Below are 57,671 nucleotides of genomic sequence, written 5' to 3' on the forward strand. Positions count from 1 at the left end.
CGGGAAGTAACATCCAATTTGACTGTAATCGTATATTCCTTTCCAGCCTCATATTTAGTAATTCCACCAGAACGAGCGCCGTGTTTTACTTTTAATTCTCCATCCGAATCGAACACCAATCGAATCGCAGGAAGTCCTTGTTTGTTTTGAAATTCAATTTGCAATAGACCGTGATTATTTTGCTCCGGTTTTACGGTAAAAGTCGCTTCCATTTTTTCTGCAAACGGAATCACGCGCTCTGCACGAGAATAATCAAAAGCATCCTGGTCTCTTAATGTCAGCCATTTTTTGCCATCGGTTTTCTTTTCTACTTTGGTGGAAGCCCAAGACAAATCGTATGTATTCCACATTTTTAATTCTTGTCCATTCGGAAGTTCATTAAAAACATCATTGGCATTTTCTTTCACTTCACTTGTCACCGGGACGGGAATCGAAGCCACCCAAATGTCTTCTTTGTTGACGCTATAACTTACCCAAAGTTTTCCGTCTGGAGGAGTTCCGTCAGTTTCAGGAATTCCACGAACGTATTGCGGCCCGGCAGACTTGTAGTTTCCTCCGTAACGCATCGGGCTTACTTCACCGTGAACCAACAATAAATCTTTATAATTTAACCCATCATCACTGGTTGAAATAGCCAATGGCCAACGGTATTCCGACGGATTATACACTGTAGCATACCGATTATCTGATGTTTTTTGTCCCCAGATTTTAGCATTGCTATTTACAAAACCAGGAGCTCTCACCGGACCATATTCCCAAGTTTTTCCTTCATCTTTACTAATGGAAGTCAGTGCAAATTTCCATAAACCCACCACATTTCCGTTTGGTAAATGGTAATAATTGAACGCTTTAAATTGCTTTTTAAGCGGAACTAAAGGATCATCCCTGTCGGCTTCTTCTACCCATTGCTGCATTAACAATGGTTTAGAAAGTAATTCGTCACAGGCTTTGATGAATTTTTTGTCTTTGCTTTTGGTATAAAATGGAAATGTTGTTGGCAGTGGATTCCCGTTTTTATTGTGTCGAATAAAATAAATTGGACCAAAACTTCCATCTTTATAAATTTCTCTTACCACACGACCAATTCCTTTTCCGTCATTAGGGTCGTCTTTGTGATCCATTGCAACGCCGTAATAACCTACAGAAAGTAACCTTTTATCTGATGAAATATAAAAGCCCATACGCTGGTGCATAACAGCATCCAGGTTTTTGGCAACTCCTTCTACTCCTTCTTTTTTAAAGCCGTCTGGAACGTGGTAAATCGGGAAAAGTACTGCTGGTTTTGTCCAAGTTGTCCCGTCTTTGGAAGTCATAATAAATGTTTGACCCGGCGGAATGTGTTCTCCCGTTGGATCACTCAAATAATGTAAATAAAAGGTATTGTTCCAATACGCCATCATCGATTGGTGGTTGTATGTCCATCCAAAACCATCCGCTTTTTCAGGATGTTCCCTGCTGGCTCGCATAATTTGGGTAGCGTGAACCCCAACCGCAGGACTCAATTGCCCGTGGTGGTAATCGACATTAGAAAGTGTTTTGCCTACATATCGTATGGTATCTTGTTGTGCTTGGAGCGCATTTATGCTGCCGCAAAAGGCGATTGTTAGCGCAATACTTTTTATTTTATAGAATGCAATCATTTGTTATTTTATATTATGTCGTCAGCCCTTGGGATTGGCAAACCATTATTTTTTCTCCATTAATCCTTTTAAAACTTTCTTCGAAATCGTGGTAATCGTTCCGTGTTTGTGTCCTTCCGGAAGTTTTATTTTTGAGGAAACATCTTCAAAATAAACAAAATCTAAAGTGCTTAAAGCTTTATAATTTTTTGAACCATAATTGTCATAATACAGCAACCAATTTTTACCGACTTTAACGACAGTTGGCCCTTCTGATAAATACTCCGTCAATGGTTCTGAACTTTTATTGAATGGTCCCAAAGGCGATTTTCCGAAAGCTACTTTTATGTTTCGCATTGGTCTGGTGTTGTCTTTCAAAACCAAAACATAATCTTTCTTTCCTTTTTTTACAATCACACAATCAATCACGCTGAAACCTGGCTCGTAATACAATTTCGTATCCGAAAAGGTTTTGAAATCTTTGGTTGTCACGTAATACATTCGGTGGTTATTTTTCTCTTCTTCCACTCCTTTTGCAAATCGAAACGGAATAGTAGAAGCCCAAATAATGATGTAACTTTTTTTTACATCATCATAAAAAATCTCGGGAGCCCAAACGTTTACGACTTCCGGCTCATTTTTCATCACCGGAATGTATTCTTGCTTCGACCAATGAATCAAATCTTTGGAACTCGCATATCCAAAACCGTTTCCGCCTTTCCAATCCGTTGTCCAAACCATATGATAAGTCCCGTCTTTTCCTTTTGTTATCGAAGGATCACGCATTATTTTGCTGGCACCGATTTCAGGTTTTAGAAACGATCCTTCAAGACCTTTCCAATTGTAACCGTCTTCACTGTACGCCAAGTACAAACCTTCTGTCGCCGGTTCCCTGAAAGAGGTGAAAAGGAAAATTTCTTTCTTTTTCTGGGAATAGCTTAGAGTAGAAAATGCTAAAATTATAATGATTAAAAATTTCTTCATTGCTATGGTTTTCCTCACCCCAACCCTCTCCAAAGGAGAGGGAGCCGAAACTGGAGCGTTGTTATTTTAAAAATTAATCCGTTATTTAATTCCTCTGTTTTGTCACCCTCCCCTTCGGGGAGGGCTGGGGAGGGGATTTATTCTACAATTGCTTTTTTATCCAAGTCTTTTCCTTTTTTCACAACGGTATTTACATTATTAAAAACATTGTTTTTCAGAAAGATATTTTTGGTGTCTTTTCCATCTGCTTCGATAAAAATATCGGTGGCGTTGAATGGAAAATTGTTATTGATCATAATATTCGAAGCATTATCAATTTTGATAACCGGAATTCCTTTTATTGGTGTTGATGAACCTACGTTGTCCAAAATGAGGTTTTTAGAATCGGTGATTTTGAAAGAGGAACCCGCTGTTGCATTGACTTTTACATCGTGAAATTCTACATCGGTTGCTGTAATTACCGTAAAACCTTCTTTGCCATCCATATTGATATTCGAAAAAGATATGTTTTGAATTGGCATTTCAGAAATTCCGCGAACAAATCCTGCTTTATTTACATTTCCGCCCGTAACATTGCTGATGTGAATGTTTCTAAAAATTGGCGTGCGTTCTGTAACCGGCTCCACCGCATTGTCTTTATCATAGAACAAATCCAAAATAATGGCTTCTTCCTTGATGTTTTTCATCACAATATTATCCACGCGAATATCTTCTACAACGCCACCTCGACCGCGAGCTGCTTTGATACGAATTCCTCTATCGGTTCCGTCAAAAACACAGTTTGAAATGGTAATTTTTTTGATTCCGCCCGACATTTCACTTCCAATTACAACTCCTCCGTGACCACTTAACATTGTGCAATTGGTAATCGTAACATTTTCAGTTGGTTTTCCGTATTTACGCCCATCTGCATCTCTACCTGATTTAATCGTAATACAATCGTCGCCAACGCTGATGTGACAGTTTGAAATATGAACATTTTTGCAGGAGGAAGGATTGATTCCGTCTGTATTTGGCGAATGCGGATTATTAATTGTAATTCCGTTTACAGTTACATTGTCGCAGAATTCAGGATTTATCGTCCAGAAAGGAGAGTTTTGAAATGTAACGCCTTCGATTAAAATATTCTTGCAATTGTAGGCTTGAAAAAAAGAAGGTCTGAAAAACTTCTTGTCAATCGTTCTTTGATAATAAGGAGAATACACAATACCCTTGTTTTGTTCGTCCCACATTTTTTGGTATTTGGTTAGTGGAATTGGTCCTTTAGCGCTTTCGATTCGGTACACTTCATTCCACCACGCTTTTCCTTGTCCGTCAATCACACCTCTTCCTTTGATGGTAATATTCTCGGCGTCTTTGGCATAAAATAATGGCGAAAAAGATTGCATCACGATTCCTTCATAACGCATTTCGACATACGGAAGGTAGTCATCAAAATTCTCTGAAAATTTCAAAAGTGCGCCGGAATCTAAATGTATTGTGATGTTGCTTTTCAGTTTTAGAGCACCCGTTAAATATTCGCCGGCAGGAAAGAAAATAGTTCCTCCACCGTTTTTAGATGCTTTTTCGATTGCTTTTTGAATGGCTTCGGTGCATTTTACTCCTTTATTGTTTCCACCTTCGTTTAGAATGTTTAGCCAGCCATCGTTACTGGCGAAAGCAGTATTGAATGCTGTAATGAAACAAAGGATGATTAGTATATTTTTAATTTTCATAGTCTTAATTTTTGGCACGCAGATTCAGCAGATTTTGGCAGATTTTTGATTACTTGGATGTTAAAATTAGCACCCAGTCGTTTCCATCCTCTTTTTTGCCAGTAGGCTGAAATTCCCGAACTCCTTTATTGGCTACTATTCCAATTTTGGTTTTTTGTCCATTTCTTGGATTGTACCAAGTTGCCGTTACTTTATCTCCAGCGATTTTACCCATATTCACTGCAATTTTTCTACCTGTATACGTATAAATCAAAGCATAATTTTTTCCTCTGGTAGCAACTAAATAATCATATTTCTCTCCTTGATTCGCAACTATAGACTGGTCCGGAACTCTTTCCAAATAGGGAAATTCGAGCATTAATTTTTTGATATAAACCATTTGTCCAGCACCAGATGCATTGATTGCAGACGTCCATAATTCTTTGTTTCCGTAAGCTGGTTTGTCTCCTTTTCTGAACATTTGCATTACCGCATTGTGTCCGTAAGTATAACCTGCAGCTCCAGCAAAAACGGACCAATAACCGTAACGTCTTACATCACTAGCTTTCCATAATGGTTGTAAAGTGTCGTGCAAACCGTGTGGAATTCCTTCGTAAGACGGTTCTCCGTCCAAAGTTGGTTTGGTTGGTTTTAAAGTCAAATCTCTTTGAACGAATTTGTAATTATCTTCTTTGAAAGAACCTGACAATGTATCCTGATCGTATCGACGGTGACCCGATTGAAACATATTGAAATCCAACCAAGTCGCAGTATGATAATCGTCAGAAGAATCAGTTCTTCCGAAAGGGTGAAAAGTCACTAGTTGATTCGGATTGTTGGTTTTTAATGTACTTCCGATAGCATTCCAGATGTCTTTAAATTCGTTACCGTGTGTGTCTCCACCGTTCAGCCAAATAATATTGGTTCTGTTTTTATATCTTTCGGCTAAAAACTTTGCATATTGAATTGCTTGTTCTTTACTCACTTTGTCTCCTTTTGAAACATTGGTTCCCCAAACCGGCACCATTGCAACGTAGATTCCATTTTTTTGAGCCACTTCTAAAGTGTAATCTACGTGATCCCAATAATCATATTCTGCTACATTCCTGAAATTATTTCCTGTAGTGGTTAAAGGCTTAGACACATCTTCATTTATCAAGGCTGCATCTCCATACACATTAACAGCATTTATATTATGTAAAACCATCACTTGAACCACATTGAATCCTTTTTCTTTTCGATCCTGAAAATATTTATCCACGCCTTCTCTATCTAATTTTCCGAATGTCAACCAACCTGTATCACCCAGCCAGAAAAATGGTTTTCCATCTTCGGTAGTAAAATAATGTTGATTTTTTGAAATTTTGAGTTTTAGCAAGTCTTTGTTTACCGATTTTGCTTTTTTGGTAGTTTGGGAATAGCCGCAAACCGCAAAAAACAACGAACAGCTTATAAAAAACGCATATATATAGTTTTGTTTTTGATTCATTTTTGAAAGTATTTTGAAATTATTTTTTTATTATGAATAGTACTTTTTCCTTCACATCAGAAGCGGGAATTACAACAGTTTTTCCTCCGTTGATGTTTGCATTTTTCGATACGCTTCCTGTGTAAACATTAATCGAATAAACTTCGAAATCACCTTTATAATTAGAAAGGTCAATTGAAATATCTTGCGAATTCTTCGCGTAAAAAAGATAGGATTTCCCTTTGTTTTCGAGTTTCCAAACTGCATCTAAAAACGTGTTTCCATTTACAAATTTCATACCACTAATCTCCGAATTGAAGGAAGAAATCTGAATTTTTGGAATATTTGGCAGCGACCCTCCCGCCATTAATACCGCCCATCCAAATCGTGAAGAACCATCGGTAGAATACAAGACTACTTTTTCTGGATACTTCTCACGATACTCTCGAATCGCACGATATACTTGGTCATCGGTTTCTTTTCCGGTTTTTAATTTTCTGGCGTGTTGTCTTGGTGCTAAATTTACGCCACCTTGTGGAGCATAAGCCGTTCCGTCTTCTTTGTAATACCAATAACGAATATCAATGGCATCAACTGTTTTGACTCTATTGGCATCGCTCAAAATAGCATCCTGAACATCTTTGGTAGCACTCAAGCCAATAATTCCTTTTTTACCCGTTTCGGTTTTCCATTTTTGGGCTTCATCCAGCCAAAACTGCATAAAGTGAAGTGGGCCAGTATATTCGGCACTTGTCAATTGAATAACATTGCTGTTGTCCTGGAAATTCTCGAATGATTTACGAATGAATCCTTGGTGTAATTTTTTTCGAACAGGGTTTGTAATATCATAAAACTGCTCCGCCATAAAAATACGTTTGTCTCCTGCATAAGGTGGCGGTTCCGGAAAACCAGTACTGTTTATATTATTCGCCGAACGCCAAGGAGAACTAGACCAATGCGCTCCGGCTTCTATGATATTGTGTTGAAAATATTGCTGATTGACCAATAATTGTCCGTTTGCTTCCGCCAAATTTGCAAATTGCGCCAAGCGAGTCCAATACCAATCATTGAATTTGGTCAAGTCGTATTTGCTTAAATGATCCCAAGCCAAATCTTGTCCACTTCTGGCAAAAGGTTGTTCGTAAAACGGAGGCCACACATCGGCATCAATTCGGCGAACACGTTCGTGATCGTCCATTCTTCTGTCGTACCATAAGCCATAATTATGTTCTAAGGCGATTATATTATTGGTACTTAAATAATCAACAACTTCATCGATTTTATCTGTAAGTCCGGTTCCGGTTCTTCCGGGAGCGAATCGGGTAATGTGCGGAGTCGATTTTTTGACATCTATATCCATTAGATTACCACGCCACCAAGCCACATTGGTTTGTTTTCCAGCGATTAATTCCCTTTCAAAAGTCAATAATCCGTTTTCTATCTTTACTTTAGAAGTGTTTTTGGAAATCTTATTTTGCTCGTTATTTTTTAAATCGTTGGCGTTTTTTAAGCCCGAATTAGCAATCGAAATTGGATTTGATTTAGAAACTTCGGCAATCCATTCCGGCAAACTCATTGCAGTTTTAACCGAATTTTTGGTTAATTCTAGAGCTACTTCAACCGACGGACTAGAAGATGGCTCTGAACCCAAATCATAAATAAATGGTTTCACGGGAAGTTTTCCCAAACGGGTTTCTAGCTGTGCATAAAACAAACTTCTTGGACTAATATGACCGTTTACATCTTTCCAATGTCCGTTTCCTGCAAATTGTCCCCAAACTCCAAAAGCCCAGTTTTGCGCTGTTGGCGGACTGTAACATTCTATTTTGGAAGCCGATGATTCCCAGATTACGCTGTTTGCAGCTGTCCAACCTGCTCCTCTTCCGTCTTGTTCCCTGTTATTGTAACTTAACGCTTGACCATCAATATTAGCAATGTCGAATAAAACTCCGGTTGCCCAACTTCCGATGGCTCCGCTATTTTCAAAAGGCAAATGCGATTCGCATTGTAAAAAAACATTTGGTCCCGTTGTTCCAAAACCTCCTACGGCAAAATCGTGGTAACCAAACTCGGAGTAACAACGTTGAAACAATGTTTGCTGACCTTCTGTATAAAAAGTATGTCTTCTGAAAGAAGCAATTTCTGAAATGGGTTCTGTTGCAATACAATCTTCAACGGTAATTTGTTGAGCCGTTTTTAGCAAAGAAATAGCTCCTCCCGAAAAATGCTTGAAATTCACTTGTTTTACCCAAGCATTTCTGGTGTTTTCGATGCTAACTCCCAACCATCTATGTTCTTCGTCTTTTAGATTTGAGGCATTAAAAGTCGATTTCATCAAAATATTTTCGATTCCAATCTGCTCAATTCTTCCTGACCAGGAATATATAGTCACTTTTGAAGCTCCGAAAACATCATCTAAAGCCATTGTTATTGGCGCATTTAGGGTTACTTCATTACCGTTAATTTTGGTTACGACTCTATTCCAAGTCATATCCCAGTCTCCTTTTTTCCAGCCAATCCAAGAGGTTTCTCCTCCAAAATCTTGCATATTCAATTCCTTGATCCAATTGTCGATCAAAGGTCTGCTGATGCTGATTTCGTCAGATACTTTTAATTTGGAAGCATTTTTTAATTGAATTTTTTTGGTTCCAAGTGGTGTGTAAGTGGTATTGAATTCGAAAGTATCTCCGTACTTTCTATCATCAACTCCTAAAACCCTAATTAAAGATTCTCTTTCCAGTCCGGTTCCTAAAAGTATCGTACCGTTTTCTGTGTTTCCACTTCCTCGTAAAACCACGCCCGATTTTTTGATGTATAAAGTTCCGTTGATTTTAAAAGTTCCTTTATCTAAAAGAACTGCACCACGAAAACCTGATTTGTCTAGTTTTAGATTACTGACATAATCAATGGCATTTTGTATTTTTTGGGTAGCATCCTCTTCTTGCTTTGGAACAAAAATTTTATTCTCCAAATTTGGAATAGCTTTTTCAGAAGCCATATATCCCGCATAAGAAAAGTCCGGAATTTGGTTTCCTTGACTATCCGCAGTAAAAGAAAGTTTTCCTTCTTTCGTTTTTGTAATATCAGGAAATGTACTTTGTGCCATAGTAATGTTGACACTAAAGAAAATAACAAAACAGGATAAAACGAGTATATCCTGTTTGCTTAATATTATATTTTTGAGTTGGACAAAATTCACTTTAAAATATTGTTTGATATTATGATTAAACCTAACAGGTTTTAAAAACCTGTTAGGTTTGGTCTAAATTTAAAAATTATTGCAACAATCCTTTTGACTTCGCCAGCGTGTCAATATTGTTTTCGTTTTTCGACCAATCGGTTTTTTGAGTTGGATCGATACCGTTAAAATATTTTTCCAAGTTGGTATATCCATCTCCATTCAAATCTTTATTGGCATCAGAAGCGTCTTTTGGATTCAATCCGTATTGGATTTCCCATTTATCAGAAATTCCGTCACTGTCCGAATCTTTATAGGCTTTTCCTTTGTATTCCGGATAACCGCCAACTTGGTCTGGACTGGTAATAATACCTTTTTTATAAGAATCAGCAGGCAATCTTCTTTTAATGAACTCTTTACCGATTGTATTCTCTAAACCGTCTTTAACCTCAATCTTTCCGGTACGAACTTGTTTAACAATTCGTTCGTCAACCGCATCTCTTTTTGGCAAAGTTGCCCCAACATTGTTCAACACAAATTCATACGCTTCTTCTGCCTTCATTATTTTAAACTGAGGCATTGCGAATGGTTTTGTTTGTTTGATTAATTCTAAATATTCTTTAGATTGTTCCAATGAAAGATCTTCTAATTGAATTCCACCATTCCAATTATCAGCAGTGACTTCTGGAGCTCCTACTATATAATTCCCCGAAACATATGCTCTACCAAAAGTTTTTGGTTTCATATAACCCGATTCCGGTTTCAAGATTCTATAACGAATAGGTTGATCTGTGGGAGTTATTGGACCTGGTTTAAAATAATTATTGATGATATTAAACAACGAACGGTAATCTCCTCCGTCTAGGGAACGATTCCACCAGTTGAATACCACATTATTCACAAAATTAAAGTCGCCATACATCCCGATAGAAGCATTTCTGGAAATATTATCAGCCCATAAATTTCTCATAAAGGTACTGTTCAAACCTCCGATAGTACTTCCAAAAGAATGATTATAGGTATCCAAGCCTTCCGAAGAAATCGTGTTTTGAATCGTAATATTTACAGCTGGCAATTTTTCCAAAGTTGATTTTTCATTCGCTTTAAACTGATGTCTGTACAATGAAATATTTTCGTCCAGTCCCCAGCTTACAGAACAATGATCAATAATGATATTTCCCATCGGATTTCCGCCAAGTGCATCATCTCTTCGAGTAACATCGGTTGCGCCTCTTCTAAAACGCATGTGTCTTATAATAACGTCGTGCGTATCTATCTCTAAGGTTTCTCCTGCTATACAAATACCATCACCAGGAGCTGTTTGTCCTGCAATTGTAACATAAGGCGCTCGCATACTGATGCGGTTTTTCAATCGAATAATTCCCGAAACATTGAATACGATTGTTCTCGCACCCACTGCTTCGCAAGCTTCTCTAAAGGTTCCTTTACCAGTGTCTTCTAGACTGGTCACCACAAATATTTTTCCGCCTCTACCTCCTTGGGTAAAAGCACCTCCGCCTTCGGCCCCAGGAAAAGCGGGAATTTCCGCAGGCACAAAATCTTTAGGATATGAAACCCAAGGCAAATAAGGTTTGCCGTGTTTTGCTTCTTCCTTAAGAGTCTTGGAGTTATTTGTCCAGATTTCCTTTAAACGTCTTTCTTCTTTTGCCAAAATGGTGTCAGTTTTAGCCTGAAGTTCATTGGAAATTACGGGATATTGAGCAAATACTGATGAAAATGACAGGCAAAAAGAAACTACCATAATAGCCCGCTTCATAATGTTTTTTTGAAAAATGTTAAGCATTACAATCGTTGTTAAGAATTAGAATTTATAAAATTTGGCAACTTACTTTTTTGATTTCTCCTTTTCTCGTGCTGCTGTGCGTGCATGCCAATCAGTACTTTCTTTGTTTAAGTCGTAGCCTTGTTTTGATAAATAATTATTGATTCTTCCTTTGTATTTACCAAACCAAGCGTGTTTTTCTTTGGAAGAACCACCGTCCATAGCTTGTTCTCTGGCTTCAACCAAATTTTTATAAATGTATTCTTTTTGTTCCTTAGTTAAATTAGGCAGCATATCTTGATATCCTGCGTAAGTAATTGGCAAAACACCATAAGTCATTCCGTCTTTAACTTCGGTGATTTTATCTGCATTTAATTGAGTTCCTAATTTTTTTAAATACGATTTATGCAGTTTATCAATTGATTTATTGGCTCCCGCTTTTAGTTTATCAATTTTCTCGTTTTGTTTTTCTTTTGATAAAGCACTGCTTTTTACTTTTGCAATTTCGGCATCTCTTCCATCCTGAATTTTACTTAAATCACGGAATTGTTGCGCAATGATATTGGTTACAGCTTTTTCTTTTTCGGTATTAGCCAAGGCTAATTTAGCAACAATTTTAACTGCTCTTTCATTTGTAACTTTGATATATTCTGGATCTTGATATTGTTGTGCGCTAACTTTACAAAGTGAAAGCAGCATAAATAATAGGCTAAGACTTAAATTTTTGATTGACATAATATTGAATTTTGGGGGGTTCATTATTCTATTAATTTTTAAAAGCATTTTATTTCATAGTTTGTATTACGAAATAAGAATGCTTTCTAAAATATTTATAAATTAATCTAACAAAGGTCTTGTTAAAGTCTCTTTATTGTTTGCTAAATCTTTCCAATCTACTTTTATGGCAGGATTTACACCATTGATGTAATCTTCAATATTGGCATAGCCATCGTTGTTTAAATCTCCTTTGGCATCAGATGGATCATTTGGATTTAAACCGTATTTTTTCTCCCATTTGTCTGGCATACCGTCTTTGTCGGTATCTAGATATGGTTTTCCTTTGTATTCTGGATATCCGCCTACTTGTGAAATATCGGTGATGATACCTTGTTTATAAGAATCCATAGGCAAACGTCTGTGCTCGAATTGATAGAATTTTTTTGACTCCAATCCTTTGGCATATTCAGGAACTCCTGATTTTACTGTTCTTACGATTCTTTCGTCAACTTTGTCTCTTATTGGCAAAGTGGCTCCTACATTTTTAAGTACAAAATCATAGGCTTCGTCTGCTGTCAATATGTTTTTGAACCAAGGCATTGGAAAGGGTTTGTTGCTATTCATTTTATCGAAATACGGTTTAGACTCTTCGTAAGTCATCAATTCTCCTTTTTTATTTTCGATTTGAACGCCGCCATCCCAGTTGTCTTTGGTCACTTTTGCGTTATTTTCCACTATGTTACCCACAACGTGCGCTCTACCATAAACCATGTAAGATAATTTACTTCTTCCTGATTCTGGTTTTAAAATTCTATAACTGATTGGCTCTTTTAAATTGGTTACAGGCCCTGGTTTGAAGTAATTATTGATAATGTTATAGTTTGCTGTATAATCGCCACCATCGATAGAACGATTGCTCCAATTAAATACCACATTATTTACAAAATTGAAAATACCGTTCCAACCGATTGAAGGGTTTCTGCCAGCATTATTGGCCCACATATTTCTAATAAAAGCACAATTCTCTCCTCCTAAAGTACTACCAAATGCATGGTTGTAAGTATCTAAAGCTTCTCCAAACAAACTGTTTTGAATGGTAATGTTTACTGTACCTTTCTTCTCGTCTGGATAACCAGCACCCGGACTATACATATGTCTGTACATTGACATGTTTTCGTCTAATCCCCAAGTGGCAGAAACGTGGTCTATCATAATATTTCCTACTGGATTACCTCCAATCGCATCATCTCTACGACCTACAAAAGTTTCTCCTCTACGAAAACGCATATGTCTTATAACTACATCGTGAGTATTTATCCATACTGACTCTCCTGCAACACAAATACCATCACCAGGAGCTGTTTGTCCTGCAATAGTTATATAAGGAGCACGTATGATTAAAGGGCTTATAATTTTAATTATTCCTGAAACATTAAAAACGACGATTCTTGCTCCACCTTTCTCGCATGCTTCACGCAAGGTTCCTGGCCCTCTATCTTCTAAGCTGGTAACGATATAAACATTTCCGCCTCGACCTCCATAGGTATACATCCCTCCACCTTCGGCTCCCGGGAAAGCAGGTATTTCTGCTTGTGGCAAATCATTTGGTCTTGACGCCCATGGGATGAATGGTTTTCCTTGCTTGGCTTCTTGTTCAATAATTACACTGGCCTTTTCCCAAGCCTCATCGGAACGCTTCGAAGCATCATCCATAATAACCTTGGATTTTGCTTGAACTTCAGGAGAAAGAGATGGGTATTGGGCTAGACATTTAGCATTTCCTACAAATAGAAGTGCTAAAATAAATAGGGACTTTTTCATGTTAATTTTAATTATAATGATATTTTAAACTAAATCACCTGCATTTTAGATACAGGTGATTGGTTTTTTTTTAATTTTTTAATACTATTTTACTGAAGAGGATCGAAATCTCCACCCCAACCTTTTGTTTGTTTCAAATATGGTGCTGTATCTAATAAACCTTGTGGAATACCAAAGAAATAATATTCGTTGTACCACTTAAAAGACCAGTTAGCAGGAGTAGTCGCCTCTATATTATCTCTTTCTACTATCTCGAAATAATTTGTATACAGATATTCTAAATACAAAGCTTCATTAGCAATAATTGTTCCTGGTAGTTTTCCTGTTGCCGGGATAGTGTATGGGAATACAGGCTCTCTATTAACTATTGGAGCAACTCCAGCTGCATTAGGTAAAAAAGGATCTAATGGTCCTACAAATCTAGCTCCAGCAGTATTCTTGGCTATGTAATAATAACCAGTTCTTCTAGTACCATTTATAGGAGTTACACCTAATCTTGCTGTAGTTCCTGCACTAGCATCAAAAAGTTTCCAACGTCTTAAATCATAAAAACGTTTTCCTTCGTAAGCTAATTCTATTTTTCTTTCATTAAGAACAGCTGCAAAATGTTGATTTCTAGAAGATACATTAGCTAAACCATAATCAGAAGAACCAACAACTAAACCAGCACGAACTCTAATGGTTCTTATTAAATCCTTTCCTTCAGATAATTTGTTAATCCCAATTGCACATTCCGCTAAATTCAATACTACTTCGGCAAAACGCATTTCCATAAAATCAGTTCCGCTATAAGCAAAACTATTAGCAATACTTGCTGATGGCGAAGTCGATTTGCTCAAATAAATAGCCGTTTTATTATCTCCTAATGTTTCAGTAAAAGTTGCTGGTGTAGCAGAAGCAGTTCCTGTTTTTGTATAAGCATAAGTCCATTGTTTAAAGGTAGTTTTTTCAGCATAACCCCAAGTTGCACCATTATATGCAAACGTTTTATAAAACCTTGGATCCCTGCCTTTATAAAATAAAACAGGATTATAGGATGCATTACCTACAATACTAGTACCATCTGCCATTGGAAACGCATCTACGATTTGTTTAGTAGGAGCTACAGAACCACCTCCTGTAATTTCTTTAGAACGACATGCTTTTTCCCAACCATTGTTTCTCTTAATTTGATCTGTAACTGAATTATTAAAACCGTAAACAATTACTGCTTCTGGATTATTAGCTTCTGTAAACCACATATCACCCCAAGCTTTACCATTAGCAGTTCCACCTACAGCAAAAAGTCCAGAACCATTCGCTTCTAAAAGTGTTTTTGCAGCTAAATTAGCATCATAAGCACGTTGCCAACGTTGAACGTCATCATTTGGATTAAAAAGTGGACTCGCCCATGTCAACAACACACGACCTTTGAAGGCAGCAGCGGCACCACTTGTAATTCTACCCCAATCTGCACCGTTAACCCATTTTACTGGCAATAATGATTTAGCCATATCTAAATCAGCAACAATTTGTTCGATACATGCAGATGTAGAACTTCTTGCAATTTGACTATCTGAAGCAGCATCTAAAATAGGGTTCTGTGCCGTTAAAACCAACGGAACACCACCATACAACTTCACCATATCATAATATTGCCAAGCTCTCCAAAAATACAATTGTCCTTTCAGTTGATTTTTTTTAGCATCATCTATTCCTGTATATTTATCAACTTCATTCAGGAAAATATTAATTTGTTTCATTCTAGTCCATGTATTATTTGCAATACTTGTACCCATTCTTGTCCCTAAATAGGGAAGGGAATTGGTTGTTGCATTTAATGACGCATAAACCTTATTATAATTAGTTTCTCCAAAAAGTTCATCTGAAGTTCTACTAAAGGTATCCCCACCACCTGCAGCAAGATCCCAAGTCATAGCGGCAGCATTATCCGGAGGCAAAATGGATTTATAGATATAATCTACATAAGCTGTAGCTAATGAAGGATCTTGAAAAACCTGTTCATTAACTCCTCCAAAATCTTCTTTCTCAGCAAGGAAATCATCATTACAACTCACTAGAGAAAAAGCTGTTACGATTGTAAACAACCCTATCTTTTTTATATTTTTTATTTTCATAACTTTATTTTTTTGATTGATCACTAATTAGAATCCAACATTAAGTCCTAATGATATCGTACGTAAAGTAGGATAAACATCATAGGCTCCACTACCATTTTTATAGGAATAAGGATTATAAAGATTAAACGGATTCAAACCTACTAAGTTAAGTTTACAAGAACTTAAATTCATAGCAGTTAACGCTTTTTCAGGCAATGCATATGCAATTGTAATATTTCTACAATTTAAACTAAAAGAATCAACTCTCCAAAAAGTAGATGTTGGATCCATGTTAATAGCACTAAAGTAAGGGTTTGGCATTGTACCGGTTGGATTAAGAACTGGATCATAAATATTATTCCAAATCTCAGGCTTATTAACCGTATTAGAACTTATAGTAGCTTTCAAAGGTTTTCTAGCATTAGTATCAATCTCAGACCATCCTCCACCAAATGAAGCACCTACAACAGCATTGATACTAAATCCTTTGTACCCAAGTTTTAAAGTAGTACCCGCACCGTATTTAGTTGATCTTCTTTTAGACAATTGAACTTGGTCATTTACATCAATGATTCCGTCTGGAGCAGCAAACTGTCCGTTACCCAAGTAAGCACCTCTAACATCTCTATAATAAAGAGTTCCTGGTCTAAGTGCTGTAGCTAGTGTACCAAAAACAGATTTAATATTATATTTAGTTACATAATCTGTTACATCTTGTTGTGTTTGGAACATACCCATATAATCGTAACCCCATTGACCATTATCACTAGACTGACCCGGTTTAGCGTTCCAAGGAAGCAAGATATCAGCAGCATTAAAATTACTCTGAATTATTTTGTTATCTGACCATCCAAAACGAAGATCTATACCGTAACTTACTTTTTTTGCTATTTTATCATTCCAACCTAATTCAAATTCATATCCAAAGAAATCTGCTTTTCCAAAATTTTCAGAAGCTACGGTTCCTCCAACAGTAAAAGGTACGTTTCCAGTACGCTCCATAAGAATATCAGTACCAATATTGTAAAATGAATCTACTCCAAAAGATAATCTATTGTTTAGAAATTTAGCTTCTAAACCAAAATCAGTTTTCAACTCATCGCTCCATGTACCATTAGGATTAGGAGACGCTTCCATTTTCATACCTGTAGATGCTCCAACGTTTGACGTTCCTCCAAAAACACCACCTTGACCATTTTGAAACGTATATCTTTGTCTCCACAACCAAGCTTTAGTATCGTCTTTTCCAACCTTTCCAATAGAATATCTAACCTTTAGGAAATCAACAACTTTAGATTTGAAAAAATCTTCTTTAGATATAATCCATCCTGCAGACACATTAAAGAAGCTACCCCAATAATTTCCAGGAGCAAATTTGGTTGAAGCATCCGATCTGAAAAGAACTTCAGCTAAATATTTTTCTCCATACGCATAATTTAATCTTCCAATATATCCTAATGAACCGGATTCATTTCTCTCAGTACTTCCATCTACTGCACCAAAAGCCGAACCAAATTGACCATTTGTGGCAGGTATTGGACCCGCTTTAAAAACAACTTCCTTAGTACCCTCTGACTCTGATCTTTCGATAGCAACTAAACCACTAATACTATGCTTCCCAAAATCACGCGCATAAGAAGCGTTTAAACTATATTGTACTGACAAAGAATTAGAGTTAGCAAAATACAAACGATCTCCATTTGTATAGAATTTACTACTCTTTAAGATAGCATTGTCATCAAAAATATGGCCATTTGTTCCTGTTCCTGTATATTGATACAAAGTATAACCAGTACCTACTTGTGTTCCTCTACCATTACCCATATTACGAGCATATGCCCCTTTAACACTCATCCCTTTAATAAAAGGAACTGCATATTCAGCATACATATTAAGTGTCATCGTACTCGCCTTGGTAGTAGCTAAGTTATTCAAACGTTGAATTTCCTGATAGTGATATCTAGTTGTAGCATCATTATTTCCCAATGGCTCCACTGGATTTCCATTGATGTATTGAGGGACATAAGGTAAATCAGTCAACAAAGTGATATAATCATTTTCTTCGTTTTCTGTTCCTATCTTATTAAACGTTTTTGTCTGATCTGAATTGAAACCAGAAATCTGGATACCGGCTTTCAGATTACTGGATAAATTGACATCAACACCCGCTCTATAGGTCCATTTATTATAATCTAAAGTTCCTAAATTACCATTTTGTTTATAATAAGAGGCTCCTGCAAAATAAGTAGCCCTGTCAGTACCTCCACTAGCATTAATATTATGGCGCATAGTATACGAAGGAGACCATTCTTGATCTAAAGTATTATAATTTATAGTTTTGAAAAACGCAAGCTCATCATCAGAAAAGAATTTAGTTGCATCTGGAGCTGTAGCATTAGCACCATTAGGCCCATTCATCGTGTTAATATATCTTCCAAAATCATTCGCATTCATCATTTTTGTACGATAAGTAGAGTCGTTCGTACCATAAGTACCACTATAAGTAAATTTAGTAGGTCCTTTTTTACCTCTTTTAGTAGTTATCAAAACCACACCTTGACTGGCTCTAGATCCATAAACAGCAGCAGAACCATCCTTAAGGAACGAAATACTTTCAACTTCAGAAGAATCTAAGTTATCAAACAAAGTACTATCACTTTTCCCTTGAGGATCAAGTTGCAAAACTCCATCTATAACATACAAAGGCTGGTCATTACCACCATCTTTTGAGAATGTCATCGGATTACGTATTTTCAAAGTCGATTTATTCCCTGGTCTTGCAGAACCGCCTGAAACTCCAACACCCAGAACACGTCCTGCCAAAGCAACACCCAAATCTCCAGTTGGCAAATCCTCAATTTCGTTCATTTTTAAGCTTGCAACAGCTCCTGTTAAATGCGCCTTTTTCTGCTTACCGTAACCTACAACAATTACTTGCTCCAGTTCAGATGCATCTTCTTTCATCGTAACATCAATAACAGCTTCGTTGCCAACTGTTTTTTCTACTTTAATCATTCCTATGTAAGCAAATGAAAGAATATCTCCTTTTTTTACGTTTATAGCATAATGTCCATTAGAGTCCGTAACCACTCCATTTTTTGTTCCTTTTACATTTACATTTACTCCTAGAACTGCTCCTCCAACGTAATCGATTACGCTTCCGGTTACAATTTTTTCTTGGTCAGTTTTTTGGGCAAAGCTCGAAAAACTCATTAGTGCAAACAAAATTAAACCACATCTCTTTGCGATCGTTTGTTTCATAAGTGCTCTTTAGTTAATTAGTTAATAGTTAGTTAGTTAATAAAACTGCCTTTCGAATCTGAATAAAATTACGGAAAAAACACTTCAATTGATGTTAAATTTCAACGTAATTGTTAAGTGTCAAAAAGACATTTATTATTTATGGCCCAAATATATAATCTTAAAACATTGCAACTGTCCTGTACCGTCCTGCTTTAATGCTATTATCAAATAAAAATTGTAATAAATAAATCATATTAATAAAAAACTGACGAATAAAATATACTAAATCAAAAAAAAAAATGAATTAGTATACATATTCTTAGGTGTTCCTACTCATATTTTAAAGGGAAATAAGAAAACAGTCCAAGTTAAATCAGGACTCTTTTTTATTCGAAAAGCTATTGTGATTGTTACTGAACTAAAACCCGAAAAATTATAATTTCTCTAATTATTATTGTCAACAAAATAATAGACAGAACTAAATTAATAAACTGGTAGTCACAATTGTTTTAGCCTCAAAAAAAATTAAATGACAAAACTATAAATACTGCTAGCAGCATCTTATAAAATGCGTATTATCACTGAAAAAAAGTTAAAACACTTGCTCCCCTACTACCATGGAAATCTTCTGCTGTCGTAATTATCCTTTAAAGAATAATTAGCTACCGTTGAATATCCGATTTAGTAAATTGTAGCAACCTTATTTCTTAAACCAAATGCGCTTAAAACTAGCATGGAGAAAAAAGCAATTACTCATAATTACCTCCTATAATTTTGTAATCATCAAAATTTTTAGAAAATTGCAAAAGCGCATTTTTTTCTAAATGCAGGTTTTCGTTACCTTTTAACTGTATTGAGCCAGTTAATCAAAATCCATTCGGAATCAACACGCCCGCCTCCTTTGGCACTACAAGCTAAAATGGCATCGTTTATGGCTTTGATATCAATGAAGTCCCATAGTATTTTGCTCCATATTTAATTATATTGATAGTGTCCTTTTTAAATACAGGTTCAATGATAACTGGTAAATTGTTATAAGAATAGGGTTTTATCTACGCCAGAGCTTTTATCGAAACTACACAAAAAGGAGCAAAAGTGGCTCCTTAAAAAAGACTTTGTTCTTACTATTTATTTTATTTTTTAGGATTCCAACCGTTCAATACTTTATCCAAATCGTATTTTTTAAGATCTGATTTTTTTAATTGGTGTGACCAAGAAGCTCTTTTTGATAAATCTTTTGCTCCTACTCCTTTGCTTCCGTATTCAGCATAAAAGACGGTTTTTTCTTTGTCGGGAAAATTCTTGTCGCCTTTCCAAGGGTTCCACCCATCGGGAAGAATATGCGCTCCCATTTCTGTATTGATGAATACCGTTTGTGCATAAGGTCTCCACGGTCTTCCTAGAAAAACTTGGTTTACCTTAGCGTCTTTTGTAATTAGTTTACAATCCACGAATACAAATCCATACTTGTCCAACTGAGTGGTTGATGCTGCCGTAACGTAAGAATTGGTCAGGCTTTCGATAGTACAGTTATAAAAATAGGCTGTTGCGGCTCCGAAAATAAAATCAGTTGTCCCGTTGATGTAGCAGTTTTCGAAATAATTTCTTATTCCGCCTTTTGCCAAGTATAAGGTATCTTGATTTCCTAAAATCAAGCAATTTTTCACAACTAGTCTATCGCCCTCAGTATGCAAAGCAACTGCTTGGCCTGTTTTGCCAGAAGTATTCTCTACAGTTAGATTTTCTATTGAACAATCATTCCCCTGAACCAATAAGGTATAAGAAGTGTATGTACTGAATTCTGTGTTTCCAGTCAAATCAATTCCCCTGAAGGGTTTTCCAGAGTAATCGTTATAAGAAATCACGGTTTTTTCTTTGTCCAATCCTTTTAAGGTAATATTTCTTTTAAAAGAAGGAATGACTACTTTTTCATTGTAAACACCCGGTTTAACAACAATAATCACGCGTATTTCAGCATGGTCTCTCACTTTATTGATAGCTTCTTGTATAGTTTTAAAATCTCCAGAACCATCTTGAGCAACTGTTAGTTCGAATAAGTTGTCGGTTGTCTGCGCTGATAATAAGATGGAACTTAATGACAGAAATAAGATTAAAATACTTTTCATTGATTTCTACATGGTTAAATTGTGTTTATTAGTTTTTCAAAATATTTATTTCCATAAGCCATTGCTCACAAAGGCTTGTCCATAAATTCGTTGATCCGGGATTATTCCTAAGCGCAATTGCATGGCCTCCTTGATTGAACATATGCAGACTCGAAGTAATTTGATTTGACAACAAAGCATCATAAAACATTAGACTATTTTTTGGAGATACTGTCTTGTCGTTAAAGCGTGTGCAATGAAAGTTAGCGGAGTATAATCACTTACCTGAAACTGTAACGAGTATTTTTTGATTAATTCCACAGATGGATTTGGCCCAAGCAAATTTTCCGTGCTTGCCTTATATCTAAAGTGGCATAAATTCCTGAGCCTGCGTTTCAGCAATTGCCAGTAGCAATAGGAAAACCATTATTTTTTTCATTCAGTTTATTTTATAAAAATCACATTTTAATCATTTTGACATCTTTGTCAAAGTTCAAAACTTTGACAAAGATTAAAATTATATTAATGCGACAACCAAACTGACATTTCACCCTTGCCATTATTTCCCCACGCAAAATACGGAATTAATTTTATGGAATAAGTTTTACCTTCTTCTTTAGGAATGGGTTGGTACAATTTTTTGTTCCAAGAATTATCCGGAGTAACAGACGAACTGGCGTTAATGCTGAGTAAATTTCGATTGTCAATTTTAATAAAATCTGTGGTGAATTTAGAATTGACATTCAATAGAACATCATTTACACTGGTATTCGCAGGAAGTTGATCCGATTCTAAACAATAAACTATTGGGCCACGTTTAACAGCTACCTGGTTCTTGATTTCCTCAACAAGCGGATTGGCTTGCATCAATTCTACCGGCATAGGAATATTCAATTCGATGACATCTCCTTTTTTCCATTTTTGCACAATTTTTTGGTAAGAACCTGAAACAATAACATCACTGATTTTATTATTATTAATTGAAATTGAAGTTCCTTGACTCCATCCTGGAATTCTCAAGAAAAATGCTTGTGCCTCTTTTGGTGCTTTTATTATTTTCAATACAATTTTTCCATCCCAAGGATAGTTGGTTTGTTGTTCCACTTCCAATTTTTCGCCGTTTAACATAACCGTATTCAAATGATTGCTGCCGTATAAATTCACATACACGCCTTCTTTCGAAAGATTATAGGCGTAATTGCTGATCTCGGCTATTGTTCTAGTGACGTTTGGCGCACAACAATTCGACAAAGCAATATAACCCTCGCGTTCTTTGCTCCATCTTTGTTTGAATGGTAAATCCTTGGAAACATTCAACGGATTATTGTAAAAGAATTCCTTTCCTTCCAAACTGATTCCCGACAGCACACTATTGTACAATGCTAATTCTACAATATCGGCATATTTAGCATCGGCCGTAATTTGTAGCATTCTCCAATTCCACAAAACATTCCCGATATTGGCACAAGTTTCTGTATGAGCAGTAGCATTAGGCAATTGAAATGGTCTTCCGTAAGCCTGATGAATTTTCTGCACATCTGTAGGATTATAAGAAGTCCCGTCTGGAGAAACTCCGTCATACAAAGAACCACACGCACCCGTAATGTACATTTTTCGATATGTTACATCATCCCAAATGGATTCTAGATTATCCAATAATTTTTTTTCTCCAGTTTCGGCATATAAATCGGCCACGCCAGCGTACAAATAATTGGCTCTTACGGCGTGTCCCATTGCGGTGGTCTGTTTTCTAAACGGAATTCTGTCTTGATTGTCGTCAGTTCCGTCATTCGTAGTTCCTCTAATATCAATCAGATTATTGGCCAATTCCAGATATTTTGGGTTTTTCGTGGTGCGATACATTTCGACAATTCCCATATAATGTGAAGGACAAATAGCATTTCGAGCTAAATCTGGAGATGCTTTTTTATAGAAATCATATAGATAATCCGCTACTCCTTTGGCTATATTCAAAAAATTGGTTTTTCCAGTGGCACGATAATGAATACAAGCTGCAGTCATTAAATGTCCCATATTATATTTCTCGAAACCCAATTGTTTTTTTACTTCTTCTGGCCCCAAAGTTCCCCAACGTTCGTCGATTAAAACAGGAGTATGCAAGTAGCCGTCTTTGCGTTGTGCTTTCGCAAAAAGCACAATGGCTTTGTCCATTTCTACATCCAATTTCTTGTCTTTGGTTATGGCATATGTAGCCGCCATTCCTTCAAAAATCTTGTAAAAATCCCCATCGTGAAAGGATGGTCCTTTGAAAGTTCCTTTACTTTCACCCCCTGCAATTTCAAAATTTTTGTAGGCATGAGAAATAGAATCGTTATGATACAAATCCCACATATACGGCAAAGTGTTTTTGGTTTCTACATCAAATTGTTCTTTCCAAAAACCGTTTGTCCAAGATACATCTTGCAAATTCACACTTTGCAATTTAGAATAAGGACTTTCAGAATTGGCTACCAAACCTTTGTTTTGAGCCACAAAAGCTGTCGAAAAAAGCATGGCCGATAATAGAATGATGTTCTTTTTCATCTTTAATTAGTTCTAAATATTATAAAAAATTATAACGCTGATAAAATAGATTTTTATTTTTTGAATCTGCGAAAATCTGCTAAATCTGCGTGCCCATTTTTTTCACGCAGATTTGGCAGATTCTACTGTACTGCTTCTTTATTTAACGAAGAAATTTATTGCACGACTCATTGAATCTCCATCAGCATCTTTAACAGTAATCATAAAAGAAGCGAATCCTTTTTCGCTTGCCGTAAATTGAATTTCTTTGCCTTTCAAAACTACTTTTCCGTTGGCAACATCAGAGAAAGTATATACTGGTTTTTTCTCGTATCCTTTGAAATAATCTTTGGCATCCAATGTCAATTTTCCACCTGAATTGATGAAAAAGTGAGGTTTTGCCATCCAATCTAAATAGTCGTCTAATTGGGTAAAACCGTCTTTGTCTTTATCCAAATTAGCTTCCGAAAAATCATTCGCAGCCGAATTTACATTCAATCCTTTTGCTTCTTCCCACCAATTTGGCAATCCGTCGTGGTCGGTATCCCAATCTGTTGCACGTTTTTCATTTGCAAAATTTGGCCATCCTCCAGCATCTGCTTCGTTATCAATCATACCTCCCAAACCGCTTTTGCTTCCTTTATAAGTAAAAGTTCCTTTCAAAGTTTCGTCAACAATTCGAACATCGTGTTTGTCAAAGAAAGGCTGATTCGCTCCCACATCCGAAAGCACATCTTTGTAAGCTGCTTGTGCAGTTTGAGTGTTTACATGCGACTCAAAAAATGGTTTTGGCAAAAACACCGGATAATCCACAATCGCTTTATTAGATATTGTAAACTTTCTCCCTTTATCTTGATTCTTTTCATTAAAATAACCCGGCATCACGTTTCCGTCAAAATAATATTGCTGTTTTCCTTTTCCAACACCTTCAATTTGTGCATTTAGCGCCACAAAAATTTTTGTTGAAACTCCCGGTTTATAAAAATTATTGACGAAATTCACTTCACTGGCTCCACCATCTGTAGTTCGGTGTCCCCAATTGTACACCACATTATTACGGATATCCAATCGTCCTCCGTAAAAACCATCACCATTCAATCCTCCACCAATGCTCCAGTTCCTGCCTTCATTGTGTGCCAATAAATTATGGTGAAAACTACCTACATCACCACCAATAGTAGCGGCATATCCGTGCATTTTTCCTACCGGATATTTATCGTGACCCGCAACATTCAAGGCTTCTGAAATCAAAGTGCGTTGCAGGGTAATATTGTGCGATCCTCTAGAACTAAAAGATTCGTCGATTGTCCAGCTGATAGAACAGTGGTCAATAATACTATGATTGGCACCCGTAAGTCCCATTCCGTCGTAAGTAGTTCCGCCGCCAATTCGAACTTTCAAAAATCGGATTACTCCATCATTTCCTGTAAGTCCAACAGGTGCTCTGCTGATCGTGATTCCTTCTCCCGGAGCAGTTTGCCCAGCAATTGTTACATAAGGTTGATTCACCACTAATCTTGAAGCCAATTTTATATTTCCCGATACATTAAATACGATTGTTCTTGCGCCAATAGGCTGATCAACGGCATCGCGCAAACTGCCTGGACCGCTATCATTCAAATTGGTCACTTCGATAACTTTTCCGCCTCTTCCTCCAACGGCAAAACGACCGTAACCTTCAGCTCCTGGGAAAGCCAATTGTGCCGGCCTGAAAGACCAAACCGTACCCAATGTTGCATTTCCTTTTGCATCCAATTCATCCACACGCCAGTAATAGGTTGTTCCGCTGTACAATTTCCCAAGATCAAATTTGTTCTCGGTTAATTTTCCTTTAAATTCAGGAGATTTTTCGGTGGCATTTGAAACCGCTTTTTTATCCGTTCCATAATAGATTTGGTGCGCCACCGCATCTTTGGCAGATTCCCAATTCAATATCAAATTGTTGTCAATCACCACGTGTTCGTTGGCATTTTCAGGCTTTGGCGTATGCGATTGTTTTTTCAAATTTGGAGTATCAATTTCAAATCCATTGATTACCATTTGTTGGATAAAATCACTTGATTTTGCATCCAATTCAAAACGAATCACCACATCCTTGTTTGCTTCAGCATTAAACAAAATATAAGCCGTCGCAGTTTCTATTTTGGAATTAGAACGATTACTTGGCGTAACGGTTTCCGCCAATTTATCATTCACGTAAATTTTTACCGGCGAGAATGTTTTACCTTCGATTTTGTCAAAGGTGTTGTGAAAAGTAAGCAGCGAATGTTGTCCTGCCTTTAGTCCACTGATAACCAATTCCAAATTTTCGGCTGTAGCCAAACCATCACTGGCTAATTTGCTGTAAAACGGTGCATTCATTCCCACCTTGTACCATTTTGCATTAAAGTTTCCTTTCAATTTGAAGGTTAGGTTATTGAAAGATTTCTCGGCTTGTTTTTGTTCGCTTATCGTCCAAGAACTATAATTGGTGTCATTCACTTCTTCAACTCTTCGTTGCGAAAAATCAAAATCAACTTTTACAATTTGTTTTTCTGTTCCATTTTTTAATGATTGCCCTTGTGCATTTACTGCTAAAATTGCCGACAAAGCCAAGCAACTTACTAATCCCTTGATCATCTTTTTTTATTTTAAATTTATTTTTTCTGCTGCTGGCATTTCCAGCATGTTTATAATGTTTTTTCTTCTTTCTTCGGGAACTACTTTTATAATCTTCAACTTTCCATTTTTAAGTTCAGCCTCAACCGTAGTATTTTGAGCAGCGTGCAATTTGAAATGCACATCCCAATCTTTTGGCCAAGCCGGAAAGAGGTATAATTTACCATCCGCTTCTTGTAATAGCATTTCTTGCATGCCGATCATCCCTGAACCTCCCCAATTATGATCAGGAACCCAATCGTAACCCGGACCCCAAAATGCTGGAAATCGTCTGCTCGAATTAACCATTTTCAACAAATTGTATTTTGCTGCTTCATTGGTTAAACCCAAACGAGCCGCAAATATATTATCCTGTTTCCAGCCGATATGACTTCTGAATTTAATAGCATCTGTATCATAATTCCACGTATTTCGCGCTATTTCCAAATCCGGTTTTCCGATGCCGTAAATCCCCCAAGGATAAACAGGATACAGTTGTGGCACTTCGGTATTATTTACTCTTTCCCAAGATTTGGCTGGAGTCAATGTTGTATGTCCATCAAAAGTCCTGAAATTCAAAGGTGGAATTCGTGTTTGAAAACCTTTCAAATAATCAAAGTCTTCCTTTGACAATTCTTTTGACGAAAGGTTTAAAAGTTGTTTTGTAATTATTTGCAAGGCTGAAATAGTGCTGTTGGAATTATACGCCATTTTATAGGTTTCAGCACCCGAACCCGGATAGAGAACCAAATGACCACTCCCATCCAAAGCTTTTCGACCTCTTTGCTTGGCCAAGTATTGATAATGCTCATCAAAAAAACGAAGACAACTAATAATGAATGGATTGTATTTTTTAATGTCTTCGTTAACGTATTCTTTCTGTTGCAACATCATTTGACAAAACTCGAATACCGTGTCCCATTCGTATTCTAGCCAAGCATTATATTCCATTCCCGGGTCATAATCAGCAGGACGTTTCCACTCATATTCGGCAGGATTGGGCAAGCCAAAATTCTCCAGTTGCTCGGTAAAAGCTGCTCCGCCGTGTTTCCAATAAACTTGAGAACGTAATTCGGCATTTTTTTGTAAACTCAAATAATAATCCAATTGCGATTTCATCATATCGAAATCGCCGCTTTTCACCATCGGAAAATAAACCAAGCGTTGGTTTTGAGCTGTCATTGTTCCGCCTCCCCAATTCCTGAAATCAGGCGTGAAATTCAAATCGGGATTGGTAAAAACCGGATCGACCGTAAAAAGTCCGCCGTTGAATTTAGTCGGGTATTTGCCGTACGCATTGCAACCCAACATATAGCGAAACAACTGATAATTCTGCCCGATTTGATATACCGAATCTTTTGCTATAGAATTACTTTTCTGCGTATAAATAAAACTGCGATTCCAGAAAGCATTCCACCAATTTTGGGTGTTTTTCTCGGCTTTTTTGGATTGTTTTTTATAATTTGAAATCTGGTTTTTTAATTCCTTTTGCCAAACTGTGGCATTTGCTGATTGATTGGTTTGCAAATAAATAGCTAATGAATGTTTTTTGGAAGGTGTTACACTTTTTAAATTAAAACCTTTAAAATCGGTATCTTGATATTTCCCAGAATACGTACCTTCTGGTTTCATATTGACTCCTTGCATAAAGCCTCCAAAAGTGAGATTCCCAAGCGGATTCATCATTTTATCTTTCACCGTCTCCATTTTTTGCTGCTTTACGGCCACATCAAAAACCGTTTGTTCCCGATTTCTATGGTAAAACTTCACTCCGTTATCTTCAAAAGAAATAGAATCTTTATAGGTTATAATTTCTCCTTGAGGAGCCCATTTATAGGAATTGGCATTATTCGCTTTTCCTTTAGAATCTCTATTTTTATGACGCCAGCTTTCATAAGAAGCGGTCAGTTGCAAAGGTGTTTTACTGTCTAAATCCAGATGAATTACGGGTTTGAAAACATCGACCCAAAGTTTAATCTTAGTGTCATTTTGCTTAATAGTAATGTATCCGTCTTTCAAAACTAATTCCTGATGAAAGCCTTCATTATCCTTGAAAGGATTTGGTTCCAAAGTCACTTTTACTCGACCCAATTTCAGCAATGTGCTATGTTCATCGAAAGTTCCGCTTCGAGAAAAATAAAAATACAGATCTCCCTTTTCTACCCATACATTCAATCCAATATCTCCACCACCCAAAGGCATTGATTCTGATGAATTATTGCTTTGTGTTTTCCAAATTTGATTGTAATTTTCGAGCACAGGAATTTGCGCTTTGGTCAAAAGCGTTGAAAAGAGAAAAAATAAGAGTATTGTGTTTTTCAAATTTATTATTTTTTATAATTTGCCAAAATCTGCCGAATCTGCGTGCCAATATTTTTTCACGCAGATTTAGCAGATTCAGCAGATTCAGCAGATTCAAAGTGAAATATTAATCAAATTACTACTCATCCGTCCTGAAAGACGAAACTGGCAAGCCTCCCGTACTAAACAATTCGGCTTTTGTATAATCTTTGAATAAATAACGAACTGCTACTGGTTTTGTCACTTTATCAGAGGATAACACAACCGATTTCCTGCGAACTTCCGCTTTGGCTGGATAAAAAACTTTGTCTTCTCCGGCAATTTCAAAGCCCTTCACTTCTTTTCCATAAGATGTAATTCCGTTAGGTGCATCATCAAAAGAAACGGTTGCTAAACTACCAACAATTTCCATGCCTTTGTATTTTGGACTCTCAAATTCAAAACCTTCTACTCCGTAGGTTTTGGCCAAAGCCAAATATGCCAATCTATTTCCGCCCTTTTCTTTGTCTATTGGATGAATATTGTTTTCTTCTCCAACATCCATTAAAACCGCCATTGCTGAATTTGGAATTTCCTTTGAAGCTTTCAATTGCGCTTCTCTCAAATAAGCCGAATTGTATTTTTCTAAATTATCTTTGGGATGAAACTGAGCATAATTAAATGGTGCAATTTGCGCATAATAAAAAGGGAAATCTCCCTGTTTCCATAAAGTTCTCCAACTGCTTACCATTTTTTTCATTAAAGCGGTATATTCTGAAGCTCTTTCATAATTCGATTCGCCTTGGTACCAAATACAACCTTTGATTCCGTAACCAATAACTGGCGAAAGCATCCCGTTGTATAAAGTAGTCGCCACGCGGTTAGGGTCTTTTGCCAAATCTTCTTTCTTTGTAGGTATTTTCGCACTCGCAAAATCTTTCAACATTTCCTGATTCATCCACGCTTCCATACTGGAACCTCCATACGAAACGTGAATTAATCCCACAGGAACTTGCAAAACTTCCTGCAAAAGCGAACCAAAATACCAGGCGGTTGCGCTAAAATTAGCCGTCGATTTTGGTGAAGCTGTTTCCCATTTTCCTTCAAAATCATCCAAAGGTTCAAGCACTGTAGCTCGCGGAATCGTAATTAAACGAATGTTTTTGCTTGTTGATCTGACGATGATTTCGTTGCCATTTTTAACTGGCTGACCTGAAAAACCTTTTAACGGCATTTCCATATTAGACTGACCTGAACACAACCAAACTTCACCAATCAACACATTTTTCACAACGATGATTTCCTTTCCTTGGCTAACTTCAATAGTAAATGGCCCTCCTGCAACTGGAGTTTGCAATTCTAATTTCCATTTCCCTTGATTATCGGTTTTGGTTTTATAGATTTTGGAATCCCAAGACGTTTTTATGGAAATGCTTTCGTTCTTATCCGCCCAACCCCACATAGGCGCTTTTGACTTTTGCTGTAGCATCATATTATCCGAAAACAGAGCCGGTAATTTGATTTTTGCGTTCATTTGAATACTTCCTAAAATCAAAAAAATCGCAATAATACTGTTTCTAAAATTTATCATTTTTCTTCTATTTTTTCTTTTACAATTGTGACTGGCCCTAGCAATCCCGCTTTCAGCAATGGATTCCCTTCTAATCTAAAAGGAGCAGTTGTCCAGGTTAATCTTTCTTCTTTTGGCACCTTTTGATCGCCGATTAGTCGATTTGCCCAAGTATTGGTGATTTTTATAATGAGGGTGTTTTTCCCTTTTTTAAGTGCATCCGAAATATCCACTTTGTATGGATACGTCCAAAGAGTTCCGCAATCTTTTCCATTGATACTGACCTCAGCCATATTAGCAATTGTACCTAAATCCAACCAAATTTTGTCTTTGGTTTTTCCTTTCCAAATCAATTCTTTGGAATAAATAACCGTTCCCGAATAATATTTGATGCTGTCATTTTTTGAAGTACTCCAGTCAAAAAGTTTATCTGTTTTCACGATGTTTTTTGGTCCATAAAATGCAGGATCGAATTGCATTTTCCAGTTTTCATCTAAAGTCTGAACACTCTCAAATTCTATACCTTTTTGATATCCTTTCGTTAAAAGAACCTTGGTTTTATCTTTAAAAATAACAAAACCAGATTCATTTGCTTCTAATGTTAATGGAATTATCGTGCGTCCATTTTCTATTTTCCAATTGGCTAAAGCGGTTGTTTTATCAGTAACTGGATTGTACCATTCGGGTGTTTTTCCAGCTACACGAAACGATGCTTCCAAGTTTCTTTTTTCTTCTTTTTGATTCGAAAGAAAATAAATTTCTTCAGTGTCGGATTTACGATGTGTCCAAGCGATAGTTTCCGAATCAGTTCTGTTTAATTTTGGAAAATAAACATCTTGCTGAATTCCAATGGATGCAAAATCATTTCCTAAATAAGGAAGCTTAATTATTGTTCCTTTTCCTATTTTCCAAGAAGTTGCATTAGACTCATTATTCCAAATTTCATCAATGGTATTTTGCCACTTTTTATATTCTGCTTCTGATTGCATTCCCGGTTGCAAATTTGGTTTTTCATCAATAAAAACTGTCGCTCCATTTTTCACCAATTCGAGTATCTTTTTGGCTACAGCCAAAGAAATCATTTTATTGGGCGCCATTTTATGGCTTCCCGGAAACAATAAAGCACCATATTCAATACTATTGCTAAAAACTATTTTTCCGTTTTCAATTTTAGCATTATTCAATAAAACATCCGCATTGAAAGAATCGTATTGATAACCATTCATTGCGTTTGTCCATTGCGACATATCGGTTGAATTTTTAGAAGAAGATACTTCTTTAGGAATTTTAATCGAAGGCTGACCTTCGTTTTTCAATCGAATGGCTTCACTTTCCAAACGTGCTGCTCCAAAAACATTAGGAATAAATGGCACCAATCGATCCGGAAGAACCGAACGCGAAGGCAAATCTTCTCCAATAAAAACTGCCAAATCAATAACCGGCTTCCCTTTTTGCAATTGAAATTGAACTCTCTGGCAATAATCAACCCAGGCTTTTCCAGGTTTCCACCAGGTTTGGTCTCTTTGAAAATAAGAACCCACACCATCTAATGTCATTCCGGGTTTTCTGTCCGTCCACGGATTATGCACAAAAACGTGGTAGAAAAAACGATTAATTCCGAGTGCATAATTTCTGTCGGCTAAAGTCTTCAAATTTCCAGGATGTTCATCCCAATCCATTTTTAACTCTGTAAAAGCTTCTGCCTGAATAATATCTTTCCCGTAAATATGTCCTCCTGAAATAGCGTCCAACATATCATTTGGTTTGTCGTGCGTTGGACTTTTCAGCCAAAATTCGCCACTTGGATAGTCAATATGTTTGAAATGTAAAAGTCCGTCGCTCATCATCGTTGGAGCTACATTTTCGGAGCTAAATTTCACTCCTGCTTTTTTAGCTTCATCAGCCAGCGTTCCAAAGAAATTATCGGCGATTAATTCTGAAATCGTTTTTCGAACATCATACAATACTTTCTCCGAAGTTTCAATATCATTTAAAGGAATCCCCGCCATAACCGGTAAATAATCAACAATATCATAGCCTCTGCGTTTTTTAAATTCGGATTGAAAAACAGGCGACCAGTTTTGACTGCCACACTCCCAACTGTCCATATGGAGAATTTTCACCACTTTGGAAGCCAGTACCGGCCCTGCCGTTCTAAGCATTTCGCCAAACCAGTGATCCAGTTGAAAACGAACCGCATCAGCATTAAACTTATCGACTTCCAATCCTCTTCCGGCGCCAGCGGTAGCATTTTCGTGACCTGTCGATGTATGTCCAAAACGTATAATTCGCCACATTCCTTTAGAAGGAGTTTTCCAATTTAAAACGCCATTTTCATCAACAAACTTGGAAATGTTAATCATTTTTGATTGCTCAACACAATCATTATTATTAATTTGTTCGGAAGAAGTTTGTGGACTCAAACGCCAAATAGCACCTGATTTCCCTTGATAATTATCAATTAATGGTTCATTAGACAAAAGTATTTTAGACACTTTTAATCCCTGATTCCATTTTGCGGGATCTAAATCTTCTGCACCTGGTTCTGTTCCTTCGGGATCGTAAACAAACCTGAAATATTTGGCTTTTGTTGGAATAATGCTGTGTGTGTAAAACGCATCAACATCCTGCCAACCGTGTCTTGGCGTTGTTAACCGACCAAGGCTTTTAAAGTTTTCACCATCATCACTTACTTCAATAAGTAAACGATGGGCCTGGTAATTGTTTCCCTTGGTTTCTATTTGAATTGATTTACACAAAAAAGGGGTATCAAATTCATACTGAACCCATCCCTTTTCCTTTAATCTAAATTGATCATCCTTATCTGAATTACTTAAAAATGAAGCATCAAAATCGGCTACGGTAGAAGTAATTTTTGGACGATTTTTATTTGATGTGACATACGTATCCTTTACCGGAATGGCAAACGCCGCGATATCTTTATAATAGTCTTTGTAATGATTTGGAATTGGTAGTTTCAGGTTTTTAATGCTATTTCCATTTACTGTAATATCGGCCCAAACCACTTTTTGCATTGACATTTCAGGAGTTATCCAAGGTCCTCCGGCAACGGCAAAACCATCAGCTGGATGAAATGCAATTTTCACACCTAATCGGTCTGCTTCTGTTAATGCCCAATGTACCAGCTCCCAGAATTCTTTACTTAATTGCAAAACTGGTGGATCCATCAACGGCGGATTTGCCGGCCCTTTAATGGTCATTAAATAGGCGCCTCCAATTCCTGCTTGTTTCATCGCTTCCAAATCTGCTGTGATGCCTGGTTTTGAATAAGCACTTTGCATCCAATACCAATACACCCAAGGTTTTGAGGATTCGATTGTAGGCTGAAACGATGTGTTTTCTTTTTTATGAATCTCCTGAGCGGAAACGAATCCCGCAATAAGTAAAATAAAAAAGAAGTGTTTTTTGTTGAACATTATTATTGTTATTTCCCAGTTTTTATAAAATTATACCCTAACCCTATCAGGGTTCAAAACCCTGATAGGGTTAGCATTTAAACTTAATATTTGAATTTTTTCAAGTTACTTTCCAAACTGTTTTTTGAAGCTGAAAAAGGAACCAAATAAAAACTATATTGATAATCTCCTGAAGGAATTTGGTATTTCTCCATAGGTTGCGCTACTGCAGACCAACTGTCATTTCCGCCAACACCCATTTGAATTAAATCGATATTCACGGTCACAAAACTTGGATCTTTTAATTCAAAAGTATGTGTTGCTGCACTTAAATTTTCCTGGGTATAAGGCCATGCACTCATACTTAAAACTTTAGCATCGTTGACAACCAATAATCCTTTATTTTTTTGAGGTGTTGTTAGCGCCATCCATCTTACTTCGGTTCTATTTCCATTTTCTTGTGGCTTTACATAATGCTCAATAAAATCATTAATTGGCAACGAATATTTCCCTACAAACGATCCGAAACTTCTATCGTTATAATTCTCCAATTCTCCTTTTCCGTACCACGAAATTTTGTCGAACTTTCTTTGAACTCCCATTTGCATTCCGATTTTCGGAATGTTTGGTAATTTATTCGAAGCTTTCAAACTGTAATCAACTTTTATCGTTCCGTCCTGTTTGATGTTGTAAACCACATTAACAGTGGCACTATCTTTAATAATTTCGTAGTCACTGATGATTCTAATCTCTGCATTTGACTTATCGATTTTGATATTCGTCAATTTTGGTTTGGCTTTGTACCACTGTTTCAAAACCTTTTGCGATTTCCAACCTCTCTTATCGTTATCCGTAAGTGGTCTAACAAAATTAGGCAGTAATGGCGCAAAAATCTGCTCTTCTCCATTGAAAATATACGAAGTTAATGCACCATTCATTTTGCTAATATTGATATCAAACGTTTTTCCTTTGATTTTAAATTCCGAATCGGATTCAGAAACATTCGCAGCATTTTCTTTTGTGGCAACATAAATAGCTTTTTTCTGCAATAAAAATTGATCGGTTGCCACGGCATATCCTTTTTTCTCCCAATCTTTATCTGCTGAAAGCTGGAATTCGATGTTCAAAAAGTATTCGGCATCCTTTTTCATTTTTGGCAAATACGGATTCACATTCAAAACCATAGACTCACCTGCTTCTAATTTAAAAGGTTGTAGTTTTTGTGTTTTTATAACATTACCGTTTTCCAATATCTGTAAAACAGGAATATATTCTGCTAAAGATTTCACAGCCTGGCGATTTTTAATCTCCAGTTGAAAACCTTCTTTTAAAGTGGAAACGACAGGCTGATATACCCATTTGTTTTCATACATCGATCCTTTTGGTTTTCCATTAGAATCAACTAAACCTTTCGTATTGAAATTCCCGTCATGATATTTTTCTCCAAAATCTCCACCGTGAGCGAAGTATTCCTGACCAGATCTTGAATCGAATTTTACCAATCCCTGATCTTTAAATTCCCAAATACATCCTCCGATAACTCTTGGAAGAGCACGGAATTCATCCCATAATTCTTTTAAATTCCCAACTGAATTCCCCATTGCATGCGAGTATTCAACAAAAATAATTGGTCGGGTATCTTTCTTTTGGTCCACCAAAAATTTAGGAGTAAAAACCCCGGGATAAAATCGGCTCACCATATCTACATAAGGTTCGTCTTGCGGATTTTCAAATCGATACGCGTGGTCAATCGTTTTAGGATATCTCGGATCGAGTGGATCTATATAACCGTCCAATCTAGGATTTCCCTGTGCCGGCTCATAATGCACGGGACGCGTAATATCAAAATCGTGCACCCAACCCGCCATTGCGGAATGATTTGGTCCTTTCCCACCTTCGTTTCCCAAACTCCAAAAAACAATAGACGGATGATTTTTGTCTCTTTCTACCATTCGGGTCATACGTTCTAAATAGGCATTTGTCCATTTTGGGTCGTTACTTAATTTTCCTCCAATACCGTGGGTTTCCTGGTCAGCCTCATCCATTACCATTATCCCGTATTGATCACATAAGTCATAAAAATAAGGATCATTTGGATAGTGACTGGTACGAATCAAATTGAAATTAAATTTTTTGATTGTAGTGATATCTTCTTTAATATCTTCTCTTGTCAAGGCTTTTCCTCGAATAGGATTATGGTCGTGACGATTGACACCATAAACATAAGTTTCTTTTCCGTTGATCAGCATTTTTCCATTTTCTTTCGAAAATTCGATAGAACGAAAACCAACTTTACAGGATTTCACTTCCGTAATATTTCCTTTTGGGTCTTTTAATGTCATTACCAAAGTATAGAGATTTGGCACTTCAGAACTCCACTTCAATGGATTTTTAATCGTTTCTTTAAACATTCCAAATCGCACATTATCCAAACGGGGATAACTCTCGTTTATCATGTCTATGACCGGTTTTTGAAGCGGTTCTTTGAATAAAGCTACATTATTAGCATCATATAATTGCGCTTGAAACGTATAATCCTTGATTTTTATACCTGTCAAGTTTTCGACTTTTGGTCTTAATTGAAAAACAGCGTCTTTGTAGTCTTTATCTAATTTAGTTTGATAAAAGAAATCTTGAATACGCAATTTTGGCTCAGCCATAATGAAAACTTCACGTTGAATTCCGCTTACTCGCCAATGATCCTGATCTTCAAGATACGAACCATCTGCCCAGCGAATCACCTGCACCGAAACCACATTTTCTCCTTCTTTCAAATAAGGTGTAATATCAAATTCTGACGGAAGAAAACTGTCTTCTCCATAACCCAGAAATTCTCCATTTAACCAAACCTGAAAGCCAGAACTCACTGCCCCAAAATGCAAGGTCACGGTCATGTCTTTCCAGTTTTCGGGAACGGTAAAACTGCGTTGGTATGAACCAATTCCGTTATAATCTTTAGGAATAAAAGGAGGATTTATGGGTCTAAAAGGATACACCGCACTTTTATAAATAGGATTATCATAGCCTTTTAATTCCCAGTTGGAAGGCACTTCAATTTTATCCCAACCTGATACTTTCCCTTTATAGAAATCTTTAGAAGCTTCTTTGAGATTTACCGCATATTTAAAATCCCAATCTCCATTAAGCATTTTTAGTCGGCTCTTCGTTCTGTCTCCTTTTAGCGCATCTTCAACATTAGTATATGAATAAGCAGTTGCTCTCGAAGGCTGTCTATTGATGCTCGTGACTGTTGGGTCTTCCCAAGGAGCAAACTCATATTTTTTGTGTAATTCCGGAATTCCTGCCGGCTCACCGGTTACGGATTGTGCCTGCATAGCGCAAAATGGAAGTATTAAGAAGAGAGAATTAAGTATTAAGCCATAAGCAGGAATACGAATTGGGTTTGAGAATACTAAAGATTTCAAACATTTTTTTACTAAAAACCATTGAACTAAATTGACCATAAAATTATTCCTTAACTACAAAACTTAATACTTAATACTTGATACTTATGACTTAATACTTTTTTATTTCTTCTCTTTTTTCTCTGGTGGCGCAACAAAATTCAATTTGCTATTTCCCAAATCTTTCGAAGTTGCTACTGCAATTCCTCTTTGTTCTCCTTTGTTGACCGCACAATAAAAGTGATACACCACGCCATTGTGTTTTACGACAAATGATTTATGGGCAAATAAATCATCGTAAGGTTCAGATGATTTTATCAAGTCTTCGCCTTTCCAATCGTTCCAATGAATTAAATCGTTCGAAACAGCAAAACGGTTGAAAGCTCCCGGTTTCCAGAAAGCGCCAAAATAAAACATCACCCAAGTATCATTGATTCTTTGAATGTATGGATCGCCCGTAATTCCTTTGTGATTATTCAGTAACGGATTTTTACCATAACGTTTCCAGTTTTTCATATCATTAGAAACCGCCATTCCAATTCTTTCTGCACCTTTTGCCGGTTTCAAACTATCGCCACGAGCATTGTAATACATAATAAAATTGTGTCCCGTAATTTTTTCCTTGTCTCTGATTACGGTGTTTTTGTACATCGTGCTATTATCCCACCAACTTACATCAGCATCTTTTGGAGTCAAAACGGGTTTATCCAAACGTTCAAATTCATGTGCTTTAGTTGGCGATTCTTTGGTATATGCCATCCCGATAGATAATACGCCAGCCTCGTAACCTTTGCTGTCTCCGCCAAAATAACTCATCCAATATTTATCATCGTACTTTTCCCATTCGTAACTTCCGCCCCAAGTTGGGTCTTGTAACGAAATATATCCCGCTTTTTGATTCACGTCCCAATGGGTTTCATTTTCTGAAAAAGACATTACTTTCCCTAAATGTTTCCAATGCAGTAAATCATCACTTTCAGCCAGCCAGGTTTCGTAACCTCTTCCGCCGTATATCAAATAAGTCATAAACCATTTTCCGTCTTTCCTGAATACGCTTGGACAGTCCATTTTGTAGGAATTATCCGTTGGCACCATTACCAAACCGTATTTATAAGGCGTTTTGATTTCGTTATAAATCTCCTGCATTACGCCATCGGTGATTTCTCTTTTCTTGAATTTTGTGGCGCAACTGCTGACGAGTAGTGTTACAAAAGCTATTACGAGATATTTCATTGTATTTTTCATTTTCTAATTTTAATTATAATGTGGCACACGGATTAAACGGATTTTTATTCTTTAATCTCTGGCAAAAAATCTGCCTAATCTACTAAATCTGCGTGCTATGTATTTTTTGCACGCAGATTTAAAAGGATTTTCGCAGATTTTTATAACTTTAATAATCTGTGCGAATCCGTTTAATCCGTAAAATCTGTGTGCTATTTTCTTATTTCAATTCCTTCAATCTGGATTCCATTACCTCCTTATTCAGTTTTATTTTTACCATTCCTGTAGGGTGAAATCTTTTTTTCAAATCAATGGCATTATACACGATAGTATAAACGTCATTTCCTTCAGGAATTAAACAAAGTGGCGTACGCATAATGTCCCACCATTTATCTACTTTAGTTTCTATTGGTAGATAGTGTGCTTCGCCCCAATTAATTCCATCTTTTGAAAGTGTATATCCAATCATATTCGGTAAATGATGCCCCCAGCCTTCAGGGCCTCCATCAAAAATAGCGATGTACAAACCGTTTGGCAACTGACTCACAATTGGATTTTCAACAAATGACGGATGTATCGTTTTTATAGGTTCTAATCCTTTATTCAAACGTTGCCACGGACCTTCTAAACTATTCGATTCGGCCAACGCCACAAACCAGCCTTTTCCTGATTTCTTCGGATAATCCGCCCAAGATTCAAATGGATAGGCTCCGCTATAAAATCCGAACCATTTATCACCCACTTGATACGGAAAAAAAGAAGCCACGCCTTGACGCCCTTCCCAAGGCTGTGAATCCAAACCAGGTTCCATAATGATTCCCATATCTTTGTATGGACCGCCAATTCCGCTGATCCCATCAACAGTTGATTCACATCTCCAAATTCTTCCAAAAGAGTGATTGGGCTGAATTTCTTTGTGAACTGTGTAAGCCAAATAATAGCCGTACCATTTGTTTGCCTTTTCGTTGAAAACAGGCATATAAGACCAAATCGCAGCACGTCGATCGTTCATTGGATTATCGTCTTCTGCTATTGCATAAGTGCCGCTGGCTTGCAAAATGGTCGATTCACGTTTCCAATGAATCGCATCCTTACTAGTCCAATGCCCAATTTTAGTTTTTACACGGTCGTAATACATTTCCACCCCTTTTTCACCAGCTCTTTCCGTTGGAAACATATGATAGGTATCGCCAACTTTTACAACGCGACCACCTTCAAAACCACCTTGAATTCCTTCGGCGCCAAGAAATCCTTCATCAATTACTGGTTTATTTTCTCCACCAATTATTTCAAAAAGCGGTTTTTCATCTGAGAATCCTTCAACAATAAATGTTGGATTCCATAATTTCCCATCAGGTAATTCCGCATTGCGGGAAACGATTTGTTGATTATTTTTGATTACACCCAAAACGGCAAACAATCCTTTTCCCTCTGGATTGATAATCTGCGTTCCTTTCGAAAAAGAAACTGCATACACATTTACCGGAGGCAAACCTGTTATGGTTAGTCCGTTTTCAAGAACCAATTTAGCATTGTTTAATTGGCGGTAATCTGCATTATTTTTTTCTTGAAAAACTCCAATAAGTACTTGAACCGGTTCTTTGAATTTTAATTTTAACGGCGTATTCGTTCCGTTTTTATAACTTTCTAATGGAAGTTCCACTCCTGTCAATCCTTGCAATTCTGGAGATATTCGAACAATATTATGTTTGCTTCCCGAAAATACGTGTGCATATTGCGTCGTTTTGAAGGTTATGTAATTCGAATTTACAACTTCAAAAGGAGCGGCTTTCCAACTGGAGTTTTGAGCCAAAACTGAAAAGCCCAAAAAAACCAGAAAAAGGCAATAAATATGTTTACTTTTTTGAATCATTATTTTACTGCTTTATAACTTATTTGGTACTCCACATTGGGTTTTACCGTTAATTGGTATTTATTTTTAGACAATTCAGTAATCGTTCCCGAGTTGGTTTTAGGTTTGTTTTGACTTTCGAAAATCAATTTTCCTTCGCCTTCAGCCGCTTTTACTTTGATTGCTGTCTTGCTGCAATATACGCTAACTTCGCCTTTTGGTGTTGGCACTTTTCCTTCCATCCATTCTAATCCGCCTAGATTTGGTTTAATTTCATATTCGGAATAACCCGGAGCAGTAGGTTTTACGCCTAAATAATATTTCCCCAGCAAATAAATTGGGCTAGAACCCCAAGCATGGCAAAGACTTTTTCCATAAGGGCGTCCATACATAGCTAAATGTTCTGTTCCTTTTTTGTTCGGATTGTATTCTTCCCAAAATGTTGTCGCGCCTTCTTTTAACATTCCTCCCCAATAGTCTTTCATTTCTTTTAAAACATAATTTTGCTCGCCCATAGCACACAACGCTTCCAACTCGTAAAAACGCATATATGGTGTTGTGATTTGAAGAATTTTATCATTGAGCAACACCTTCTTTTTTATACTTTGTTTTTGTTCTTCATTAAAATAATTAAAAAAAATACCGAACATATTAGCGTATCTAGTTACAATATCTTGCATTTTACCGTCTATACGCTGGTGCTTCATAACGTTTTCTTTCTTATCCCAAAACACCTCAAATAATTTTATTTTTAAATCATCCGCTAATTTTTGATACTGTTTTTGGTCTTCATTTTCACCTGCAATTTCAGCACTAACTGCCATGGCTTCTAAACTTCTCGCTAAAAGCATTTGCTCAAAACTAACCTCGCCAGTTTTTGGTAATCCGTTCGCCCAATCAATAAAAACCCAATCACCTTCTAATGGTTCCAGGAATCCGTTTGTGTTTCTTCTTTTTAAGCAGAATTCCATCAGTGATTTCATTCGTGGATAAAAAGTTTTGATAAATTTCGTATCGCCCGTGTGTAAATAGTAATCGTAAACTCCCACAAACCAATACAACGAATAATCCATTATGATATTTACATGAGCCGTCACAGGTTCTTTACCACGAAGAGCCAACAGCGTTCGTTCTACGGAAGCCGAATCAAAGAATAAATAATAATTCATTAAATAACTTTGGTAAGCGTCGCCAGACCAAACCCAACGGTCGCGTTTAATCCCGTCTATAAAAAATTCGCGAGATGTTAAATGCATCGTATAAGCCGACACATCCCAAATTTTATTCAATACTTGGTCTGAAGATTTGAATGCACCACGATAGTCTAATGGTAAATATTCATAAAGCATCGAAATAGAATCATATTTTACCGTTGCATCTGCTTGTACTTGAACATAGCGGAATGCTTTGGATCCATCATGTGTGTATGTTTCAGGCTGGTTTCCATCAAAAGATAAATGGTCTAGTGTTTCGCATTTGGCAGAATCCAGCGCTTCCTCACGAGATTCACCATAATAAAGTGCTACTTTACCTTTTCCTTTTAAACCATGAATTTTAATATAACCAAAAGTTTCTTTACCAAAATCTACCAACTCACCAGCTCCTATTTTTTCTGTTTTTTTTGCGTTCCAAGGTGTGGTTGTTAGCTTAAACCCGGAAGGTTTATTCTCTGGTGAATCAAAATTCCAAGAACCAACAGGCACCCATGGCGTGCCTGATTGTTGTGCTTTTCCAGTTTCATCAATCCAAAGTTTATCTTCATTGGTCACCTTCCAAGACTTATCAGATTTAACATACTTACCATCAATATAAATAGCTGGCAACACTTCTTGATTATATACTTTAAAGGAAATTTTGTGTTTCCCAGCAGGAATTTTTATTGATTTTGGTTGCCCGTAAACTTGAACACCATCTAAAAGTAATTGAAAAGATCCTTCTGAGTAGATTTTTACCTCGTCTTGTTCTGGAATATCTACTTCTGTTTGAAAAGTTACCAAGGCATAAGGACTGTAATATTGCCAAAGCGGTGGAAATACCGCTTCGCGTTCTGTACGTCTTACTTGCATTTTATTGCTTAACCAAACTTCAAAATCCCCCGGATACCATATCCAAGTTTGAGCAAATGTGCTTTCGGATAAAAACAATAGGGCACAAATGCAAACAAACGTTTTAATTTTTTGACTTAAAGAAGACAATATTTTCATATTAATTAAAATTAAAAATGAGGTATAAACTCAAAATAGTTAGTCCCAATAAAGCAAATAATATTTTCACTCGTTTGCTGGTTTTAGGAATATCTGTTTCGCTGACAAAATTAGTTTCTGGGTTTTTATCGGTTAATGAAATGATAATAGCCGCTACCAATAGCGTAACAAAAATATAGAACGAAATCAACAAGAAGTGAGGCCAAGCTTTATAAACATCGGCAGGAAAAATCCATAAATATAATACTCCAACAAATAAACTAAAGGCAGAACCCCAAGATAAAGTGGCGTTTACAGCTTTCTTAGTAGTGCGTTTCCAAAAGATGCTTAACAAAAACACTACAGACAAAGATGGAGCAAGAAATCCTAAAACCGCCTGAAAAATGTTGAATAAATTTTGACCTTTTATATTGTCAATAGCAATCGCAATAAGAATAGCAAACACGCATCCGGCAGCAATTGTGATACGACCAATTTTTATTTGTTCTTTAATAGTAGCCGCAGGATTAATTTTCTTTACGTAAATATCATTGGTAAAAACCGTACTCAACGCATTAAGTGAAGAACCAATTGTTCCCACCAGAACGGCAATCATCACACAAATTACCAGACCATTCATTCCGCTAGGAAATAAATTGGTAACCATCGTCATATAAGCCAAATCGGAATTTTTACCTAATTCTGGATATAAAACAGAACAAAGAATCCCCGGCAAAATAAATAAAGGCAACGCCATTACTTTTAACCAACCGATAAAGTTAACTCCCAACTGTCCCTGTTCTAAATTTTTGGCACCCAAAACACTTTGCACCATCGATTGATCCGTACAAAAGAATGCCACTGCAGCAACCGGATAACCTAATAATATGGCGGGCCAAGGATAATGCGCATCGTTTGCCGGTTGCACTAAATTCCAAAAATTGGCAGGTGTTTTAGCAATCAAAGCTTCAATACCTCCAACTTTTTGCAATCCTAGATACGAAAGCGTTAGCGACACCACAATTAATAAAATCATTTGGAACACGTTCACTTTTGCAATGGCTTTCAAACCTCCGGCAAAAGTAAAAATCCCTGAAAAAATCACTAAAACAGTCACACTTTGCCACATTGGTATTCCTAAAATCTGGCGTACTAAAATACCTCCGCTAAATAATCCCAAGGACAACCAACTCACCAAAATTTTCACCATCGCATACCAAGCCAAAATGGTTTGTGTACTGTCGCCATAGCGTTTTCCCATATATTCGGGCATCGTGCTCACCTTGCTGGCAATATAACGCGGCGCAAAAACCATTGCTAACAGCAATAAAAACACAAAAGCATACCATTCGAAATTTCCTGCTACAATTCCTGTGGCATAACCGATACTCGCAAAAGCCAACAAGGAAGAAGGACCAACATTAGTCCCCCACATATTAAATCCGATGTTATACCAATTAAGGGAATTCCCAGCAAGAAAAAGCGTTTCGTTTTTCTTACTTTGTTTCACACTTACCATATAACCAATGACCAATAAAGTCACTAAATAAATAGCAACAATTATAAAATCTAGGGTAGTTAACTTATCGTAGATACTGTTCATAGTCCGTATTCGTTTAGAACAGCAGCAATTTTAACTGGCATTCCGGTTTGTAAAGATTTATCCATAGCTTGCAATAAAGCAACTGTTCCAATACCTTCTTCCATGTTTGGATAAGCCTCGAAATCTTGTTCAATACTATCTACAAAATATTCCAGATAATTTTGGTATTCACCAGCATGATGACTTTGCCCCTCAAAACGGAAATAATGTTTTAAAGTATCATCGCCCCAAGTAACTATTTTTTGCTCCCCATCTTTTGTTGTGGCCGAATAACGAAGTTCGTGATAATCCGCCTGACTTGCACCTTCTGTTGCTCTCAAAATGGTACTCATTCCACTGTCTCTTTGCGCAGGTTGTGTTGGAGAAGTGTAAACACCGCTCACACGGGCAATTCTTCCGTCGGTTGCCTTGAAAATAAAGTGCATCGTATCTTCATTTTTTAGACCTGCAACTTTTCCGTTGCTGCTAATCATTCCGTATCCCATTACTTCTTCGATATTCGGCAAATACCATCTGATAAAATCAACTGGATGGCTTAATCCGCCATAAAGCCATTTGAAGGATTGTAGTAACGACCAGTCTTTTTCCAAAAACCAACGGTGATCTGCGTGGTAATGCGCCTCAATGGTAATTAAATCACCTATTAAGCCCGCTTCAAAATCGGCTCTTTGTCTTTTCGCCGGTTCAAAAAATCGGGAACTTTGACCTATAAAAACCTTTTTTCCTGTTTTTTCGCTCAGTTCCAATAATTCTTTGGCGTCCGAAAGATCATCAATGAAAGGCTTGGTACAAACAACGTGTTTTCCGTGCAACAAAGCTTGTTTTACATGCTGGGCGTGCAAATGATCCGGCGTATAAATAGCGATGATATCGATTGCGCTATCCTTTAATAAATCATCATAATTTGTTGTATAAGAATGAAAATCGAATTCCTGCGCTCTTTTCTTGCACAATTCCTCATTTCTATCACATATTTTTACCAACTCTAATTTGGAACTTTTCAAAGCTGCCGACATCGTGCTGCGTCCCTCTCCGAGACCGAGAATAGCTATTTTTAACATCAATTTTGGTTTAGTTTTTCCTCACCCCAGCCCTCTCCAAAGAGAGGGAGCCGAAACTGGATTGAAATATATTAAGTATTGGCATATACTTTCTTTTTTATCTTTTCTTTTCTACAACTTTTTCAAAAACATCCAAGTTTCTCCGGGTTTTGTCCCTTCAATTCCGGTTTGATATTTTTTCATTAATGCGTTCCAATCGTCAACACGTGGATTGTTTTCTGTTGTTTTTGGATTCAATTTATCCAGATTTTCGCCTTTTGGAATACTGATAACTAGCATCAATTGTCTTCCATTTTTGAAAACCTGCAATTGCTGAAAATCGGCATTGCAGAAACCTTTGGCGATTTCTGGCCACTTTTCGAATTGGGTTGTGTGATAATCAACGTATTCTTTTTGCATTTTGACATCTTCAACTAAATTCGCGGTCAAAACAATATTCTCCCATTCGGATGTCGGTTTTGAATCCTTACATCTTTCGAAATTCTGAAAATCATAAACTGGGTTTTCGTAGATTTTAATTTCCAAAGCTGGAAAAGCCAAAGCCAATTTTCTTTTAGTTCTTTCCGGCTGATTCATTTTTCCATAAATCACCAAATGATTTTCCCATTGATACAATTCTTCGCCTACAATTCGGAATCCTTTTATGGTCGATTTGATTTTTTCGAGATCCAAATCCTTCCCGATTATTTCAATTGCAACCGATTTTGGCATTTCCTGCAAGCCCCAAGCTTCATCAATTACGACTTCTTTAGCTAAATTGCTATATGGCGCTCGAATACCTGCATTTTCCTTGATTTTAGGATTTACAAAAGCATAATTATCCTGCCAAATATTCCCTGCAGGACCGTTATTGTTTTTCAATATTTTTTGAATCGGAATCCAGTTGTTTTTTATGGTAAAATGTTGGCTTCCTTCATCGGTATACAAATACAACCACAAAAACGGATCGTGTGCATACGGACTATTGTAAACTTTGTCGATATAATTCTCTTCAATCCTGCTATCTGGTTGTGATGAAAGCGTGTAAATCCCAGCCACATCGTGCAAATGTTTGGCATAATGATGAATTTTGTTGGCTAGAATTTTATTGTTTCGCATCACGTTTTCTGTATGCGTCCAACCCCAGCCCATTGAGATTCCACTGTAAGCAACATCCGAAATTTCGTTGTGTTCGATGGTGAGATTCTTAATAAAACCAGCTGCAATTCCTAAACATCCCCAATCTTCGTTGGCTACGTTGGTAATCAGATTATCTGCAATCAACTCATCCGAACAAACCACTCTTTCGTCTTTTACGGTGTAAGGCAAATGCGCCTCGAAAGGTTCTTCGGAGAAAACGCCCAGATTAATTCCATTTCCGCCAATGTCTTTAAATAGATTTCCTTTGACAATATTATGATTCGTTCCTTTATGCAAATCCAATCCCGTGGAAGATAAATGCTCAAAACTACAGCTTTCGAATTGGGTATTGTTGGCATAATTTACCTCAACGGCTGCTCTTGGTCGGCCAACCCAACCCTGATTTTCTAAACTCGCCTGATTAGGAGTTCCTGGTGTTTTTAATTTGTAGGCATCCAGCAGATACATTCCTGCCTGCAACGGAACATGTCCTTGCTGTGAAGGACGAAGCCAATTGCTGTACTGAAACGAAATTCCATTGAAATTAAAATGATGCACAGGAGTATCCAAAGTACCTTCAATTTTTACTAAATTTTCTAAAACAGGAGCCGTCACCGTAGCCGAATTCATATCTTCGCCTGCTCTTGGAATATAATAGATTTTAGCTTTTTTCTTGTCCAAAAACCATTCTCCAGGTTCGTTTAACATCGAAATTCCATTATTTAAATAAAATGCCGAATTCCCGTTATTTTTCGAAATCCACGGTGCTGGCCACGGATGCTCGCTTTGAATTTTACTTTCCGGTTGTTCAAACGAAAGTCTGGCGCTGTCTTTTTTTACTTCGATATTTTTTATACGCAGATTGGCGATAGCCCACCATTGCACGATAAACATTTCCATTCCCGGTTCGAACTTAACGGATTTATTTTTAAAAGGAATCCAACAGGTTTGCGATGCTGCATCCCAGGATAAAATGCGGTCCATTTGATTTCCGGCAGTACTTTTGGCTCTTACAGCTTTTTTACCGTTCACCCATAACTGTCGATAGTTGATGATTTCTCCAGCTTTTTCAGGCGCATCGGCTACCCAAATCATTCCTGTTTTTAATCCATTTATGGAAGTTGTAGATTTTTTCCAGTTTTTTATTTGCAAACCACCGCTTAGTATGGGTTTTGCATTAACATCGGCTTCAATAGTAGTGGGACTTTCTACCGTTCCTGAATCTTCGGGTCTTACGAATAGAGGTTCCAGTAAAGAATAAGTGCCGTTCATTACAATAATATGAATACCGCCTTTTATTAAAGGATCGTTCAAGCGACGCATTTCTCTGGCTTTTCTAAGTGCCATTTGTACGGTGGCCAAAGGACTTGATTTTGTTCCTATGTTAGTGTCACTCCCCTGTACAGAAACCCAAATTTCGGCAGCGTTAGCTGAAAACAGCATTCCTATTATGAAAAAAACTAAAAATATTCTGCGCACTTGTTTTTGATTCATTTGTATTTTAAAAACATTAATTGTTTAATTGACAAATATAATTTTTTCTATACACTAAGCATCAATATATTTAGATTTTTTTTGAGTCCCAAAAAAATAGTAACTATTTTCTGAGAATATTGCAATTAAATAACAAAATAGCTGCTTTAAGTTAAAATCAGCACTTGTTAATTATTCCTTTTTTATTTTAAATAATGAACTATTTAACCAAAACCACCTATGTTATCCTAAAATCAATTTCCAATCGAATCGTAGAGGAATAAAAAAACTTCATTATTTCTAACGGAGTTTTTAAACTTCCTTTTACGACACTTTTAGAATTTACTCCTAGCTCAACCCCAGTTCAATGCTTCAACTCTTGCCCAAAATTATTTTTCCCATTCAAATTTTACTAGAGCCAAGGTTTTATTGTAATTCATAAATAATTAATTTATGAATTCTAAATCTTTAATTAATTTTCATAAAAGCTAGTATTTTTTTTCTAAACTGCTTATTACTCTCTAAGCCATAATACATCATAAGCACTTATAAAGTTTTTTTCATGAATCTCCACTTCGCTTTCCGTCAGTAAATCGAATAATTTATTTCCGTTCCGATTGGCAAATAAACTGCGTTCGAAAAAAGTATCAAATCCAGAGAAATTTGCAATAACATAAACGACATCTTTATTAGCTGTTTTTTTATACACTAACAAATGTGTATTTTCATAATCAATATACTCTAAGTCATTAGTATCGGCAAAAGCAGGGGTTTGTTTCCTGATTTCAATTAACTGTTTTAATTTTTTATAGACCTGAGCTTGTGCTGATGGAGCATCTTTTATGTTTTCGACCAAACTCCAATTCATTTTAGAACGGTGCAACCAACGGTTATCATACTTTTTACTTTCATCATTTAAGTAATCATAATTGTTTAGCAACGCAACCTCATCTCCGCTATAAATCATTGGTAAACCACCTAAAGACAAAATAACGGCATGCTGTAAATTGATTCGTTTTATCGCTAATTGAATTTCATTTTCATTATTTTCTTTCAGTGCTTTTTCAAAACCGCATAATGCCGCCATTGATCCTGAAATACGGGCATTACCCGTTTCATGCTCTATCATAAAGCGTTCTCCAAGTGCAAAACTGCCATTAAAACCATCACAATAATGCTTTAAAATATACAAACGATGTTGCAAACTATCCAATCCAAGTTCAGTAACCAATTTGTCATCAAATCCCAATCCGATGTCATCATGACAACGGGCATAATTTATCCATGTTGTATTTCTTGGTTTCTTAGGAACCGCATTCATCGATTTTTTTAGCAAATCAGTGTTTCCTGTAGCCAAAGCTTCCCAACTCAACGCCATAAAATTAGCATTATAAGCAATGTCGCATTCATCACCTTGAGCCAATCCTTCGCCAAAATATTTTATAATTTCTTCAGGAGCGACAATCGCTTCAGCAATATAGCCCACACCCGGAGCTACAATTTGACCACACAATTTAAAGAGTTGTAATAAAAGATGAACTTCTGGCAGGTTTTGATTAAACTTTCCTATTTCCTTCCACATGAAAGCCACTGCATCGAACCGAAAAATATCTATTCCTTTATTGGACCAAAATAACATCGTGTCTATCATTTCGACCAAAACCATTGGATTCTTATAATTCAAATCCCATTGATACCCATAAAACAAAGTCATCACCCATTGATCGCTCTCGGGTAAGTAAGTGAAATTTCCAGGCGAAGTATCCGGAAAAATTTCAATCATTGTCTGTTCATACGCATTCGGCAAATTCCGGTCTGGAAAAAAATAGAAAAAATCTTTGTATTTAGGATTACCGTTACGAGCCTCATCAGCCCATTGATGCTGGTCTGCACAATGATTCAGTACAAAATCCATAATCAAATTCATGTCGTTTTTTTGAAACTCTTTTACCAAAGTTTCAAAATCCTTCATGGTTCCAAATTTAGGATTGACTTCGCGATAATTTCGGACTGCATAACCGCCATCATTTTCAAATTCCGGCACATCCAAAAAAGGCATCAGATGCACTGTATTAATTCCCAAATCCCTGAGGTAAGGAATTTTCTCTTTCAATCCATTGAAATCAGTATCAAAGAGATCTACATACAACATCATTCCAACAATTTTCTCGCTGGAATACCAGTTTGGATTAGCAACACGTGACAAATCACGTTTCTTTTGTACAGCAGAACGCTCTTCAAAATTCTTGACTAAAGACTGCATCAACAATTCAAATGCTTGCTCTTTTTGGGGACTATAAGCATATAATTTTTGATATATGTCACTAATAATTGGAAAATTTGCTCCCAATCTTAAATGGAAATTCTTGTCATTGATTTTTACATCTTCCAAGAAAAAATTCAATTTTGATAACTTTTCAGCCTGCTGCATTTTTTATAATTTTTTACATGTTCATTATTATTAATTCTAAAATAACAGGTAGTCCTACCTAAAAGATAAAACGATTTTAAATATAATAAAAAAATGAATACTGAAAAAAATTTCCCTTAAGAAGATAATTATTACGAAAAATAATGACCGATTGTGCATTATTATTTTGAAGCATAAAGGCCGCCCTACTTTGGACAGCCTTTATCTTATTATTTTTAAAAAATCAGTTCGCGAATTAATCCTGGAATAAAAAAATTACCAACCCTGAGTCAAGCCGTTCTTTACCACTTCTTCGTATTTTTCTTTATCAAAACTATATAAATTAGGTGCTTTATGGGCCACATTACTTTTCTTCTCATCAAGTTTTATCAGTATTCCGATAGCCGTTATTTTGCGAAGAAAATTTCTGCGGTCGAGCTTTCTACCTAATATGGTTTCATATAATTTTTGTAGTTGAGGAATAGTAAATTTTTCAGGGAGTAAATTATATCCTACGGGCATTAGATTCAACTCCATGCGCAGAGTTTCTAATGCTTTGTCTAAAATTTCCTTGTGATCTAAAATCAAATCTGGTACTGCATTATGGTCAATCCACTCCACAATTTCATTTTTACCCTCCGGTTGAGGAACTGCTTGTAAAAAATCGACTAAAGCATAGTAGCCAACTGTTACAAAACGATTCGTATACCATTTCCCTTCTTCCAAAGGTATTCCGTAAAAGTTTAAAACTCTATTACTAAAATCAATGCTATTTCTTTTAACGGCTCCAAATGTAGCAAATTGTCTCAGGAAAATTCCCTTTAACCCTGTTCTGCCATACAACACGCTAACCGCTGCATCATCGATATCTTCATCAACAGGCACAAAACCGCCAGGCAAAGCCCATTCATGGCTGTGTTTTGTTTTTATCAATAACACTTTAAGCTGATTATCCTGAAATCCGAAAATCACACAATCTATTGATAAACTTGGCTGATAGTCTTCCTTATTATCTAAAACGTTTTTTAACATCCGATTTCTATACTTGTATTTAAGATAAGTTACTAAAATTATTTCCTTGCAATTTACTCTATTTTTTCAAGGAAATAAATGAATATCCAATTTTCAAAATTCATCCCCAATTACTTTAGGCTTAAAAGAAAATGATTTGAACAAAGGAAACAAACCTATTCAATAATAAAACATATTCTCATAAAAATTTATAAAAAAACAAAAAAATTATACGAAATGCATTGCGAATCAAAAAAATATGTACATTGCGTCAAAATAACACACTAATTTTAAAGCAATAAATAATCACCAAAAAACAACCAAATTAAAGATTATGAAAAAATAATTTTACAATTAATTGGGGTTTCGCTTTCAGCTCAAATCACATGCCCAAAGTGTAAATTACAGAAAAAAGCTAAAATCTTAGTTTCAAAAATGACATTTAAAGAAAAAGCTTCTTTGTATTCGGGAAAAACAGCATGGAATGAAGACGAGAAAAAAGCAACTAAATTTTCAGAAGCGATGCTTGCAGAAATGCCAATAAATAAATTTCTTTTGTTATCAGGAGGAAAATTTACAGAAGAAAATCTTGGTGCAATGTTAAAAACTGTAAACCAAAATTAATAAAGCATTTACAAAAATTGTTAATTAATTGTTGTTAAAAAAGTATTGAAACAGAATTTAAAAGAGGTTGTATCGTAAGACAAACCTCTTTTTTAAACTCCCTCTTTATCAAATTTATTTCCCTATTTAATACTATAACTACAAGTTCGATTAGGAGAATTGATTTAGAGTCAATACTTTTTTATTTTTATTTATGTCAATTTCAACATCCTGGCACATATAAATAAATTAAAAAATACCGCACCAAATATATTAATTTTCAGTTATAAAGCCTTTAGCTTTATTAAAATATAAAAGGTATTTCCATATATTAACACAAGTAGCACAGGCTTTAAAATAAATAAATAGATTCAAGTCATCAGTTTTCTCAACTAGGGCAAGGGTTTTACAAACTACATTCCCTTTTTTTCATTCTTATTTCTTTTCAAAAAGAACTTTCTAAATTAAACATTCCTTTTCCTAATAATTATTATTTCACTACTTCAAAAGTGTCTTTCAAACGAATATCCGCAGAAGACGATCCAATCATTAAATCAAAATCTCCCGGCTCAACACTCCATTGTAAATCTGCATTATAAAAAGACAATTTTTCTTTGTCAATAGTAAATTTCACCGTTTTCGTTTCCCCAGCATTCAGTTTTATCTTTTGAAAATCTTTCAATTCAATAATTGGTCGCACCACTGACCCTACTTTGTCTTTTATGTACAACTGAAGTACTTCTTCTCCTGCCACTTTTCCTGAATTGGTTACACTTAATGACACGGCTATATTTTCAGTATTTTTAATTTTGTTTTTAGACAATTTCAAATTCGAATATTCAAAAGTGGTATAACTCAAACCCTATCCAAAAGGAAATCTAGGACTGTTTTTTAAGTCGGTATATGCCGAAACATAATTGGATTCTGTTTCGTTTTTAGCTGGTCTTCCAGTATTAAAATGATTGTAATAGATGGGAATCTGCCCTTCTTCTCTTGGAAAAGACATCGGTAATTTCCCCGAAGGATTGTAATCGCCAAACAAAACATCGGCAATGGCATTTCCTGCTTCGCTTCCCAACCACCAGGTATACAAGATTGCAGGAACATTGTCAGCGGTCCAATTAAAAATAAGCGGTCTTCCTGCGTTGATTAAAACCACAACCGGTTTCCCAGTAGCTTGAATCGCTTTTATCAAATCCTCCTGAACGCCTGGTAAACGAAGATTGCTGCGGCTTTTAGCTTCACCACTCATATCTCTTCTTTCTCCAATACTCAAAACCACTACATCAGCTTGATTCGCTATAGCGATTGCTTCGGCAAAACCATCTTTATTATCCCCTTCAATTTCACAACCTTTGGCATAAAGCAACTTAGCTGTATTCCCAACCTTATTTTGCAAACCTTCCCATTGTGAAATAACGTGTTTATCATAATCCACTTCTGGCAATTCTACGGACCAAAAACCCATGTTTTGCTTGCGTTCTTTAACCAAAGGACCAATAAATGCAATTGTTTTTGTTTGTTTTGAAATCGGTAAAATATTTTTCTCATTCTTCAACAATACGATACTTTTTGCTGCAACTTCTCTTGCTGCTTTTCTATGTTCCGGATTATTTAAAGCTGCTTGTTCTCTTTCCGGATTGGAATATTTATAAGGATCTTCGAATAATCCCAATTCAAATTTCTTGCGTAAAATTCTTTTCACTGCATCATCAATTAACGCAATTGGAACCTTTTTCTCCTGTACTAATTGTGCCAAATTATACCGGTACGCATTGCTTTCCATGTCCATATCACTTCCTGCAGTTATAGCAGCTAATGCGGCTTCTTTACTGTCTTTTACATATCCGTGATTGATCATTTCCCCTATTGAACCCCAATCAGAGACTACAAAACCCTGAAAATTCCATTTCGCTTTCAAGATGTCTCTTTGCAAATATTTATTTCCTGTTGCCGGAATTCCGTTAAGGTCATTGAACGAATTCATAAAGGTTGCGGCACCCGCATCCAAAGCGGCTTTGAAAGGCGGCAAATACGTTTCCCAAAGCATTCTTTCACTCATATCAACCGAGTTATAATCTCTTCCGCCAATTGCAGCTCCATAAGCAGCGAAATGTTTCACGCAAGCCATTACAGAATTGACATCTCCCAATTTTCCTTGAAAACCTTTTACTCTCGCATAAGCAATTCTCGAACCCAAATAGGTATCTTCTCCGGCACCTTCCATTACACGTCCCCAGCGTGGATCGCGCGCAATATCCACCATTGGCGCAAATGTCCAATGGATTCCGCTTGCAGCCGCTTCGGTTGCAGCAATTCTTGCCGAAAGTTCCATCGCATCTAAATCCCAACTTGCGGCTTCCGCCAAAGGAATTGGGAAAGTAGTTTTATATCCATGAATAACATCTTGGCCAAATAACAACGGGATTTTCAATCTCGATTGCATCGCTAATTCTTGATATTGTCTCGTGTGTTGCGTTCCCAAAACATTCAACATAGAACCGATTAAACCTGTTTTAATTTCGGATTGTTTATTCGGATTTATGGTAATGGGTCCAGTAGCAGCATTGTCACCAGTATATTGATTAAGTTGTCCTATTTTCTCTTCAAGAGTCATTCGCTTTAGCAAATCATTCACTTTTTGGTCAATCGTTTTTTGTTGCGAAAACGCAATAAAGCAGGTCAATAAAAGTACTGTTGTTACTATTTTTTTCATTCTAAGTGCTGTATTATTTTTTATAATCAAATTCATTTATTCCATAATCCAAAGATTAAGAAATGGCATTTTATTTTTTTTACTCGCTTGGCTTTTTGAATTCTAAAAAGTTCAAATTGAAATTTCCTTTTTCGAAATAGACTCTGATTTTATTCGTTCCTTGTTTTAAAACCACATTTTTCAAAGTTATTGTTTGCCAATTATTTTTTCCTCCAGAAGACGGGACAGTAATGGTTTCAGAAATTGGTCCGTTTTCATCTTTAAGAAAAAGCTTCCCTCCGGCTACCTCACTTGAATACCGAATAGCAACATCAAAAGTGGTTTTGGCTTTTACCTCAACCGTGTATTGCAACCATTCGCCATTTTCAATAAACGCAACATGAAAACCATTCGTATTTTTATCCGTACACGATTCAATGTCTACACCATCATTTCTCATGGCACCACCTTTATTCCATTTGGTAAATTTAGTCCCGTCATAATTGGCGACATCTTTATCAAAATAGGCAAATCCATTTTGTCCTAAATCATATTCAGTCGCGAATATTTTCCCTGGCAACGGATGGTTTTTGTATTTTTTAGTATCAGTTGTTTGCACTTGTCTGAACATCGCATCGATTACATCGTATCTGATAGTCAGTTTTTTCATTTTGTAGTTTTCTGCAATTTGCATTAATGCTTTTTTTGCAAAAGCCACTGTTGGCTTTTTTTCGCCGGTTGCCCAATATTGTAATAATTGCTCGTATTCAGGTGTTTTTGTAACCGAAGTAACTCCCGCTAAATTTTCAATTTTTTTCATTGGCCAAAAAGCCCAGCCAATAGTATTCGATTCCATTAAAGCGATTGCTTCCTTAAACCATACATTAGAGTTTTCACCACTTTCACCCAACCAGATTGGGACATTATATTGGGTTCTAAAATTCAACATGTTTTGTATGGAAGCCGCATCATTATCATTCCAGTATTTGTGAAAACTCAACGCCATATTATCGTCCCAAAGCGGAAACATCCCGTTGTAATTATTTCCCCAGCAATTTCCTTCTATAAAAATTAAATGATTGGTATCGACTTCTCTTATGGTTTTTGTGATTCTGAGTTGTAACGCCCTTAGAGGAGCGTTAGACTTTTCATCACATCCATTTTGATTCGTTCCCGTGAAATTCCAATTGGGTTCATTTATAATATCATAAGCTCCAATCCAAGGATTGTCTTTGTACCGCAACGCTAACTTTTCCCAAAGTGCTACCATTTTATCCTGATTTGCTGTACTTTCCCAAAGTGATGGTTTTGAATCATCATAATCGGATATATTAGCATCTTTTCCCTGACCTCCTGGAGTTGCATGTAAATCTAAAATCAAATATATTTTATTGGCAGCACACCATTTCAATAAATCATCCGTCATTTTAAAACCTTCTTCCAACCACGTATTCTGACCTGAAACTGTTTCTTTTTCAATAGGCAATGTATACAAGTTGTAATGCATTGGCAATCGAATGGAGTTGAAACCCCAAGCCGCCAATGAATCTATATCTCTTTTTGTAATTCCGTTTGCTTTATAGGCATCATAAAACTTCTCCGTATTTTTGGCACCAATTAAATCCGTGATTTTCAGTTTTATTGCACGTTGAGAACCTGCAAACGAACCGGTTTGGAGCATGTATCCTTCCTGAACCATCCATCCGCCTAATCCCAAACCGCGCAACACAACGTTTTGTCCATTTCCATCGACAATTTTCTGTCCATTTCTATGTAAAAACCCTTGTCCGAAAGAGGAAACTGATAAAGAAATAAGGAATAATAGAACTATTTTTTTCATAAAGAAGATTTTAAAACAAATCGTTTTTGGCATTTAATAAACTAATGTTTGAATAGCATGAGGTAGTATATAAATTTCGGTAGTTTTTGTTCCAATGCATAAATTATACTTCAACTTCTTATCGGTTTTATTCATAACAACAGTTATTGCTTTACCATCCTGATTTAAAAATGAAGTAGTCATTAAATAGCTTTGACTGGAAACACTACTTATTCTTTTTGCACTTTTCCCAATAAATTTAGAAAAATGACCAATAAAATAATAGGAAGGCGTATAGATTAATTCTCCTGTTTTTGTATTGCCATGTATTGGAGAAAAGCAAAAATTACCTACATGATTTGGTCCTCCATTTTCATCCAAAAGAATATTCCAATCTGTCCAGCCTACAGTTCCGTTATTAAAGTCATGAATCATGGATTCTCCATATCGTTCCCCATTTGCCCAAAGTTGTAATTTTTTAAAATCAAATTTCTCAACACAACCTTCCGTGAACATTAAGTTTTTGTCAGGATACATTTCGTGCACTTTTCCAACATTTTCAAACATTGAATCTCCGCCACTCCAGTTTTCATACCAATGAAAACCAATTCCCCAAACATATTTATTAGCTTCCGGGTCATCAAGAATTGTACTCGCCCTTTGTGCCAATAAATCTCTGTTGTGATCCCAAACCGTAATTTTTTTATCACCAAGTCCCGCTTTTTTCAATGTTGGTCCCAAATAATTTTTCAGGAAATCACGTTCTTCTTCGGCCGTGTAAATACAGGATTCCCATGTTTGTCTAGCCATTGGCTCATTTTGAATTGTCAATCCCCAAACTGGAATTCCTTCTTTTTGGTAGCTATTAATAAATTTCACGTAATAATTAGCCCAAGATTGATAAAATTCAGGTAATAATCTACCGCCTCTCAACATATTTTTAGTGTCCTTCATAAAAGCAGGCGGACTCCATGGAGTTACATATAATGTAGCCTTACCTCCCGCTGCTGCAATTGCCTTTTTGATTAATGGAATTTTAAATTCTTTATCATGCTCAATATTGAAACTCTTTAGTGCTGCGTCACCTTCATCAACATAAGTATAACTTCCTGAACTAAAATCACAACTGTGAATATTCGTTCTTATTATTGAATATCCAATTCCTTTTTCTTTATCATAATAAGCTTCTAAGAATTCTTTCTGATTTTCTTTAGTTAATTTTGCAAAAACCTCAGCACTAGCATCCGTAATTGCTCCGCCAATACCTAAAAATGTCTGAAAGGTTTTACTTGGATTCACAAAAACACACAGTTGAGTTTCTAAAGGTTGTTTTAAGTCCGTGAATTGCAGATTATCTGTTTTTGTTAATCTTAAATCTGTCCCGTCTGCTGTAGTGTAGACAGTAACTGTTTTGTTATTTGTTGAAAAATGCTTCGATTGTATTTTACTTTTTTGCTGAGCAAAAGCTAAAAAAGACACCATTAAAAGTGCTACTGTAGTTATTTTTTTCATTCTATAAATTTTATGTATATTATTTTACCAACTATATGTTCCTACCGAACCTGCGTCTAGGGAAGTTGTAACCCAATTTCCATTGTATTTAATATTGAAAATTTCGGCGGTATTTCCATCATTTTCAACAATTAAAACTTTTTTACCACTTGGAGTTTTAAAAGCCACATTATTTAAATTACCACTAAAACTACTTCCAATTCTAACAGAACCAGCAGGCACAAATTTAGAAGCATGCGCAATAATATAATACCCTACATTTCTGGTAAAATTATCACTGCTGTTTATCGTTATTGCGCCTTTACAGGTTGTACAACCTCCTGGAGTATTAGGTCCAAAAGAAGCATTATTGGCTAAGTTCCATTCCAATGCTGTTTTGCTCCAATTTCGCATAGAACCGATAATTACATTTTTTACATGCCATTTCAAATCCCCTTCAAAGCTCCCGGTAGAAGACGTGTATTGTTCCGTAAAATATAAGTTTTTATTGGGAAAAGCAGTATGAACCGTCGACAAAGCGCTTATATCTCCTTCATACAAATGAAATGCAGAACCGTCAATAAAA

At 36.4% G+C, this 57,671-nt stretch carries 29 protein-coding genes and 1 pseudogene (2 of these 30 running past the window's edge); 1 reads left to right on the forward strand and 29 read right to left on the reverse strand.

Going from position 1 to position 57,671, the window contains the following annotated elements; all coding sequences use genetic code 11:
- The 25 genes from ACM55K_RS15415 to ACM55K_RS15535 all read right to left on the reverse strand — a co-directional run.
- On the reverse strand, positions 1-1,640 hold the 5' portion of the coding sequence (locus ACM55K_RS15415) for a six-hairpin glycosidase (protein WP_416851161.1). The gene continues 223 nt to the left of window position 1, outside the view; 1,640 of the gene's 1,863 nt are visible here — the first part of the coding sequence; the start codon lies at positions 1,638-1,640; its stop codon lies beyond the left edge, outside the window.
- 45 nt (positions 1,641-1,685) lie between these two features.
- On the reverse strand, positions 1,686-2,603 hold the full coding sequence (locus tag ACM55K_RS15420; protein WP_416851162.1) for a glycoside hydrolase family 43 protein: 918 nt from the start codon (positions 2,601-2,603) through the stop codon (positions 1,686-1,688).
- A 137-nt stretch (positions 2,604-2,740) separates the two neighbouring features.
- The gene (locus tag ACM55K_RS15425; protein ID WP_416851163.1) at positions 2,741-4,318 is read right to left on the reverse strand and encodes a glycoside hydrolase family 28 protein; all 1,578 of its coding nucleotides are present in this window, start codon (positions 4,316-4,318) and stop codon (positions 2,741-2,743) included.
- A gap of 49 nt (positions 4,319-4,367) precedes the next feature.
- Positions 4,368-5,786 (reverse strand): glycoside hydrolase family 140 protein, encoded by a 1,419-nt coding sequence (locus ACM55K_RS15430; protein WP_416851164.1) that lies wholly within the window; start codon positions 5,784-5,786, stop codon positions 4,368-4,370.
- Between the two features lie 19 nt (positions 5,787-5,805).
- The gene (locus tag ACM55K_RS15435; protein ID WP_416851165.1) at positions 5,806-8,871 is read right to left on the reverse strand and encodes a DUF6298 domain-containing protein; all 3,066 of its coding nucleotides are present in this window, start codon (positions 8,869-8,871) and stop codon (positions 5,806-5,808) included.
- Positions 8,872-9,040: 169 nt separating this feature from the next.
- On the reverse strand, positions 9,041-10,720 hold the full coding sequence (locus ACM55K_RS15440) for a polysaccharide lyase (RefSeq protein ID WP_416851166.1): 1,680 nt from the start codon (positions 10,718-10,720) through the stop codon (positions 9,041-9,043).
- Between the two features lie 69 nt (positions 10,721-10,789).
- Positions 10,790-11,461 carry a DUF3826 domain-containing protein gene (locus ACM55K_RS15445; protein WP_416851167.1) on the reverse strand — a complete coding sequence of 224 codons (672 nt, stop codon included), beginning with the start codon at positions 11,459-11,461 and terminating at the stop codon, positions 10,790-10,792.
- A 102-nt stretch (positions 11,462-11,563) separates the two neighbouring features.
- Positions 11,564-13,264, reverse strand: coding sequence for a polysaccharide lyase (locus tag ACM55K_RS15450; RefSeq protein WP_416851168.1), 1,701 nt, complete (start codon positions 13,262-13,264; stop codon positions 11,564-11,566).
- Positions 13,265-13,353: 89 nt separating this feature from the next.
- The gene (locus tag ACM55K_RS15455; protein ID WP_416851169.1) at positions 13,354-15,381 is read right to left on the reverse strand and encodes a RagB/SusD family nutrient uptake outer membrane protein; all 2,028 of its coding nucleotides are present in this window, start codon (positions 15,379-15,381) and stop codon (positions 13,354-13,356) included.
- 27 nt (positions 15,382-15,408) lie between these two features.
- Complete coding sequence (locus ACM55K_RS15460; protein WP_416851170.1) at positions 15,409-18,624, reverse strand: SusC/RagA family TonB-linked outer membrane protein; 3,216 nt, start codon at positions 18,622-18,624, stop codon at positions 15,409-15,411.
- A gap of 1,115 nt (positions 18,625-19,739) precedes the next feature.
- Complete coding sequence (locus tag ACM55K_RS15465) at positions 19,740-20,732, reverse strand: pectinesterase family protein (protein ID WP_416851171.1); 993 nt, start codon at positions 20,730-20,732, stop codon at positions 19,740-19,742.
- Between the two features lie 501 nt (positions 20,733-21,233).
- Positions 21,234-23,255 carry an aceric acid hydrolase gene (locus ACM55K_RS15470; RefSeq protein WP_416851172.1) on the reverse strand — a complete coding sequence of 674 codons (2,022 nt, stop codon included), beginning with the start codon at positions 23,253-23,255 and terminating at the stop codon, positions 21,234-21,236.
- Between the two features lie 138 nt (positions 23,256-23,393).
- Positions 23,394-25,853, reverse strand: a complete 2,460-nt coding sequence (locus tag ACM55K_RS15475; RefSeq protein ID WP_416851173.1) for a pectate lyase family protein — start codon at positions 25,851-25,853, stop codon at positions 23,394-23,396.
- A gap of 6 nt (positions 25,854-25,859) precedes the next feature.
- Positions 25,860-28,193, reverse strand: coding sequence for a DUF5703 domain-containing protein (locus ACM55K_RS15480; RefSeq protein WP_416851174.1), 2,334 nt, complete (start codon positions 28,191-28,193; stop codon positions 25,860-25,862).
- Positions 28,194-28,311: 118 nt separating this feature from the next.
- A complete protein-coding gene (locus ACM55K_RS15485; protein ID WP_416851175.1) occupies positions 28,312-29,742 on the reverse strand; it encodes a sialate O-acetylesterase in 1,431 nt (476 codons plus the stop codon).
- Positions 29,739-33,158: a glycosyl hydrolase gene (locus tag ACM55K_RS15490; protein WP_416851176.1), complete on the reverse strand. Its 3,420-nt coding sequence runs from the start codon at positions 33,156-33,158 to the stop codon at positions 29,739-29,741. Before ACM55K_RS15490 ends, ACM55K_RS15485 begins: the two co-directional genes overlap by 4 nt.
- Before the next feature lie 83 nt (positions 33,159-33,241).
- A complete protein-coding gene (locus ACM55K_RS15495) occupies positions 33,242-36,562 on the reverse strand; it encodes a glycoside hydrolase family 2 TIM barrel-domain containing protein (protein ID WP_416851177.1) in 3,321 nt (1,106 codons plus the stop codon).
- 102 nt (positions 36,563-36,664) lie between these two features.
- Positions 36,665-37,786, reverse strand: a complete 1,122-nt coding sequence (locus ACM55K_RS15500) for a glycoside hydrolase family protein (protein ID WP_416851178.1) — start codon at positions 37,784-37,786, stop codon at positions 36,665-36,667.
- Between the two features lie 199 nt (positions 37,787-37,985).
- A complete protein-coding gene (locus ACM55K_RS15505; RefSeq protein WP_416851179.1) occupies positions 37,986-39,638 on the reverse strand; it encodes a glycoside hydrolase family protein in 1,653 nt (550 codons plus the stop codon).
- A complete protein-coding gene (locus tag ACM55K_RS15510; protein WP_416851180.1) occupies positions 39,638-41,821 on the reverse strand; it encodes an alpha-L-rhamnosidase-related protein in 2,184 nt (727 codons plus the stop codon). The genes ACM55K_RS15505 and ACM55K_RS15510 overlap by 1 nt, the downstream gene beginning before the upstream one ends.
- Position 41,822: 1 nt before the next feature.
- Positions 41,823-43,403, reverse strand: coding sequence for a sodium:solute symporter (locus tag ACM55K_RS15515; protein WP_416851181.1), 1,581 nt, complete (start codon positions 43,401-43,403; stop codon positions 41,823-41,825).
- Positions 43,400-44,464 (reverse strand): Gfo/Idh/MocA family protein, encoded by a 1,065-nt coding sequence (locus ACM55K_RS15520; RefSeq protein ID WP_416851182.1) that lies wholly within the window; start codon positions 44,462-44,464, stop codon positions 43,400-43,402. Before ACM55K_RS15520 ends, ACM55K_RS15515 begins: the two co-directional genes overlap by 4 nt.
- Positions 44,465-44,575: 111 nt before the next feature.
- Positions 44,576-47,077 (reverse strand): L-rhamnose mutarotase, encoded by a 2,502-nt coding sequence (locus ACM55K_RS15525; protein WP_416851183.1) that lies wholly within the window; start codon positions 47,075-47,077, stop codon positions 44,576-44,578.
- A 493-nt stretch (positions 47,078-47,570) separates the two neighbouring features.
- Positions 47,571-49,487 carry an amylosucrase gene (locus ACM55K_RS15530; protein WP_416851184.1) on the reverse strand — a complete coding sequence of 639 codons (1,917 nt, stop codon included), beginning with the start codon at positions 49,485-49,487 and terminating at the stop codon, positions 47,571-47,573.
- Positions 49,488-49,742: 255 nt separating this feature from the next.
- Positions 49,743-50,498 (reverse strand): NUDIX hydrolase, encoded by a 756-nt coding sequence (locus ACM55K_RS15535; protein WP_416851185.1) that lies wholly within the window; start codon positions 50,496-50,498, stop codon positions 49,743-49,745.
- 414 nt (positions 50,499-50,912) lie between these two features.
- Here ACM55K_RS15535 and ACM55K_RS15540 point away from each other — a divergent pair, with 414 nt between their 5' ends.
- Complete coding sequence (locus ACM55K_RS15540; protein ID WP_416851186.1) at positions 50,913-51,101, forward strand: hypothetical protein; 189 nt, start codon at positions 50,913-50,915, stop codon at positions 51,099-51,101.
- Between the two features lie 469 nt (positions 51,102-51,570).
- On the opposite strand, the pseudogene ACM55K_RS15545 reads toward ACM55K_RS15540, so the two are convergent.
- The 4 genes and pseudogenes from ACM55K_RS15545 to ACM55K_RS15560 all read right to left on the reverse strand — a co-directional run.
- A pseudogene (locus tag ACM55K_RS15545) lies at positions 51,571-53,796 on the reverse strand (glycoside hydrolase family 3 N-terminal domain-containing protein).
- Between the two features lie 79 nt (positions 53,797-53,875).
- A complete protein-coding gene (locus tag ACM55K_RS15550) occupies positions 53,876-55,615 on the reverse strand; it encodes a cellulase family glycosylhydrolase (protein WP_416851187.1) in 1,740 nt (579 codons plus the stop codon).
- Positions 55,616-55,648: 33 nt separating this feature from the next.
- Positions 55,649-57,106, reverse strand: coding sequence for a glycoside hydrolase family 30 protein (locus tag ACM55K_RS15555; protein ID WP_416851188.1), 1,458 nt, complete (start codon positions 57,104-57,106; stop codon positions 55,649-55,651).
- A 24-nt stretch (positions 57,107-57,130) separates the two neighbouring features.
- On the reverse strand, positions 57,131-57,671 hold the end of the coding sequence (locus tag ACM55K_RS15560; protein WP_416851189.1) for a glycoside hydrolase family 30 protein. It continues 893 nt past the right edge of the window; the window shows 541 of its 1,434 coding nt (coding positions 894-1,434); its start codon lies off the right edge, out of view; its stop codon occupies positions 57,131-57,133.

The sequence above is a fragment of the Flavobacterium arabinosi genome (assembly GCF_048158725.1).
GTDB lineage: Bacteria > Bacteroidota > Bacteroidia > Flavobacteriales > Flavobacteriaceae > Flavobacterium > Flavobacterium arabinosi.

Bases quoted from the DNA above. Each gene is read 5' to 3' on its own strand.
- ACM55K_RS15420 (WP_416851162.1), bottom strand. From the start codon at position 2,603: ATGAAGAAATTTTTAATCATTATAATTTTAGCATTTTCTACTCTAAGC.
- ACM55K_RS15425 (WP_416851163.1), bottom strand. From the start codon at position 4,318: ATGAAAATTAAAAATATACTAATCATCCTTTGTTTCATTACAGCATTC.
- ACM55K_RS15430 (WP_416851164.1), bottom strand. From the start codon at position 5,786: ATGAATCAAAAACAAAACTATATATATGCGTTTTTTATAAGCTGTTCG.
- ACM55K_RS15435 (WP_416851165.1), bottom strand. From the start codon at position 8,871: ATGGCACAAAGTACATTTCCTGATATTACAAAAACGAAAGAAGGAAAA.
- ACM55K_RS15440 (WP_416851166.1), bottom strand. From the start codon at position 10,720: ATGAAGCGGGCTATTATGGTAGTTTCTTTTTGCCTGTCATTTTCATCA.
- ACM55K_RS15445 (WP_416851167.1), bottom strand. From the start codon at position 11,461: ATGTCAATCAAAAATTTAAGTCTTAGCCTATTATTTATGCTGCTTTCA.
- ACM55K_RS15450 (WP_416851168.1), bottom strand. From the start codon at position 13,264: ATGAAAAAGTCCCTATTTATTTTAGCACTTCTATTTGTAGGAAATGCT.
- ACM55K_RS15455 (WP_416851169.1), bottom strand. From the start codon at position 15,381: ATGAAAATAAAAAATATAAAAAAGATAGGGTTGTTTACAATCGTAACA.
- ACM55K_RS15460 (WP_416851170.1), bottom strand. From the start codon at position 18,624: ATGAAACAAACGATCGCAAAGAGATGTGGTTTAATTTTGTTTGCACTA.
- ACM55K_RS15465 (WP_416851171.1), bottom strand. From the start codon at position 20,732: ATGAAAAGTATTTTAATCTTATTTCTGTCATTAAGTTCCATCTTATTA.
- ACM55K_RS15470 (WP_416851172.1), bottom strand. From the start codon at position 23,255: ATGAAAAAGAACATCATTCTATTATCGGCCATGCTTTTTTCGACAGCT.
- ACM55K_RS15475 (WP_416851173.1), bottom strand. From the start codon at position 25,853: ATGATCAAGGGATTAGTAAGTTGCTTGGCTTTGTCGGCAATTTTAGCA.
- ACM55K_RS15485 (WP_416851175.1), bottom strand. From the start codon at position 29,742: ATGATAAATTTTAGAAACAGTATTATTGCGATTTTTTTGATTTTAGGA.
- ACM55K_RS15490 (WP_416851176.1), bottom strand. From the start codon at position 33,158: ATGTTCAACAAAAAACACTTCTTTTTTATTTTACTTATTGCGGGATTC.
- ACM55K_RS15500 (WP_416851178.1), bottom strand. From the start codon at position 37,786: ATGAAAAATACAATGAAATATCTCGTAATAGCTTTTGTAACACTACTC.
- ACM55K_RS15505 (WP_416851179.1), bottom strand. From the start codon at position 39,638: ATGATTCAAAAAAGTAAACATATTTATTGCCTTTTTCTGGTTTTTTTG.
- ACM55K_RS15510 (WP_416851180.1), bottom strand. From the start codon at position 41,821: ATGAAAATATTGTCTTCTTTAAGTCAAAAAATTAAAACGTTTGTTTGC.
- ACM55K_RS15515 (WP_416851181.1), bottom strand. From the start codon at position 43,403: ATGAACAGTATCTACGATAAGTTAACTACCCTAGATTTTATAATTGTT.
- ACM55K_RS15520 (WP_416851182.1), bottom strand. From the start codon at position 44,464: ATGTTAAAAATAGCTATTCTCGGTCTCGGAGAGGGACGCAGCACGATG.
- ACM55K_RS15525 (WP_416851183.1), bottom strand. From the start codon at position 47,077: ATGAATCAAAAACAAGTGCGCAGAATATTTTTAGTTTTTTTCATAATA.
- ACM55K_RS15530 (WP_416851184.1), bottom strand. From the start codon at position 49,487: ATGCAGCAGGCTGAAAAGTTATCAAAATTGAATTTTTTCTTGGAAGAT.
- ACM55K_RS15535 (WP_416851185.1), bottom strand. From the start codon at position 50,498: ATGTTAAAAAACGTTTTAGATAATAAGGAAGACTATCAGCCAAGTTTA.
- ACM55K_RS15540 (WP_416851186.1), top strand. From the start codon at position 50,913: ATGACATTTAAAGAAAAAGCTTCTTTGTATTCGGGAAAAACAGCATGG.
- ACM55K_RS15550 (WP_416851187.1), bottom strand. From the start codon at position 55,615: ATGAAAAAAATAGTTCTATTATTCCTTATTTCTTTATCAGTTTCCTCT.
- ACM55K_RS15555 (WP_416851188.1), bottom strand. From the start codon at position 57,106: ATGAAAAAAATAACTACAGTAGCACTTTTAATGGTGTCTTTTTTAGCT.